67 protein-coding genes (2 of these 67 cut by a window edge) are annotated in these 56,976 nt (G+C 45.1%); 57 read left to right on the top strand and 10 right to left on the bottom strand.

Annotated elements, in window-relative coordinates:
- The 6 genes in view from dnaB to M2444_RS11575 are tightly spaced (at most 58 nt apart) and all read left to right on the top strand, a layout consistent with a single transcriptional unit that may run on beyond the window.
- A protein-coding gene (gene dnaB / locus M2444_RS11600) for a replicative DNA helicase (RefSeq protein ID WP_280787024.1) crosses the window boundary here: on the top strand, positions 1-784 show its 3' portion. It extends 566 nt beyond the left edge of the window; 784 of the gene's 1,350 nt are visible here — the last part of the coding sequence; its start codon lies off the left edge, out of view; its stop codon occupies positions 782-784.
- Between the two features lie 58 nt (positions 785-842).
- Positions 843-1,112: a hypothetical protein gene (locus tag M2444_RS11595; protein ID WP_280787023.1), complete on the top strand. Its 270-nt coding sequence runs from the start codon at positions 843-845 to the stop codon at positions 1,110-1,112.
- 29 nt (positions 1,113-1,141) lie between these two features.
- Positions 1,142-1,336: a hypothetical protein gene (locus M2444_RS11590; protein ID WP_280787022.1), complete on the top strand. Its 195-nt coding sequence runs from the start codon at positions 1,142-1,144 to the stop codon at positions 1,334-1,336.
- A 30-nt stretch (positions 1,337-1,366) separates the two neighbouring features.
- Positions 1,367-1,669 carry a hypothetical protein gene (locus M2444_RS11585; RefSeq protein ID WP_280787021.1) on the top strand — a complete coding sequence of 101 codons (303 nt, stop codon included), beginning with the start codon at positions 1,367-1,369 and terminating at the stop codon, positions 1,667-1,669.
- A gap of 1 nt (position 1,670) precedes the next feature.
- A complete protein-coding gene (locus tag M2444_RS11580) occupies positions 1,671-1,880 on the top strand; it encodes a hypothetical protein (protein ID WP_280787020.1) in 210 nt (69 codons plus the stop codon).
- A 44-nt stretch (positions 1,881-1,924) separates the two neighbouring features.
- Positions 1,925-2,464 (top strand): hypothetical protein, encoded by a 540-nt coding sequence (locus tag M2444_RS11575; RefSeq protein ID WP_280787019.1) that lies wholly within the window; start codon positions 1,925-1,927, stop codon positions 2,462-2,464.
- A gap of 111 nt (positions 2,465-2,575) precedes the next feature.
- On the opposite strand, the gene M2444_RS11570 is transcribed toward M2444_RS11575, so the two are convergent.
- Positions 2,576-3,655, bottom strand: coding sequence for a GTP pyrophosphokinase (locus tag M2444_RS11570; RefSeq protein ID WP_280787018.1), 1,080 nt, complete (start codon positions 3,653-3,655; stop codon positions 2,576-2,578).
- Between the two features lie 325 nt (positions 3,656-3,980).
- On the opposite strand from M2444_RS11570, the gene M2444_RS11565 reads away from it, so the two are divergent.
- The 31 genes from M2444_RS11565 to M2444_RS11415 all read left to right on the top strand — a co-directional run bounded on the left by M2444_RS11565 (position 3,981) and on the right by M2444_RS11415 (position 28,456).
- Positions 3,981-4,130: a hypothetical protein gene (locus M2444_RS11565; RefSeq protein WP_280787017.1), complete on the top strand. Its 150-nt coding sequence runs from the start codon at positions 3,981-3,983 to the stop codon at positions 4,128-4,130.
- The gene (locus M2444_RS11560) at positions 4,127-4,675 is read left to right on the top strand and encodes a site-specific integrase (protein WP_280787016.1); all 549 of its coding nucleotides are present in this window, start codon (positions 4,127-4,129) and stop codon (positions 4,673-4,675) included. The genes M2444_RS11565 and M2444_RS11560 overlap by 4 nt, the downstream gene beginning before the upstream one ends.
- 166 nt (positions 4,676-4,841) lie before the next feature.
- The gene (locus tag M2444_RS11555) at positions 4,842-5,201 is read left to right on the top strand and encodes an HNH endonuclease (protein WP_280787015.1); all 360 of its coding nucleotides are present in this window, start codon (positions 4,842-4,844) and stop codon (positions 5,199-5,201) included.
- A 73-nt stretch (positions 5,202-5,274) separates the two neighbouring features.
- A complete protein-coding gene (locus M2444_RS11550) occupies positions 5,275-5,628 on the top strand; it encodes a hypothetical protein (protein ID WP_280787014.1) in 354 nt (117 codons plus the stop codon).
- A 124-nt stretch (positions 5,629-5,752) separates the two neighbouring features.
- Entirely contained in the window at positions 5,753-6,235 is a 483-nt protein-coding gene (locus M2444_RS11545; RefSeq protein WP_280787013.1) for a phage terminase small subunit P27 family, read from the top strand.
- Positions 6,216-8,006: a terminase large subunit gene (locus M2444_RS11540; protein ID WP_280787012.1), complete on the top strand. Its 1,791-nt coding sequence runs from the start codon at positions 6,216-6,218 to the stop codon at positions 8,004-8,006. The genes M2444_RS11545 and M2444_RS11540 overlap by 20 nt, the downstream gene beginning before the upstream one ends.
- A gap of 14 nt (positions 8,007-8,020) precedes the next feature.
- Complete coding sequence (locus tag M2444_RS11535; RefSeq protein WP_280787011.1) at positions 8,021-9,301, top strand: phage portal protein; 1,281 nt, start codon at positions 8,021-8,023, stop codon at positions 9,299-9,301.
- An 8-nt stretch (positions 9,302-9,309) separates the two neighbouring features.
- On the top strand, positions 9,310-9,915 hold the full coding sequence (locus M2444_RS11530) for an HK97 family phage prohead protease (protein WP_280787010.1): 606 nt from the start codon (positions 9,310-9,312) through the stop codon (positions 9,913-9,915).
- Positions 9,916-9,962: 47 nt separating this feature from the next.
- Positions 9,963-11,141, top strand: a complete 1,179-nt coding sequence (locus tag M2444_RS11525; RefSeq protein WP_280787009.1) for a phage major capsid protein — start codon at positions 9,963-9,965, stop codon at positions 11,139-11,141.
- Positions 11,141-11,692, top strand: a complete 552-nt coding sequence (locus M2444_RS11520; protein ID WP_280787008.1) for a head-tail connector protein — start codon at positions 11,141-11,143, stop codon at positions 11,690-11,692. The genes M2444_RS11525 and M2444_RS11520 overlap by 1 nt, the downstream gene beginning before the upstream one ends.
- A 2-nt stretch (positions 11,693-11,694) precedes the next feature.
- Positions 11,695-12,168 (top strand): hypothetical protein, encoded by a 474-nt coding sequence (locus tag M2444_RS11515; RefSeq protein WP_280787007.1) that lies wholly within the window; start codon positions 11,695-11,697, stop codon positions 12,166-12,168.
- Between the two features lie 2 nt (positions 12,169-12,170).
- Positions 12,171-12,515, top strand: a complete 345-nt coding sequence (locus tag M2444_RS11510) for a hypothetical protein (RefSeq protein ID WP_280787006.1) — start codon at positions 12,171-12,173, stop codon at positions 12,513-12,515.
- The gene (locus M2444_RS11505; protein ID WP_280787005.1) at positions 12,502-12,993 is read left to right on the top strand and encodes a phage neck terminator protein; all 492 of its coding nucleotides are present in this window, start codon (positions 12,502-12,504) and stop codon (positions 12,991-12,993) included. Before M2444_RS11510 ends, M2444_RS11505 begins: the two co-directional genes overlap by 14 nt.
- The gene (locus tag M2444_RS11500) at positions 12,990-14,018 is read left to right on the top strand and encodes a DUF3383 family protein (protein WP_280787004.1); all 1,029 of its coding nucleotides are present in this window, start codon (positions 12,990-12,992) and stop codon (positions 14,016-14,018) included. Before M2444_RS11505 ends, M2444_RS11500 begins: the two co-directional genes overlap by 4 nt.
- Positions 14,019-14,029: 11 nt before the next feature.
- Positions 14,030-14,428 (top strand): phage structural protein, encoded by a 399-nt coding sequence (locus M2444_RS11495; protein WP_280787003.1) that lies wholly within the window; start codon positions 14,030-14,032, stop codon positions 14,426-14,428.
- Positions 14,429-14,457: 29 nt separating this feature from the next.
- The gene (locus M2444_RS11490) at positions 14,458-14,760 is read left to right on the top strand and encodes a hypothetical protein (RefSeq protein WP_280787002.1); all 303 of its coding nucleotides are present in this window, start codon (positions 14,458-14,460) and stop codon (positions 14,758-14,760) included.
- Positions 14,735-14,923, top strand: a complete 189-nt coding sequence (locus M2444_RS11485) for a hypothetical protein (RefSeq protein WP_280787001.1) — start codon at positions 14,735-14,737, stop codon at positions 14,921-14,923. The genes M2444_RS11490 and M2444_RS11485 overlap by 26 nt, the downstream gene beginning before the upstream one ends.
- Before the next feature lie 45 nt (positions 14,924-14,968).
- Positions 14,969-17,914: a phage tail tape measure protein gene (locus M2444_RS11480; RefSeq protein WP_280787000.1), complete on the top strand. Its 2,946-nt coding sequence runs from the start codon at positions 14,969-14,971 to the stop codon at positions 17,912-17,914.
- Positions 17,915-18,457 (top strand): phage baseplate protein, encoded by a 543-nt coding sequence (locus M2444_RS11475; RefSeq protein WP_280786999.1) that lies wholly within the window; start codon positions 17,915-17,917, stop codon positions 18,455-18,457.
- 11 nt (positions 18,458-18,468) lie between these two features.
- Positions 18,469-18,795, top strand: coding sequence for a phage baseplate plug family protein (locus M2444_RS11470; protein WP_280786998.1), 327 nt, complete (start codon positions 18,469-18,471; stop codon positions 18,793-18,795).
- Entirely contained in the window at positions 18,785-19,579 is a 795-nt protein-coding gene (locus M2444_RS11465; protein ID WP_280786997.1) for a phage protein, read from the top strand. The genes M2444_RS11470 and M2444_RS11465 overlap by 11 nt, the downstream gene beginning before the upstream one ends.
- A complete protein-coding gene (locus M2444_RS11460) occupies positions 19,576-19,992 on the top strand; it encodes a Gp138 family membrane-puncturing spike protein (RefSeq protein WP_280786996.1) in 417 nt (138 codons plus the stop codon). The genes M2444_RS11465 and M2444_RS11460 overlap by 4 nt, the downstream gene beginning before the upstream one ends.
- Positions 19,977-20,342, top strand: coding sequence for a DUF2634 domain-containing protein (locus M2444_RS11455; protein ID WP_280786995.1), 366 nt, complete (start codon positions 19,977-19,979; stop codon positions 20,340-20,342). The genes M2444_RS11460 and M2444_RS11455 overlap by 16 nt, the downstream gene beginning before the upstream one ends.
- Positions 20,335-21,432, top strand: coding sequence for a baseplate J/gp47 family protein (locus M2444_RS11450; protein ID WP_280786994.1), 1,098 nt, complete (start codon positions 20,335-20,337; stop codon positions 21,430-21,432). The genes M2444_RS11455 and M2444_RS11450 overlap by 8 nt, the downstream gene beginning before the upstream one ends.
- 2 nt (positions 21,433-21,434) lie before the next feature.
- Entirely contained in the window at positions 21,435-22,274 is an 840-nt protein-coding gene (locus M2444_RS11445; RefSeq protein ID WP_280786993.1) for a putative phage tail protein, read from the top strand.
- On the top strand, positions 22,274-22,570 hold the full coding sequence (locus tag M2444_RS11440) for a hypothetical protein (RefSeq protein WP_280786992.1): 297 nt from the start codon (positions 22,274-22,276) through the stop codon (positions 22,568-22,570). The genes M2444_RS11445 and M2444_RS11440 overlap by 1 nt, the downstream gene beginning before the upstream one ends.
- A gap of 13 nt (positions 22,571-22,583) precedes the next feature.
- Positions 22,584-26,396: a hypothetical protein gene (locus tag M2444_RS11435; protein ID WP_280786991.1), complete on the top strand. Its 3,813-nt coding sequence runs from the start codon at positions 22,584-22,586 to the stop codon at positions 26,394-26,396.
- A gap of 13 nt (positions 26,397-26,409) precedes the next feature.
- Positions 26,410-27,216, top strand: coding sequence for a hypothetical protein (locus tag M2444_RS11430; protein ID WP_280786990.1), 807 nt, complete (start codon positions 26,410-26,412; stop codon positions 27,214-27,216).
- Positions 27,217-27,318: 102 nt separating this feature from the next.
- Complete coding sequence (locus tag M2444_RS11425) at positions 27,319-27,513, top strand: BhlA/UviB family holin-like peptide (protein ID WP_036689635.1); 195 nt, start codon at positions 27,319-27,321, stop codon at positions 27,511-27,513.
- 26 nt (positions 27,514-27,539) lie between these two features.
- Positions 27,540-27,818, top strand: coding sequence for a phage holin family protein (locus tag M2444_RS11420; protein WP_280786989.1), 279 nt, complete (start codon positions 27,540-27,542; stop codon positions 27,816-27,818).
- Positions 27,819-27,829: 11 nt separating this feature from the next.
- The gene (locus tag M2444_RS11415) at positions 27,830-28,456 is read left to right on the top strand and encodes a lysozyme (protein WP_280786988.1); all 627 of its coding nucleotides are present in this window, start codon (positions 27,830-27,832) and stop codon (positions 28,454-28,456) included.
- Between the two features lie 70 nt (positions 28,457-28,526).
- Here the strand turns inward: M2444_RS11415 and M2444_RS11410 are convergent, their stop codons facing one another.
- Complete coding sequence (locus tag M2444_RS11410) at positions 28,527-28,754, bottom strand: hypothetical protein (protein WP_280786987.1); 228 nt, start codon at positions 28,752-28,754, stop codon at positions 28,527-28,529.
- 140 nt (positions 28,755-28,894) lie between these two features.
- Here M2444_RS11410 and M2444_RS11405 point away from each other — a divergent pair, with 140 nt between their 5' ends.
- Positions 28,895-29,368: a YhjD family protein gene (locus tag M2444_RS11405; RefSeq protein WP_280786986.1), complete on the top strand. Its 474-nt coding sequence runs from the start codon at positions 28,895-28,897 to the stop codon at positions 29,366-29,368.
- Between the two features lie 39 nt (positions 29,369-29,407).
- Here M2444_RS11405 and M2444_RS11400 read toward each other — a convergent pair whose 3' ends face one another.
- On the bottom strand, positions 29,408-29,749 hold the full coding sequence (locus tag M2444_RS11400; RefSeq protein WP_280786985.1) for a DUF4236 domain-containing protein: 342 nt from the start codon (positions 29,747-29,749) through the stop codon (positions 29,408-29,410).
- A 430-nt stretch (positions 29,750-30,179) separates the two neighbouring features.
- Between M2444_RS11400 and M2444_RS11395 the strand changes: the two genes are divergently transcribed.
- Positions 30,180-30,386 (top strand): transcriptional regulator, encoded by a 207-nt coding sequence (locus tag M2444_RS11395; RefSeq protein WP_280786984.1) that lies wholly within the window; start codon positions 30,180-30,182, stop codon positions 30,384-30,386.
- A gap of 99 nt (positions 30,387-30,485) precedes the next feature.
- Here M2444_RS11395 and M2444_RS33555 read toward each other — a convergent pair whose 3' ends face one another.
- Positions 30,486-30,830 (bottom strand): DUF4236 domain-containing protein, encoded by a 345-nt coding sequence (locus M2444_RS33555; RefSeq protein ID WP_481857489.1) that lies wholly within the window; start codon positions 30,828-30,830, stop codon positions 30,486-30,488.
- A 304-nt stretch (positions 30,831-31,134) separates the two neighbouring features.
- Here M2444_RS33555 and M2444_RS11385 point away from each other — a divergent pair, with 304 nt between their 5' ends.
- Positions 31,135-32,469, top strand: coding sequence for a DRTGG domain-containing protein (locus tag M2444_RS11385; RefSeq protein ID WP_280786983.1), 1,335 nt, complete (start codon positions 31,135-31,137; stop codon positions 32,467-32,469).
- Positions 32,470-32,565: 96 nt separating this feature from the next.
- Here M2444_RS11385 and M2444_RS11380 read toward each other — a convergent pair whose 3' ends face one another.
- The 3 genes from M2444_RS11380 to M2444_RS11370 form a co-directional block, all read right to left on the bottom strand.
- Positions 32,566-32,886 (bottom strand): YtpI family protein, encoded by a 321-nt coding sequence (locus M2444_RS11380; protein ID WP_280786982.1) that lies wholly within the window; start codon positions 32,884-32,886, stop codon positions 32,566-32,568.
- A gap of 87 nt (positions 32,887-32,973) precedes the next feature.
- Entirely contained in the window at positions 32,974-33,474 is a 501-nt protein-coding gene (locus M2444_RS11375; protein ID WP_094874150.1) for a sporulation membrane protein YtrI, read from the bottom strand.
- 5 nt (positions 33,475-33,479) lie between these two features.
- Complete coding sequence (locus tag M2444_RS11370; protein ID WP_094874151.1) at positions 33,480-33,803, bottom strand: YtrH family sporulation protein; 324 nt, start codon at positions 33,801-33,803, stop codon at positions 33,480-33,482.
- Positions 33,804-34,127: 324 nt separating this feature from the next.
- Between M2444_RS11370 and M2444_RS11365 the strand changes: the two genes are divergently transcribed.
- The 6 genes from M2444_RS11365 to pyk all read left to right on the top strand — a co-directional run bounded on the left by M2444_RS11365 (position 34,128) and on the right by pyk (position 42,395).
- Positions 34,128-37,766 (top strand): DNA polymerase III subunit alpha, encoded by a 3,639-nt coding sequence (locus tag M2444_RS11365; RefSeq protein WP_280787058.1) that lies wholly within the window; start codon positions 34,128-34,130, stop codon positions 37,764-37,766.
- A gap of 74 nt (positions 37,767-37,840) precedes the next feature.
- Positions 37,841-38,341 (top strand): phosphatidylglycerophosphatase A family protein, encoded by a 501-nt coding sequence (locus M2444_RS11360; RefSeq protein WP_042186505.1) that lies wholly within the window; start codon positions 37,841-37,843, stop codon positions 38,339-38,341.
- Between the two features lie 146 nt (positions 38,342-38,487).
- Complete coding sequence (locus tag M2444_RS11355) at positions 38,488-38,676, top strand: hypothetical protein (protein WP_042125966.1); 189 nt, start codon at positions 38,488-38,490, stop codon at positions 38,674-38,676.
- Positions 38,677-38,748: 72 nt separating this feature from the next.
- Positions 38,749-39,642 (top strand): acetyl-CoA carboxylase, carboxyltransferase subunit beta, encoded by an 894-nt coding sequence (gene accD / locus M2444_RS11350; protein ID WP_042186509.1) that lies wholly within the window; start codon positions 38,749-38,751, stop codon positions 39,640-39,642.
- Position 39,643: 1 nt separating this feature from the next.
- Positions 39,644-40,645, top strand: a complete 1,002-nt coding sequence (locus M2444_RS11345; RefSeq protein ID WP_094874012.1) for an acetyl-CoA carboxylase carboxyltransferase subunit alpha — start codon at positions 39,644-39,646, stop codon at positions 40,643-40,645.
- A gap of 331 nt (positions 40,646-40,976) precedes the next feature.
- The gene (pyk, locus tag M2444_RS11340) at positions 40,977-42,395 is read left to right on the top strand and encodes a pyruvate kinase (RefSeq protein ID WP_094874013.1); all 1,419 of its coding nucleotides are present in this window, start codon (positions 40,977-40,979) and stop codon (positions 42,393-42,395) included.
- 212 nt (positions 42,396-42,607) lie between these two features.
- Here the strand turns inward: pyk and M2444_RS11335 are convergent, their stop codons facing one another.
- Positions 42,608-43,303 (bottom strand): G1 family glutamic endopeptidase, encoded by a 696-nt coding sequence (locus M2444_RS11335; RefSeq protein ID WP_256990014.1) that lies wholly within the window; start codon positions 43,301-43,303, stop codon positions 42,608-42,610.
- Between the two features lie 110 nt (positions 43,304-43,413).
- Between M2444_RS11335 and M2444_RS11330 the strand changes: the two genes are divergently transcribed.
- From M2444_RS11330 to M2444_RS11320, 3 genes are read left to right on the top strand one after another with little or no spacing between them, the layout of a single operon-like run.
- Positions 43,414-44,595, top strand: coding sequence for an MFS transporter (locus tag M2444_RS11330; RefSeq protein ID WP_094878345.1), 1,182 nt, complete (start codon positions 43,414-43,416; stop codon positions 44,593-44,595).
- A gap of 38 nt (positions 44,596-44,633) precedes the next feature.
- Positions 44,634-45,161 (top strand): acyl-CoA thioesterase, encoded by a 528-nt coding sequence (locus M2444_RS11325; RefSeq protein WP_094878344.1) that lies wholly within the window; start codon positions 44,634-44,636, stop codon positions 45,159-45,161.
- Positions 45,158-45,556: an FxsA family protein gene (locus tag M2444_RS11320; protein WP_042186523.1), complete on the top strand. Its 399-nt coding sequence runs from the start codon at positions 45,158-45,160 to the stop codon at positions 45,554-45,556. The genes M2444_RS11325 and M2444_RS11320 overlap by 4 nt, the downstream gene beginning before the upstream one ends.
- A gap of 93 nt (positions 45,557-45,649) precedes the next feature.
- On the opposite strand, the gene ytvI is transcribed toward M2444_RS11320, so the two are convergent.
- Positions 45,650-46,765 carry a sporulation integral membrane protein YtvI gene (ytvI, locus tag M2444_RS11315; RefSeq protein WP_280786981.1) on the bottom strand — a complete coding sequence of 372 codons (1,116 nt, stop codon included), beginning with the start codon at positions 46,763-46,765 and terminating at the stop codon, positions 45,650-45,652.
- 395 nt (positions 46,766-47,160) lie between these two features.
- Between ytvI and M2444_RS11310 the strand changes: the two genes are divergently transcribed.
- The 5 genes from M2444_RS11310 to M2444_RS11290 all read left to right on the top strand — a co-directional run bounded on the left by M2444_RS11310 (position 47,161) and on the right by M2444_RS11290 (position 52,402).
- Positions 47,161-48,273: a citrate/2-methylcitrate synthase gene (locus tag M2444_RS11310; protein WP_094878343.1), complete on the top strand. Its 1,113-nt coding sequence runs from the start codon at positions 47,161-47,163 to the stop codon at positions 48,271-48,273.
- A gap of 151 nt (positions 48,274-48,424) precedes the next feature.
- Positions 48,425-49,720, top strand: a complete 1,296-nt coding sequence (icd, locus tag M2444_RS11305) for an NADP-dependent isocitrate dehydrogenase (RefSeq protein WP_094874018.1) — start codon at positions 48,425-48,427, stop codon at positions 49,718-49,720.
- A 56-nt stretch (positions 49,721-49,776) separates the two neighbouring features.
- Entirely contained in the window at positions 49,777-50,718 is a 942-nt protein-coding gene (mdh, locus tag M2444_RS11300; RefSeq protein WP_094874019.1) for a malate dehydrogenase, read from the top strand.
- A 172-nt stretch (positions 50,719-50,890) separates the two neighbouring features.
- Positions 50,891-51,319: a hypothetical protein gene (locus M2444_RS11295; protein WP_042125989.1), complete on the top strand. Its 429-nt coding sequence runs from the start codon at positions 50,891-50,893 to the stop codon at positions 51,317-51,319.
- A 213-nt stretch (positions 51,320-51,532) separates the two neighbouring features.
- Positions 51,533-52,402 (top strand): SDR family oxidoreductase, encoded by an 870-nt coding sequence (locus M2444_RS11290; RefSeq protein WP_094874020.1) that lies wholly within the window; start codon positions 51,533-51,535, stop codon positions 52,400-52,402.
- Positions 52,403-52,491: 89 nt separating this feature from the next.
- Here the strand turns inward: M2444_RS11290 and yfbR are convergent, their stop codons facing one another.
- Positions 52,492-53,097, bottom strand: coding sequence for a 5'-deoxynucleotidase (gene yfbR, locus M2444_RS11285; protein ID WP_094874021.1), 606 nt, complete (start codon positions 53,095-53,097; stop codon positions 52,492-52,494).
- Positions 53,098-53,199: 102 nt separating this feature from the next.
- Between yfbR and M2444_RS11280 the strand changes: the two genes are divergently transcribed.
- The 3 genes from M2444_RS11280 to pnpS form a co-directional block, all read left to right on the top strand.
- Positions 53,200-54,762, top strand: a complete 1,563-nt coding sequence (locus tag M2444_RS11280) for a fumarate hydratase (protein ID WP_280787057.1) — start codon at positions 53,200-53,202, stop codon at positions 54,760-54,762.
- Between the two features lie 194 nt (positions 54,763-54,956).
- The gene (locus M2444_RS11275) at positions 54,957-55,343 is read left to right on the top strand and encodes a VOC family protein (protein ID WP_094874022.1); all 387 of its coding nucleotides are present in this window, start codon (positions 54,957-54,959) and stop codon (positions 55,341-55,343) included.
- A 180-nt stretch (positions 55,344-55,523) separates the two neighbouring features.
- On the top strand, positions 55,524-56,976 hold the 5' portion of the coding sequence (gene pnpS / locus M2444_RS11270; protein ID WP_094878342.1) for a two-component system histidine kinase PnpS. 344 nt of this gene lie beyond the right edge of the window; the window shows 1,453 of its 1,797 coding nt (coding positions 1-1,453); it begins with the start codon at positions 55,524-55,526; its stop codon lies off the right edge, out of view.

Below are 56,976 nucleotides of genomic sequence, written 5' to 3'. Positions count from 1 at the left end.
CACTGGATACACGGATTTAGACGGTATGCTGGCTGGTCTACATAAAGGTGATCTAATTATAGTCGCTGCCCGTCCATCCGTAGGCAAGACCGCATTTGCTCTGAACATAGCACAGAACGTGGCTGTGAAAACCAAGGAAACCGTAGCAGTGTTTAGTTTGGAAATGTCGGCACCGCAGCTAGTGCAACGCATGGTTAGTGCAGAAGTTAATCTGGATGCTAATACGATGCGGACCGGAGAAATGAAAGCACATGATTGGGACAAAATGGCTGGTGCTGCTTCCATTCTCGGTGAAGCTAATATCTTCATTGCCGATCCGGGCGTAATCACGGTTCAGGAGATCCGCACGCGCTGCCGCCGATTGAAGAAGAGTCAAGGTCTTGGGCTGATTGTCATTGATTATCTACAGTTGATTCAAGGCAGGGGTAAAGGTGGCGAGAACCGCCAGCAGGAAGTATCAGAGATTTCGAGGACGCTTAAGCAGATTGCCCGTGAACTGGATGTACCGGTGATTGCTCTTTCCCAGCTCAGTCGGGCAGTAGAGCAGCGCCAGGACAAGCGTCCAATGATGAGTGACCTTCGAGAGTCTGGAGCTATAGAACAGGATGCGGATGTAGTGGCCTTCCTATACCGGGATGATTACTACAACCAGGATAGCGAGAAAAAGAACATTATCGAAATCATCATCGCCAAGCAGCGTAACGGTTCGGTGGGAACCGTAGAACTTATATTCCTCAAGCAATTTAATAAATTCGTGAATTACGAACGGGTACATGCTTCGTGATTTGCTTAGAATGCTGCACAGTAGACGCATACGGCGCAATAGAAAGGAAGGATAAAATATGAATGAAAACACTTGGGGATTGCAGTTTGTGAGAGTTAACGTTCAAGATAATCAATTTGAAACTTTACTGATTTTAAAAGGTGTATCAGAAGAGTATGCAAAAGAAACGTTTGAACGTATCAAATCAGAGTTCGTTAAGAATCAAGGTGAACCCGATTGCGTGGTTGATCTGCTCAATGAAGAAGACAGCATAGTAGACGATTTTGCAATTACTCTTGTTCAAGCAAAAACCATAGCTTCATTGTTGGGTCATTCTATTACTGAATAGCACGAAGAGATAGCGAAGGAGTTAAGGATATGAATAAAAATCAAATTGGTTGCGTGGAACATGCTTTGAGAAATCAGAATCGGTTCTATGCTTCAGCGGATGACAAAGACTGGAATGACCTTGTTGAAAAAGGGTATGCGACCAAGCACCCAGGCTGGGAAGATAGCATGGCATACTTCCGAGTAACAGGTAGTGGGAAAAAGGCCTTGAGTGAAGTTGATTAGCGCATGAATCTGTGAAGGAGGGATTCCCTGATGAGCACTCTATCCTCAATCCATCCAAAAGCCGTGAATATGATCAATATGGCTCTTAGCAAGGTAATTCGCAGAGGTAGCAAGATTGAGCGCATGCAGTTACATGTATGTCCACGTTCCGAACTAGCTCAACATCAAATCATTCAGACAACTTTTGGAGACTTGCGGATTCGATTAAACGATTTTTTTCCAAAAGGCTACTCTTATTTACTGGAAGAACCAGGAGGAGCTAAGAGAGGGTTTGCTTGGGTATCAATACCGAAAGATGCGAGGATAACAGAAAATCGGAAAAAGGAGGCATAAAATGATCATCAAAACAATCAAAAATATCAATTCATCAGCTGGAAGTATTGTTTCAGGAGTATCATTCCGAGCACAACGTGAACGAGGTGGTTACAACATAACATTCGGAGAATTTAAAGGTCAGTACATTCCAGCAACATCAGCAATCATACTCAGTGATATCGTACTCGACGAAGATGGTAAAATGCCGCGTGGATCTAGATATGCATAGTAAACATGAAAAGACCCCCTAATCCTTGGCGGGGCTGGGGGTCAATGAATGGTAAGGTATTCCTCAAACCCATTATAACACAAAGGGGAATGAGAGGAATGGCAATGGTGTGGGAACAAGGGGAGCTTTTTCCGAAAGCAAATGAGTTAGAGAGTCAACGAACAAAATTCCTTCTCGGCAAATATAAAAGCATGAAACTATTAATGGATGATTACGAGAAAAATACCAAAGCTATGCAGATGATCGGGATTGATGGAGAAGTAGCCCGTCGAATTGATTCGGACGAGTTACATGCGGATAAGACGGCCAATGCCGTTATTTTAATGGATAAACAGCGCTGGGTATATGAGCAGTACCAGCTTTACACCAGCACGATCCATAGGGCCATTTTATTGATACAAGATGATGAGGCTAAACAAGCTGTGATCCACCGCTACCTTGAAGGGCATTCCTTCAAAGAAACTATTCTATTTTTTAGACACGGCTTGAGTGATAGCACGATTCGCCGCAAGCTCAGTGAAGGGATAGAGAGCATTGCCAACACCCTGAAGCTAATGGGAATAATTGAACAGATAAAAGAATAAAAACATGAGTGATTATAGGAGTTTTGAAAACTATATAAAAAAACCAGTAGATGCTACCCTACTGGTTTTTTTATATACTGAGAGTTTTGTTGAATGTAGAAGATTTATAATTTATTCATCATCTTCGTCATCTTCGTCATCCACATTAATTCCACAAGTCTCTAGATAAAAATCGAGATCAATGCCATATTTCCTCGATAATTTTACAAAGTCTTCCGCTATCAGAGTCCAATTTGAATTCCATGCATTGTTAAAATAAAGATCAATATCGGTATAAATCATTACATACCGTAACAAGCCCATATAGTTAGTAGCTACAGCTATTAATAAGGGGTAATTTCTACTTACATTAGATACTATATTATCTAATTGTTTAAGATCGTAAATACCAAAATTTAATAATTCTTCTACTATTAAAGATTCAGAACGATTGAATGTAGGATCTATTATTTCGCTTTCTATATAAAAATCAAGCTTATGTAGTAAGTAATTTTCGAGAGAAGTTGCGTTAATAGGCGAATCATATTCGCCATTTTTTGCTTTTCCTTCTGTTTCTTTTTCGTATGCATCAAGTGTATTTACAATCGCATCAAATTCCCTATCAACAAGTTCCAAAGTTGCAGAAGCAAGTGAAAATCTTCGCTCAATATCGTATTCTGGAGGGAATTGGCCTGTGAATTTATAACTTCTATCATGTGTAATATCTGCCCATGCATGTTCAAGCAATGTCCTTATCTGAATTTCAAAGTGAAGATCTTTAAATCCTTTATATTCTGGTAAGGCTAATCTTTCATCAGTTAAAGTGGCGACATAGTGAACTGAGCGATATCCAACTTTGTCTTTTCCTAGCTCACTACTTTTATCTATACTGTTTTTTTCGTCAATTTTGAACAGAGGTTTAATAATCTCACATGCTTTAATTACTTCACTTCTTACGTAAGTAATGATTCGAATACCAGCTAAGTCTTGAATTTGATGTTTTGGATCGTTATATTTGTCTTTCTGAGCCTTTTTGACAAAGCTATCTAGATCTTTACCTCTGCTTGAGATTGAATAGTATGTAACGCCTTCCGAATCTAATAATTCTTTTATTATAGCTTCAACTTTGTTTGCAAGGTTGCTGTAAATTTGGCGATTTTCGGTGTACCAACCTCTTAAATCCTCAACGCTTTTATTTTGTATTGACGACATAGTTTTCCCTCATCTTTCATAAATTTCGATAGTATAATAAATTTCGATATTTGTTTCGTTATTTCCTTTTTTTTCTTTTTGGATGTTCAAATTCTTCAAGAAATATTGATTATTAATTGAACGTAACATGAACTTAAGATGAACGCCACCTGATAGGATTTCCGTGTTACATTGGTAATGTAGAAATCAGGCGAGATTAAAACTCATGACTCTATCATGTAGGTCTAACTAGGGCGTAACTCTTCTCGCCTGTTATATTTTAAAATCATAATCTAAAAGTCGCTCTTTCCTGAGCGGCTTTTTATTTTTCATTGGAGGAATAGTGATGAAGAAGACTAAGTGCCTCAGAGAACCACCGGATAAGCAGCAGCTTGTTATTTGTAAGGGATGTATTTGGGGACGATGGGAAGCATCTATTCAGTTCTGTTCTAAGGCTATTGGATGTGTTAGGGCTAACGGTGGTGAGGGCAAATGAACTTTGTTCAGCCAATCCGCGACCCGGAAACGGTTCAAGACATTAAGGATTACCTTAAGAATAAGAACCTTAGAGATTTCATAATGTTCCTGCTGGGCATTTATACGGGCCTGCGGATCAGTGACATTCTGAGACTACGCGTCAAGGATGTATCTGGGTCTCATATCTCTATTAGAGAAAAGAAGACCAATAAACAGAAACGGATATATATGGCTCCTGAATTGAAAAAGGAACTGTTGTCTTATATAGAGGGAAAGCCACCAAATGAATTCTTGATCAAAAGTAGAGAGGGTATGAATCGGGCTATCACCCGCGAAATGGCATATAAGATTATGCGTTCCATTGGTGACGAATTCGGCCTCTCGGAAATGGGCTGTCATACTCTGCGGAAAACATTTGGCTATATCTTCTACAATGAGACAACGGATAAGGATATCGGCATGCTAATGGACTTCTTTAACCACGCTTCTCCGAAGGTCACACTTCGATATATAGGCATGGCACAAGACAGCATGGACATGGCTTTGAAGCGTCACAAAGCATAGTCAGTTACTCATATTAAGGATAGGTGAAACTCATTTCTGTGGCAGCAGCAGAAGCCTTATAAATCATAGGTTTATAAGGAGTGAACGAGTTTAACACAATGTAAGATATGTGTAATTAGATCACACAGTATTTACCAGTTATTTAATAGCAGTAAAGGGGTTAATTATGGCGCAATCACCACTTAAACCATGTAGTCGTGTGGGCTGTAGTAACCTCTCTAGGGGGCGTTACTGTGCCGACCATACACAAGATAAGCACAGTTATGATAGATACCGTGGGACAGCCGCACAGCGTGGCTATGACGGTCAGTGGCGTAAAGCCCGGCTGGGTTACTTGCGTAAGCATCCGGTATGTGTGTATTGCAGGGACGCAGGCTTAGTGATTACTGCAACTGTGGTTGACCACATCGTGCCGCATAAGGGCGATAAGGAATTGTTCTGGGATCGTAACAACTGGCAGGCGCTGTGCAAGTCGTGCCATGATGCTAAGACTGTCCGAGAGGATGGTGGGTTTGGGAATCATTGATTCTATATACAATAAATAGATTTACGAAGTATAATTATCTCGTAGGAAAATACTTCTAGGAGATGAAGAATGTATGCGCAAAATGACAGTATTAACGCAATTTATTCAGGAACTATCATATCTCGTTGATAGGGGGAAGAGTTATTCTGTAGCTGAGGTTAATTCTCATATTGAGAACAAGGATGTTCTTGATTGGTTAGAGAAAGAGTTTCCTTTTAATACTGAAACAGGACTTGATCTCAGCCTCTTTTCAAGACCAGATAGAGATTATGTTCATGATGCACTTGAATCTATTTGGGGTGGTTATGCAGGGAATGAAAGAAGAAAATGGGGCATCGAGAACAATGGATTGTGCCTACTAATTAGTTGGTCTACAGAAATTATTAGGGATACTAATTTGACAGATTGGGTAGAAGAAACACCTTGAAAAAGGTGTTTTTTTTATAGCCCCCCTGGTTTCAAAAAAAAAAAATTAAACCAGATTAGACCGCATCGGACTCTTGTGTAAAAAAAAGTCCCCAGTGAAAGTTTCTAAAGGAGGTGCGGAAAATATGCCAGATATTGTAAAATTTAATCATATGCGGGTGGGACAGAAAGGCGGTGGCAAGCATTGGACGGAGGCCGAGGTAAATGCTCGGGAAGCTGCTTCGAAAAAGTTTGAGCGCAAGAAAAAGCCGACGATGAAAATACCCGGCTGGCTGAACGATGAAGCCCGGAAGGTTTGGCGCAAGACAGTTAAGGATATGGCCGAGTTTGAAGTCCTGGATAAAGTGGATGAAGATGTGCTGGGCGCTTATTGCGATGCAGTAGCGAAATACCAGGACGCGAACCGTCTGATTGACATTGAAGGGTATACGGAAATAAATGCTCAAGGGAATATGGTTGTCAGTGCTTATGTGAAAATGGCACAGAGCTATTCGCGGATTATTCTTTCTTACTCCAACAAGCTTGGACTGAACGCGGAAGCGCGTGCGCGACTTGCTAAGAAGACGGCGGACCAGGAGGAAGACGAAAATGCTGGACTCTTCGATTGATTGGGAGGATGTTCACCCAACTAATCGCTATGCCGCCGAAGTGGTCATGGGATTACGGCAGGCTTGCAAACGAGAGCAGCAGGCTTGTCAGCGACATCTATCAGATTTAGAGCGGCAAGCAACGACTAAATTTCCCTATGTTTTCGATGAATCCAGGGCAGACCGCATTTTCGAATGGTTTGAGCGCTGCTGCCGGCATGTTCGCGGCCCGTTCTCCGGGCAACTTATTGAGCTGTTACCCTTTCAAAAATTTGATTTGGGCTGCGTCTACGGCTGGGTGCATATGGACAGCGGGAAAAGACGATTCACCAAAGCGCTGCATCTTCGGGCGCGTGGGAATGTTAAATCAACCGAAATGTCCGGTCTGTCCCTTTATGGAATGTGCGGTGATTGCGTGTATCCGCCTGGAAAGCCACATCTGAAGCGTTATGAAGAAAGCCCGGAGGTTGAATGTGCGGCAGTCGATAAGCAGCAGGCAAAGCGGGTCTGGTTGGACGCGAAAGCTATGGGGGAAAACAGCCCGGACATTTCCAAGCGTCTGCGGATCAAGCGTACATACATTGAACACGCTCGACGTGGAGGCTGGCTGCGGCCATTGTCCAAGGATACGAAAAACAAGGACTCCGGTGCGCCGTGTCTTGTCATTATTGACGAATACCACGCACACCCGACCAGCGAAATCTTGGACGTATCTTATTCAGGCTTCGGTAAACGGCTGCAATCGTTAATGCAAATCATTTCAACAGCTGGTAAAGATGCCGAAAATAGTCCCTGTAAGAAGGAATATGATTCCCTATGTAAGATGTTGGACGGCGATACCCCGATGATTGATACATATTATGTGATGATTCGGGAGCTGGAAAAGGCAGACGATCCACATAATGAAGAGAATTGGATAAAAGCCAACCCTATATTGCAAGAGGATAACGAATATGCCCAAGAACTGCGAAAACAAATCCGCATTGAGCATGACGAGGCTTACAATTCGGGAGATTCGCATAAAATCCGAGAATGGTTGACCAAGCGAGTAAATCTCTGGCAGGCAGATAGCGAAAATAAATATATGTCCGGCATTATGGACAAATGGAAAGCACTCGCAGTGTCACGGAGTGCTTTTTTGGATTTGGTTCATGGTTATGCAACGCGTAACGGGCTTGACTTGTCCAAAACAACGGACTTGACTGGCTCCGGTTTTGTGTTCCGCCTGGAAGATGGGCGTTATGCAGTTACTGCACATGGATTTATGCCTGAAGAAACGGCGAGTAAGCATGAACACAGTGACCGTGTGCCCTATCGACAATGGGCTGAAGAGGGATGGTGTACTCTTACACCTGGATCAGTAGTGGATTACAGCTTTATTAAATCCCACATGCAAGGGTTGGAGCAGGAACAATCATGGTTTATTGAAGAGGTTTGTTACGATCCATACAATGCCACCCACTTCACTCAGGAACTTGAGGCGGAAGGATACAACCGGGTAGAGATCCGGCAGGGGGTTCAAACCCTTTCGGAACCGACAAAGTTCTTCCGTGAGCTGATTCTGCGGGGCCAAATCGTTCATGATGGCAGTCCGTTGCTGACATGGTGCTTGTCTAATGCCGTTGAAGTTGCAGATAACAATGGGAATATTAAGCTGTCAAAGAAGCATAAGGACGATAGCCAGCGAATTGACTTGCTTGCAGCAATCATTAACGCCATGGTCCGGGCGATGGTGGGCGATTCCACCATTAATCTGAATGATCACATCATGAGCGAAGACTTTTCCTTTTAGTGAGGGGGTGAAACGTGAAACGAAGAAACTTTGTACAGCGCTGGTGGGACCGGAGGTCTTCAGAGGAAAGTTTGCTTCATCCTCCGCAGTGGCTGCTTGATCTATTTGGTCTATCCAACACAGCAAGCGGGGAAAGCGTTACTACGGATTCCGCACTGCTAAACAGCAACGTCTATACCTGTGCTTCTGTCCTGGGTGGTGACATCGGCAAGCTGCCAATTCAGGTTTTTAAAAAGCGTGGAGCCGGGATCGAGCGCGATAGCAGCCACCCTGTTTCCAAGCTGCTTGGATCGCGTCCGAATCCTTACATGGGTGCTTATACTTTCAAAGAGCTGATGCAGGTTCATGTGACGGTATGGGGCAATGGATACGCAAATATTGAATGGGAGACAAGCGGACCTAATAATGGTCTTCCAAAGGGGCTATGGCCCCTTGATCCATCCAAGACAGACGTTCAAGTTGATAAAGACACTGGACAGGTTTGGTATGTGACCACACTTCCGAACGGCGAAATGCGGAAACTGAGACACTTTGATGTACTGCATTTTAAGTCTATCAGTAAAAGCGGTCTGAAGGGGATCACTCCTATTTCCGTTATTCGTGAGGAACTTGGAGTGCAAAAGTCGCAGCGGAAATTCCTTGGAGCCTTTTACGCCAATGGGACGGCTACACGCGGGATACTCAAAATACCGAATGGTACTTTGGATAAACCAGCCAAAGACAAAGCGCGTGACGAATGGCAGAAAGCAAATTCGGGCCTTAATAATGCACACCGGATTGCCATTCTGGATGCGGGGATGGAATATCAGAACCTTGGCATGCCCTTGAATGACGCTCAATTCATTGAAACCAGCAAATTCGGGATTTTGGAGACTGCCAAGATATACAAGGTTCCAGGATACAAGCTGGGATTAACGGATGTAAAGTTCAGTAATATGGAAAACCAATCTTTGGAGTATGTGAAAAGTACGCTGCAGCCGATCACCACGAATTGGGAGCAGGAATGTGATTACAAGCTGTTCACAGAGTTGGAACGAAAGAAATATTATACTAAATTCAACATGTCCAGTGAGTTGAGGGGAGACAGTACCAGTCGTGCAGCCTATTACAAGGAAATGATTGCAATGGGTGTTTATAACATAAATGAAGTGCGGGAGTTGGAGGAACGAGACAACATCGGTGACAAAGGAGATGTTCACTTTGTCAGCCTGAACTATGTCAACCTGGAGAAGATGGACCAGTACCAAATGTTGAAGGCGGGTCTCGGTAAAGAAGCTCCGAACGAAGGGGGGTGACAAAAACTGTGAGTGAAAAGGTTATTCGTTATTTGCCAGCTAAAATTGAAGTGCGTAGTACGGAGGGCGAGGGCGAAAGTCAGACTCAGACCATCGGCGGGTATGTCGTTAAGTTTAACCAACGCAGCCAATTGATTTGGGGAGAGTTCTACGAACGTGTAGCTAAAGGGGCATTCTCCCGCAGCCTGCAAGAGAACGTAATTAAGGCATTTTGGAATCATCGGAGTGACTTTGTTCTTGGATCGTCGAAGCCGGGGACACTGCGATTGTTGGAAGATGATGTGGGACTGTCATTTGAAATTGATCTACCAAACAATACATGGGGTAATGATGCCTATGAATCTGTGCGGCGCGGCGATGTTGACGGTGTGAGCTTCGGCTTCTATGTTCGGAGTAACGGGGACGCTTGGGAGTATATAAAGGAAGAGGATGTTTATATCCGTACCTTGCTTGACATCAATTTGTTTGAAGTATCACCGACTCCTTTCCCAGCATACCTAGACAGCGAAGTGGATCAGCGGAGCATTGATCAACTAGGCATTACATCCAAAGAACAACGGAAATTTGAAAATGAAAAGCTTGCATTTGAAATCGACCTGTTGGCGCTCGCCTAATATGTCGATTTTTTGTTTTACAAAAATATTAAACGGAGGTATACACTATGGACCCGAAAGAACGTGAATTGCGCCAGAAACTGGCGGCGAAGTTGGAAGAAGCCCGGTCTTTAATGGAGGGCAAGAAGATGGAAGAAGCTCGGGCGGCAAAAGATGCGGCAGCGGAGCTACGATCGCAGATTGATTTGATGGTTGAAATGCGCGCATTAGATACGCCGGGTGATATTGCACCGGTTGTAGAGCCAGAACATCGGGATAACAAGCCAAACAAGGAAGAGCAGTACCGTAACGCTTTCCTGAAGGAGCTGCGCAAGCGCAATCTGACAACGGAAGAACGCACCTTATTGGATGCTTCAGCAGAAGAAACTCGCGCAGGCATGAGCGGCGAAACCGGAGAAGACGGCGGGCTTATTGTTCCACAGGATATTCAAACGATGATCCTGGAAAAAAAGCGTCAGTTTGTGTCACTTGAATCCTATATCACGGTGGAACCTGTATCAACCCGTTCCGGTTCGCGGGTTATCGAGAAAAATGCTGACATTACGGAATTTACTGAGATTACGGAATTGACTGACCTTGACGATATGGACAATCCCAAGTTTACACCAATCTCTTACACCATCAAGGACCGGGGCGGCATCCTTCCTATTTCCAATAGCTTGATCCAGGACACAGATCAAAACCTGATGTCCTATATTGCCAAGTGGATTGCAAAGAAATCCGTAATTACGCGTAATAAGCTTGTCTTGAATCTGCTGGAAACACTGACCAAAGTAGCTGTTTCCGGGCTGGATGCGATTAAAACGATTTTGAATGTAACCCTTGATCCGTCTATCAGTCTGGGGGCAACCATTATTACGAACCAGGATGGGTTTAATTTCCTTGATTTGTTAAAAGATTCTGACGGAAAGGCCCTGTTGCAACCCAATCCGACACAGCCTACACAGAAATTATTGTATGGGAAGCCGGTTGTCGTCATTGCTAATCGCTGGTTGCCTACGACTGGAACCACCACGAAGAAAGCGCCGATTATCATTGGTGATCTGAAAGAGGCAATTGTCCTATTTGACCGCCAGCAGTATTCATTGGCTTCGACAAATGTCGGCGGGAAATCCTTTGGACGTAATTCGACCGATGTTCGTGCCATCCAGCGGGAAGATGTTAAATTTTTTGATGATGAAGCGGTTGTCTACGGTCAGTTGACCATTTCCGGTTCTGGTGCCTAATGCTGACAACGGTTGATCGTCTACAGAAAGCAATGGGCGTTCAAGGTGATTCTTACGAAGATGAAATGCTGCAGATGCAAATTGCAGCATCTTCCCAGGTCATTGAAAACTACTGCAAACGTTCGTTCAAGCTGCAAAGTTACGTTGAACGTCATAGTGGGAATTCCCGATCATCATATATCAACCTTCGAAACTATCCGGTGGAGAGTGTTGAAGAAGTGGTTATTCCCGGAAAACCTGTAGGAGAGTATGAACTGCTAGAAGAAGGGCGGATCTATTGCCCTTCCGGCTGGCCTGCGGGTGAACACAATATCAAGGTAACGTACACTGCCGGTTATGTGCTGCCTGGTGATGCAACTACGGAAAAACCGCGTACGCTGCCGGAAGTGTTAGAACTGGCTTGTATCTTCCATGCTCAATTAATGCTCCGTACACCTGGTGTGACTGCGGAGCGGGTGGGAGATATCTCGGTTAACTACAGCCCAGGCGGTGAAGGTTTACCGCCAACTGTGGTATCTCTTATTTCTCCGTATGTTGGAAGGTGGGTGTAGACATGGCAGGATCAAGAACAAGAGCACGCCGTGTAGGTGTTCAGGTTACTGGTGAAGATAATTTGCAACTACTTGCCTCCCGCCTTCGACCTCTTACTGAAAAATTGGTAAGAGTCGGTATGCAAGGAGACGCCGAACTAGCAATGATTGCAGGTGTACATGAGTACGGCTCAGTTAAGATGAACATACCCGCAAGATCATTCATAGGGACAGGTAAGAAGAAATCTCAGGCGGCAATAGGGAAGCTGGTTAGAGCTGGCGTTACTGAGATTGCCCATGGTCGTATGCGTGTAGATGATTTGCTTCATGAAATCGGAAAGGTTGGGCTAGATAAGACGTATAAGAATTTCAACCGAATTAAACTCCCAGCCTTATCTGCAATTTATGCTTCTCATAAATCCGGAAAGAAGTTACTGCAACGTGACGAGGATTTGAGAGACTCCCTGACCTATGACATTGTACCGAAGGGAAGTTAATCATGCGGAAATTTAGATTTGCTGGCGTCATTCGAAAATATTTCAGACCTTATACCCTGATCCGAGACAGTGGCGGTGAATGGGTCAAGGGTAAATGGGTTTCAAATCAACCGGAACGACTAACGCGGAGCGGTAGTATCCAGCCGGTGAGTGTTCGATTGAAAGCGACAGAGGGCGGTAACTACACTGAGACAGATCGTATGTTATATACGACTTCGACACACAGCACTGGTGAACGTATTGACTACATGGGCGTACAGTACACCGTAAATGAATCACCAGATCGAGAGTATTCCGACATCAATCAATATCTTCTGCGGAAGGTGGTCGCCAATGCTCCCGTTTGAGGATATTAGGGTTGCCATTGTTGAGGGGATGGAATCGGCTTCCGGTGGTCTGGTCATTGAGATGAACGGCGGCGGGGATACTCCTTCCGGTGATTTCATGACCTATAGCTTTGTTGGGGGGTTCGAGTCTTCCGGCGGTCAGCCTATTATTACCCAGCAGGACGGGCAGCAGCATAGGCGGGAGACGGTGACTTTTACCGTCTCTTTTAGCTGTTACTCAGATGATTCGGATATTGCAATGGTCAATGCCATGCACGCCCGTGACTGGTTTAAAGTTACTGGCCGGGAGCTGCTGAAAGACACGCTGGACATCATTGTTACAGATATCGGAGAGATCCAGAACCGGGATATTAACATTGGTGAGGAATGGGAGCGAAGACAGGGCTTTGATGTTGAGTTTCGGGCCACGGATGTTGTAGTAACAGACATGTCAGGCTGGATTGATACTGCACCAATACAAAGGAGTGATAAGTTTTGAGTATTAGCGACGTTACTGTAAACATAGCTGTGCTGAAGCCGACACCTATTTTAGGTGGGTTTGGCAAACCCTTAATTCTAGGTTCCAGTACAGCGGGTAAAGAATTTAAAGATTACTTAGATATAGATGCCGTGAAGATTGATTATGCTTCCAGTACGGAGGAATATAAGGCAGCTTCTGCGCTTTTTGCACAGAAGAACCCGCCAGCAGAAATTGCGATTGTATCTAGGAGAACAGGCGCAACACCCGAGACGTTGACAGATATTTTACCAAAGCTGTTTTTAAGAGATTGGCATTTTCTCGTTACGACGAGCACGGCTGCTTTGGACATTACCACTATTGGTGATGCTATCGAGGCAGATAAATCCAGACAATTTTTCTTCCGTACAAGCGATAAAGCCGATTTGGCTACAATCTTGGCTAAGAAATACACGCGAACCTATGGTTTTTATCATATTGCAGCAGAAGTTGCTAAATATCCAGAAGCATGCTGGATCGGAGCAGCCGGAAGTCTCCCACCTGGCTCGATAACTTGGATGGGATGGACACTAACCGGTATTGCACCACTGGATGTTACTGCGACAGAGTTAGCAGCTATCCACGCACTTGGTGCCAACACATACGTGACCAAAGCGGGAACTAATGTCACCAGTGAATGCAAGTCTGGTAGCGGTGATTATATCGACTTCATTCACTCCCAGGACTACATTGTTTTTAGCATTCAATACGCCGTTCAAGATTTATTCAACCAGGCACAGCATGCATTACAAAAGATCAGTTACAACAATACGGGTATCGCTCAAATTGAGAGTGCCGTTCGGACGGTTCTGCATCGGTCATTTCTAAATGGCATGATTGCTACTGACGATGATAACGTTCCATTGTATAACACGACTTTTCCACCACGTAGTCAAGTTGATCCGGCACAGGTAGCAGCGCGCAATTATCCAGATGGAAAGTTTGAATTTGTTCAGGCCGGAGCCATACACAAGACTGCCATTCGTGGCACCATTAAATTTGCATAGGAGGGGTTAGGGTGTCGGGAGCAAAAACATATGATGCAATGGACGTCTCTGTAATTGTAGGAGGCGTCTTTTTAACGGGATTTGGAGAAGACCTGGTAACCGTGGCAAAGGACGAAGAGAACTTTTCAACAAAAGTAGGGGCGCAAGGAGATGTGGTCCGAACGAAGGTTAATAACCCACTTGGCACGATTACTGTCACCCTTCAAAGCACTAGCCCACAAGCCGCATATTTGGATGGACTGGCTAACAGCCAGAAGATTGTACCTGTATCTGTTATGTACTCAGGTACGCCAAAGGAAACGAACACCGCAACACAAGCTTATTTAAAGAAGCCAGCTGACCGGGAATATGGTGGAGAAGCTGGAGACCGTTCCTACGAGTTTCAATGTCTTGACTTAAGCATGAACTAAAATCCAAAAATTGAGAGGGGCCTATATCAATGGGTAATTTTAAACAGAAAGAATTCGAATCTAAATCAGGTGCAAGTTATACCTTCCAGCATCCAGGTGTACGCGCAGTATCTAAAATTAACGATGGCTCAAAGAATAAATTTGGAGTGGTTCTGGAAGAACGTTTGTCTGAAGAAGTACTTAAACATGTTGTCGTGCAGCCTAAAATGAAAATTGATGATTTCAAAGATTATAAGGAATATAGCGAAGTAGTTAATGCCGCATACGCCTTTGTTACAGGAAATGAAGAAAATGAGGGCGCCGAAGATGGCGATCAGCAAGAAGGAAGCTAAGAAACGAGCGCGATCTAATTGGAGTCAATGGCGGCTGCTACTCTCCGATATGGGCATTACGTACAATGATCTTAATAGTATGGACGATGATGACATTGCCGAAGCTAACGCAGCTTTAGACCTTCATATTGAACAGACAAACAAAGCGAATAAGAAGAAATAGGGGACGTCCTTAAGGGCGTCTTCTTTTGTTCGGAAAGGAGGAACTATGGCAGGCGGGATAATCGGTTCACTAATGTATGCAGTTGGGTTTAAGTTCAACTCAAAGGGAATAAACGATGCAGATAAAAAGGTTGGCAATCTCACAAAAACTGTGGTCGGACTTGGGGCTGCTGGCGTAGCTGTAATGACCGGAATAGGAATTGCAGGGGTACATGCTGCATCTAAATTCGAAACGGCTATGAAGCAAGTTCAGGGGGCAACAGGTGCAACCATTGAGCAAATGGAAGCAACCAAGGAGGTTGCAAAAAATCTTTACTCCAACAATTTCGGTGAGGATTGGAACGATCTAGGAACGGCGATTTCTAATGTTCAGCAAGTGACCGGGCAAACAGGAGCAGAGCTTGAAAACACCACTCGAAATGCAATTCTGCTGCGGGATCAATTCGGCTTTGAAATTCCGGAATCCATCAAATCCGTTGACACTATGATGCGACAATTTGGTATCACCTCCGAAGAGTCATATAACTTACTGGCGCAAGGCGCACAGCGGGGGCTTGATAAATCCGGCGAACTTGTGGATTCGGCTAACGAATACGCCAACCAGTTTAAATCATTGGGCTTTACAGCGGACGAGATGTTTGACGTTTTTGCCGCTGGCTCTGCTGAAGGTGTCTTTCAAGTTGATAAGGTTGGGGACGCTGTGAAGGAATTTAATATAAGGTCTAAGGATGCTAGTAAGACATCTATGGATGCCTTTACCGCGCTGGGCCTTAACGCTGATGCGATGATGCAGACCTTTGCCAAGGGCGGACCGGACGCGAAACAGGCATTTAGTGAAATCGTCTCTATGATATCAGACATCGAGGACCCCGTAGCCAGGAATAACATAGGCGTTGCGCTCATGGGTTCACAGTTCGAAGACTTGGAGATTAACGTAATATCCGCCATGGGTGCGGCTACGAAATCCTTCGACAAAACTAAGAAGACGATGGACGAGCTTAATAAAATCAAATTTGAAAAGCCTGGCGAGGCATTTAAAATGTTCGGAAGGCAGATCGAGGTTGGAATCCTGATTCCAATTGGTCAAAAGTTACTGCCTTACTTGAATGCTTTTGGGCAATGGGTATCTGACCATAAGCCACAGATCGAGGCTGTGGGGAACGCCATTGGTAATGGTCTAGGCGCGGCGCTTGGAGCAGTTGGCGGGTGGGTCAAGGCGGCGCTACCTTATCTTCAGCAGTTCGGTTCTGCCGTAGTGGAAAAGGTCGGGAGTTGGATACAAACAGCCTTGCCGTATCTACAACAGTTTGGCCAAAAGGCACAGGAAGCATTTGGGTTACTGGTGACCAAAGGACAGGAGCTTTGGACAGCAATACAGCCAATAGTCGTATTGATTGGCACGCAGCTGCTCGGGGCTGCTGTGGCTCTTTGGCCCGAAATTCAAAAAATTGCTACGAAGATTTATGAAGTTGGCCGCGCAATTGTGGAGTGGGAACCATTTCTACCTATCGTCTCCGGGATTACCGCAGCACTGTTAACATACAAAACAATGATGTTTACAGTGACCGCAGCAACCAAAATTGCTGGGGTAGCCACTAAAACCTGGGGGGCTATAACCAAAGCATTTACTGCCGTTCAAACGGCTTTCAACGCTGTTATGGCAATGAATCCAATTATGCTTGTGGTTCTGGCTCTTGTTGGGTTGGGTGTTGCACTGGTAGTAGCTTATAAACGATCGGAGAAGTTTCGAGCATTTATAGATGGTATGTGGTCTGGAATCAAGACGGCAACAATGGCAACTCTGAATTTTTTCAAAGTCACGGTCCCTAAATACTTTATGATGGCCTTCAATTCTGTGACGAACTTCATAAAAAAATGGGGAGTTACAATTCTGGCCATCATAGGCGGCCCGATTACCATGATTGCACTCCTGGTGTACAAAAATTGGGACAAGATTAAAACGACAACCATTGCCGTGTTTACAGCTATTTGGAACTGGCTGAAGAATGTCTGGAATGGAATTAAGACAGTAGTATCAATTGTAGCAACGGCTATTTGGACAGCCATCACAATTGCATGGAATGCCATTAGTTCAACCACAACAGAAGTGTTCACAGGGGTGTGGAATTGGATGGTTTCCATTTGGAATTCCATTATCGGCACTATCTCGGAGGCTGTCAGTGCTGTGTGGGACGCAATAACGGGGGCGTGGAATAATGTATTTTCAACAACTAATTCCCTTATGACCAAAGTCTGGAACAAGATCACTGGTATATGGGCGCAGATTGTTGGAGGTATCAAGACAGCCGGAGCTAACGTCTGGACAGCCGTTTCGGATATGTGGGGCAAGGTGACAGGGTTTTTCAACGGGATCAACCTATTTGATACAGGAAAAAAAATCATTCATGGTCTGATTGATGGAATTCAGAATATGGCATCTACTTTGATGGAAAAGGTCAAAAGCATAGCAGACGGCATTAAAGATTTCTTCGGTTTTAAAACATCTGCAAGTGTGTCTGTTTCTACTGAAACCACAGGCATAAATGCAGTAGACGGAAGTCATGCGAATGGGCTGCCTTATGTTCCATGGGACGGTTATATCGGTGAATTGCATAAAGGTGAGCGCGTTTTAACGGCTAAAGAAAACCAGGCGTATTCACAGCCGGAAGTAACATTGCCTATGTTTGACTTCCCAATCTATCAAATGCCGGCTTTTGAAATGCCTAAACTTGAAATAACCCAGATAAGCATTCCTTTAGCGAAGCAGGAACCCTTATCAACAAAGCCTGATTACGAGCCATATACACCTGAAACATCACCAGCGCGAACAACTACAAATAATCATCGTGCAGATTTTAAACCAATCTTCAATATTAAAGTTTCAGGTAATGCCGATGATAAGACTATTTCTAATCTGCGGGAAACGATCCGGCAAGAAATGCAGGATGTATTTGAATCGTATCTGCGCAGCGTAGGATTGGAAGGTGCATAAATGGCCCTTATTGATGGCAAATACATTACTGTAGAGAACGAATCACCATTCTTCCCGATAACTGTGACAGAGCAGCCGGTTGAAAAAGGGGTCAACTTGATTGATCACGTGCAGGCACAGGCTCGAACGCTATCATTAACGGGAGTTATTGTTGGTACGGATGCAGCTAAGACACGCGCATATATCATAGCTGCCAAAGACAAAGGTATGATCATTAATTACGTTGGCAGAAATCAATTCAAAGGTCTCATTACTGATTTTTCGACGGGACATGATTACACCACTGCGGATGGATTTACTTTTTCGATGGAGCTGCGAGAGATAAAGATTGCAACGTCTTCCTATGTGGAGACGTTGCCACCTCCAATTAAGGCGCAGGTTACTAAGATTGTGAACTCAGGGACTAAACAAACCCAAGAAAAAAAATCTGCGAAAAGCAAGTCAAATAAAAAGAAGAGTTCTAATACAAGCAAGAAAAAAGAAAAGGAAAAAGAAAAAGTTGAGAAGGTAAAATTTAAAACCGGAAGCAAATGGGCGACATAAGGCGGTGAATTATGGAATTTATCGAGATAGAGAAGGAGAACATTCCCTATCGTTTTGACATATCTATCGCTGGTGAAATGTTTGGTTTTGAAGTCCATTACAATGCCGACTATGATTTTTTTACGGTGGATCTTGAAAAGAATGGAGAGGTGCTGGTATATGGGGAAAAGTTAGTTTATGGACAAACGCTCTTTTATGATGTCCAGGACAATCGATTCCCAAAATCACCTATCGTTCCTTGGGATGAATCGGAAAGAAGCAAAGCGGTAACATGGGAGACGCTTGGTATAAGCGTCTTTTTGTATGTTATTGATAAGGATGAGGAAGATGGCGAGTAAAAATTTTGGGCGTGTCGTGGAAATTATGACTGCCAACATGAAATTCACTCTTGATAAATACACGATGGAAGGCACAGTGCCATTTGACAACGATGCTGTTCCTAATGAGTCGGAACTGAGGATATGGAATCTAGCGAAGACAACTATAAATAACCTCAAGCGTAACGGTGTTCTGATGGTGAATGCTGGTTATACCGGAGATGTTGGACTTATCCTCCATGGTCGTATTTCATCGGTCCGAACCAAATGGGAAGGCGTGGATAAGATAACCACGATTTATGTCTTAGATAGCGAGGATCTCTCTAAACGAGAGGTTACGGAAATTGCTTTTGCAAAGGGAACACTAGCCAGTGCGATTATTAAGCAGATGGCGGGATATATCGGTTTGCCTGTAGCGCAAATGACGCTTAACCAGGATTACAGGTATCAAGATGGTTACACAGCAAAGGGAAAAGTTACTGATATCATTTCGGATGTTTGTAAGGACTGCGGGACATCTTGTTATATCAATCAAAGCAAACTCTATGTTCGGAATATTCGTAAGGGAGCCGATTCGGTATTCTCTCTATCTTCAGAAACGGGCCTAATTGGATCTCCGGAATATTTCGAGGACAACGGCATTCAAGGATACAATATTTCCGCGCAGCTACAACGGAGGATCACAACAGCGTCAGTTATTGATTTGACTTGTCGGGAGTGGTTGGGAAAGCTGCATGTTCGTAGCGGAAATCACAAGTTTTCGAATACTGGGGATTTCATTACGACAGCGGAGGCGATCATGTGAGCAAATCTAATGTGGTGGCAGTGCTAGGAAGAATGTTTTCTGAAAATGCAGCTGGGCATAGTGAAAATGTCAGCGTAGCACTACCGTGCAAAGTGTTGTCATTTAATGCTGATACGTTGACCGCATCTGTACAGCCTTTACTTAAATTGTCCAACGCTGAACCGGCACCCATTTCCTCTGTTCCGTTCATAGGCCAGCATTTTAAATTTAGTCTCGACATTGGAAACGGACTTAGAGAATACGAAACTATAATGCGTCCGGTACTTAAACGTGGTGATACCGTATTTGTCGTATGTGCAGACGCTGAAATAAAAAACACACTGACAGGTAAAGTTGCAGCCCCGGATACTGCCAGGCGGCACAGCCGAAATGACGCGGTAATTGTGGGGGTGTTTCCGTGTTCACTGCTTTAAAACTTGATGATACTGGTGACATCACACTTCTAACTGGACAACTTCAAATGGTTTCGGGTACAGAGGCAATTGTACAGCGTTGTAGAATCATTCTTGGGACACATAAGGGAGAGTGGTTTTTGAATCCAGAACTCGGAATCGACCACTCTAAATTCTTTGGAAAGCATGTTTCCAAAGAAGAGATGCACGATGAAATTGTCTCGGGACTTATGCAAGAGTCGCATATTCAAACTGTAGATTCAGTAGATTTTGTCATTGATAGGGTTAACCGACTAGTTACCGTATCATTTACGGCAACGGGAATAGATGGTGAAGCTATAACAGCTGAGGGGGTGGGGATCGGTGGATGAACAAGGTTTTAAACGAATGCGTTTTGCTGATTGGTTTGCCAATATGGAAGATAAGGCAAAGAAGGAATTTGGTGACATTACGGATACTTCTGAGTTATCGACGTTAGGAATTATTCTACGCCTCGGTGCTTGGTATTTGGGTAAGGCTGACGAAAGGCTAGAGGATGTATATAACTCTTCGTCGCTAAATGCTTCCACTGGTGTTAATCTCTACAAACTCGGCGGCAATGATGGTCTATCGGTCTATAGCGAAGAATTTGCAAATGGGAACATTACAGTAAGTGGGACGCCTGGTTATACGCTGCTTACTGGTTTTCTGATTGCTACAGCTTCAGGGGTTTTATTTGAGACAATTGAAGATATCACATTAAACGCTTCAGGGATTGGAACTGTAGAAGTCATGGCTATGGAAATGGGAGCAGCAGGAAACGTGCCAGCCGGGACTATTAATATTATTGTAAATCCTAACCCCGACATACTTAGCGTTACAAATATCGAGGCTACCAAAGATGGTCGGGATCGTGAAACAGATGTAGCTTTCAGGGATAGGTTGTTACAGCGGCGTAAGAATCCAGAAACTAGCGGTAATAAGGCAAACTATATACGGTGGGCGCGTGAAGTCGCTGGTGTTGGGGATGCGAAGGTTTATCGTTTGGTGAACGGTCCTCAGACGGTTCGGGTTGTCATAGTAGATTCGGAAAAACGTCCGGCATCAACAGCGCTTATAGCCGAGGTTCAGAAATATATTGACCCAATCCCAGGGATGGGGGAGGGTCAAGCACCAATTGGTGCGGTGGTGACAGTGGTCTCGGCGTTAGGTAAAACAATCAATACATTTGCGAATGTTTCTCTAGCTAATGGTTATCATTTGCAAGACGTTAAGGTCTCTTTTGCTGCCCGGCTCGAAAAGTGGCGTGCTAGTGCTGCTTTTGTCTCTCCGTATGTCAGTCAGGCGGTGATAGGATCTTTGCTACTAAGCACTGAAGGTGTGTTGGATTACTCAAATCTCAAACTAAACGGCGGAACTGGAAATGTAAGTTTAGCAGATGACGAGGTACCACTCATTGGTGTCGTCGATTTGGAGGTTTGATCATGACCTCAATCATTGATGATATCAGGAGGAAATTACCTGACGTTTATAACAAAGATAAAGATTTGCTAAAACTACTGAACATTCTCGCAGAACAGATCACGATTCATAACGAACGAACTGAGGACGTCCGAGCGCAGTTGTACGCAGAGTCAGCCACTTGGAGTCTTAGCCGTTGGGAAGATGAACTAGGTTTAAAAATCGCGGTTAATGATCCTATAGAAGCACGCCGAAGCCGTGTAATGGCAAAATTAAGAATCAGATTACCTTATTCTGCTTCGATGTTGGCCAGCATTGCGGAGGCATTCACTAATAAGCCTGTTACGGTGACCGTTAATGCAGCTGAGTACACGATTCAATTTACATTCAATGGGGCATTTATCACCGATCCAAATTTCTACGAACAAATTGATAATGCTATTCAGGCTCACATGCTGCCTTTGTACCGTTCTGAATGGGAGTATAAAAGCGGCATTAAGAGTGTCGGAGAGTATTCAGTATTTAATTATCCATTCCAAGCCTTTGCAGGACAGACTGTATATGCTGGAACGCTTTATAATGGCCCAGCCGTCGTCAATATCCCACCGAATCCAGTCTATAACAATGGAACCCTGAAAGCCGCCAATGCCTTCGATAAGAAGTTACAGGCGGCTTTTCCAATTACTAGCTTGGTCTATGCCGGAAGCAGTGGGGTAAGCATCCCGCCTACAGTTAAGCCAAACGACCAGGCGGCGACCTATAGCAACGGTGGGGAGTCCATAAATGCAGCTTACGAGAAGAAGCAACAAAGAGCCTTCAAACTTACCGGCAATACAAACACAGGAACGGGGGAAACGATCTAATGGCCTTAACTGCTGGAACACATACGAAGATGAAGAACTGGTTGCAGAATCTTATTTCACATGGCACGTATCGGATTGGCAGTGCGATTACGATAATGCCTATCCAGACCATTACACAGGTCGGTGACGTAATCACGGTACAGTTCTACCTCGCCGACAACGTAAACGGTACTATTAATAGATTTCAGATAATTGATAAGGACGGCGAGGTTTTTGACGACCAGCCGGACAGTATTACAAAGCCAGCGCTTAACGGTCTGCTGGTAACTTTTAAATACACCATTACGAGAGTATAGGGGGCCTGTTCATATGACCATATATAACAAAACAGCTTGGAAAGACCATATCGTAGACAGTGGCGGGGCTGTAGTTCAGCAAGGTACGCCCTTAAGCGCTGGAAATCTGAATCGTATTGAAGAAGGTCTGGCGAATGCTACCGCAATGCTACCCGGAGAACTAGGAGCAGCTATTGCACATAGTGGTGTACTGGATCACGTAGCCAACGCTACCACTACGTCGCAGGCAACTGCTGCAGGGCAAGTATATTTAAATGGCGGTATTGATTGGGCTAATACATTCGGTGTTAGGGCGTTTCAGTCCTTAATTGCTGGTTCAGTCATACCGTTACCAACTACAGGGATCAATAAGATTTTGCTACCTGCGCCACCATCTGAAGGAACCCGCGACGATCTGGTATTTTTGGAAGCCTGGCGTGATCAATCGACGCAGGCTTGGCAGACGAGAATCCGTATTGCTTCTGGCGTGGATTTTAGTAAGTATTCATTAGATGGTTTTTACGTGACAGGGACAAGTTGGGCAAACGTAAACAGAACTGTAACTGGGCAAGGAGGTAATACCGCGCCTTTAGCACAAAATACTAGTAGTTCTATGTCTGATAGCGGGGCTTTTGTCCCGGCCGGGGTTTCTTCCGCGTTCAATACAAACTACCCGAACACTGATGACCAAGGATTGTATATTACTGGAAATGGCTCTGCAACTTCAAAAGCTAGTTTAAAAACCTACGACGGCTACGTTTACGCAATCCCGTTATTTAAAGTCAACCGTCGAAATTCGGGTGGCTACAGCACAAATAACCCGAACGGGGCGCGGGACTTCTACCAGGTATTAACTACTACCCTTCCCAGCACCAGCGGTTCATTCAATCCAAAAGAAGTTAGACAAGTTTCCGTCCCGAGCACTACGGGTATGAGAGTGGGCGACGTTCTTACCCGCGTGGGCAGTCCGTCCTTTACGTTAGATGTAGTGTCCATTGAGAGCGCAACACTGGTAACAGTAAAAGAATCGTCAAATAACACCGGCAGCTTTCAAGTGGGGGTAACGGGTCAAACCTGGACGCTATCAAAAAGTGACCGCCCAGACGGTTTGTATGCCAACATTATCGATGAACGCGACATAACTGACCTACGGCACAAGACGTACCTGGTGGCGCCATCGTACGAACAGTTGTTGATTGACGGTACAGACCAAATCCTGCGGGGAGCATCCCAAGTTGAGCGTAAAAAGGCCATGCGAAAAACGTACGTGGGCGTACGGAAGACGCCGCTTGATGCTAACCATGTGTTTTATGCTTCACTGGATGGTACTCTAACCGCTGAAATAGGAGGGAAATTAAGCCTTGGCAGTGGTATCTTTCAGCCAGGTGCTACCGGTGGAGCTTACCAATTTAACTTAGATAGCGTAAATCCTGTTGCGTTAGGCGGGGTGCTATCTCCGAATGTTGGTACAGTAGAGTTCTTCCTAAAAAAGCAAGGAAAGGGTACTACTACTGAAGGTATTTTGGAACTGGAAACAACTGAAGGTAAAAGGGCTTTTGCACTTCTTTGTCGTCAGGATGAAACGATACAAGTAGTGGCTTTTACTAGCACAACTTCTGACGATCAAAACCCAGCCGTGTTTGTTCCCTTACCACTAGGCCCTCTTTTACACATTAGGGTTACTTGGGAATTAAATGTAGGGATTATGGTTTATGTAAACGGGAAATTAACTGGTCAAGGAACTTACAATACACCGATGCTACCACCTTCAAAGATACTACTAGGGGCCGTGAGACAGCAAAATCCAGGGGCGGGGATTTCATTCCAAGCTTCTAATAAATTTACTGTATCAGATGTGGTGGTATCATCTGTAAATAGGGGAGCCTCTTTCGCCACGCTGCCGGCTGACTTTATCGCAGGATATGCGGATATTACAGCCGCCTTAAGTGATCAGCGCCGGATTAATAGCGATGCTCAAACTTCCCAGAAATCGTATGCAGCGGCCAAGGTGAAAAATCAGCCGCAAGAACGCTGTATAACAGTTACGAAAGGAACCGGCACGAATACAGCAGCCTGGGAAGCTGGGGATAAAATCAAATTAAAGGGCCTGGCTGGGGAGATTATCGGCGGGATTATAGATGCAGATACAGCGTTAGCAAAAGTTACAGGGTTTACAGATGCTACACACATTACTGTGGACGATGTAAGCAAATTAGCGGTAAATGATACTTTTACCGTTGTTTATTCCACCGGGACTTCAGGCCAGAAGACAATAACGGGTATTGATGTAGCCACAAAGACTCTTACTATTACGCCATATACAGATATCGCAATTCTAGGCGGCACATTATACGAAACCACTGCGAGCAGTTCCAGCCCGGTAGTCCGTGCAATCATTGCTGGTACATCTACTGTAGTACCGGGAACCTGGGCGAACTTGGGAACAAATGAAGCAGAAGTAACAATGGGAGTGCTGCCGGGCGGTCTAGTTGCCCAGGATATCATTATCGAATACAGCCTTAATATGCCAGCAGGCCAGGGGTCACTGTATCAGGTGTTTACGAAAACTCTGGTCGGGGAAGCAAACGGTAAAAAGCTGATTACAGGAACCGTGGCCATTACGGACGATTTCGCTGGCAAGGTTGCAGGCAGTACGACGGCGAACCCACATAAGGCCTATAGTGCTGTAGGTAGTGCGTTAGCAACGCCGTCGGCCCCGGGAACGGAGTTCGCTCAGGCTGATTATGATGCGGTTAAGCTGCAGGACAATTCTCTGAAAGTAACTACAACCAGCGTACCCGGTCAGCAGGCCCAAGTGCTAATATCAGTAGACATTATTCGGGCTTTTGAAGATAAGTACGGGAAGATTCCGGGAGCCTATACGTTAGCTGAGAAAGTAGCATGGTTAAAGGCTAACACAGGAATTAATTATAGTATCTGGGTGTACGGGGCGGGGTCAAGCGGAAATAAGGCGACGCTTTCCTATTACGAAAGTGGAACCTGGGCTACACCTATTGGGGGGATGATTAACACCGGTAACACTGTTGCCCGACTGACACGAAGCCTGTCCCTTGTTAACGCTATAATACAACCGGATGGCCTGGCCCACGCAATTGTCTACGCTGAGTCATCGGACGGTACAACCGCGTCAACTCTGTACCTAGATCACTTCAGTGTTGAATTTTATTTGTACCCCGTAAAGACTGGGTATGATCTTCTAGTGCCAGAAAACCCGCGCCGTGACGCTGGCTTAGCGGGGGTACTGTATGTCCGTAGGCAGACTCGTGAAGTTGAAAGCCTGTTTCCAGGTAATGACGAAGATAACGGTATAGTTGTTATTGGGGACTACCTGCCTACACAGGACTACACTACAGTGATGAATCCTGCTGCCCTAGCGGGTGCTGTTGACGTGCTATTAAGTCAGCAGGGATTCGTAACTACTGCCGGAACAAACAAGGCTTACGGTGATAGCAATAGCTACGCTAATGCTATCGCTCGTCTAATGGGTCCTGGTAGCGACTTGAACTATAAAGTTGACCCGCAAAGCCTTGTTAGCACTCAGACCTTTGAAGGGTCATTTTCTTCCGGGGCAATGCGCTACTGGTATATCGAAGCTCCATACAGTACTGGACTTGCAGCGGCCGCTTATACGGATGGCATCCCTAACTGGGCGAAATCAATAACGGAATTCTTAGGAGGGTATCCGGCCCTGGTTCAGTACAACGGTGAATTGCTACTGCGAATTGCCTTTCGCCCTCGTAGTACACTAGGCCCGGTAGGAATCGGTGGAACAACCAGTATTGTTACATTCTACCGCTTGCCAGGCCGCCCACTAGTCAAAATATAAGGAGGATCACTGCATGGATAACATTACATTTAGCCGCACCGATCACACCGTAACCGGGCTTAACCGCCCGCCCGGTCCTTTTGAATATTCTTTGACTCTTCCCTTTCCGATCACGGTCACGAAGTCGATAGCTGGGGTCAACGGAGAGAAACAAAAGATAGACGAGAACGGGCAGCTGCTGTACAAAGGTGACTTGACTGTAGATGATAACGGACTGGAAACATACAACGAAGTTACTACCGCTCGAATCGCTACAGCCTGGGAGGAAGTAAGCCAGGACTATAACCTGGTCAACGAAGACGGCAGCACGACGCCGATCACGAACAAGGCAAAGGTCGCCATAGCCTGGGACGATCTACAGCCGGTTATGGTTCCGAACATCATATACAGCGCGGTATCTTTTGCAGAGCAACCGAGCCTTTTTACCTTCGACGAGCTGAACGCCGCAAAGTGTGCCAGCCTAGAGAAATCCTACAAAGGTAAGCTGCTGCTTTATTATGACGAAGACTTTAGCCTGGAAAACTTCGCCGTTGACCTGGCAGAGCATGCGGCCAATATGGGCGACGGTGTAATTGCGCTTCACCCACGCGGCAAGTGCCGAACGGTCAAGCTGCCGCTAGGGGAAAGTGTGGATAAAGTGCAGCTGTACCTGGAAGCCCAGGACGGGATCACCGTTGAAGTGGGAGCCGCAGTCGGCAACCTAACCGCAGTCGTAGATGGAGCCGCGCAGCTGCCAAGTGCAGCAGACGCCGTATATATTCGCTTTACCAATACCACTGATAGTTATAAAGAGGTTTACGCTTTTGGAATTTTGGCATAAAGGATATTAGATAGCGCCGCATAGGCGTTTTTATTTTGCCCTCGGATCTCCGGGGGCTTTCACTTAGGGGAGATAGATGGGGGAGGGGCAATCGTGACAGAAATGGATGTACTCAAATATTTTTTAACGCAAGGTCCATTCGCGGTATTATTCGTTTGGCTACTGATCTACGTTATGCGCGCGAATAAAGAGAGGGAGGGACGATTGCAGGATCTACTAGGTAAGTTTTCGGAGAAATACGATGTAATAATTGTGGAGCTGCGTGAAATGAAGGAGCGATTTCCGCACAGAAATTAATAATGATATTGAGAGGATGAATCGAAATGGAATGGAATGCAGTAGCGAATTTTATTAAACCGGAATTATTAATCGTTGTGGCGGTCTGCTGGATCTTCGGGTATATGCTTAAGCAAACACCGCGAGTGCCGGACTGGACAATCATTTATGTGGTCACTTTAGTTGCAATTATCTTAGTCGTACTGATTACTGGCTTTAACGTGGATAGTGTACTTCAAGCGATATTATGTAGTGCAGTAGCTGTGTACGGTAATCAGTTGGTCAAGCAAACCAAAAAAGGTACTGACGAAAGAAAATCTGCATAGGAGGAATGAATATGAGTCGCAAACTATCACAAGTGGGCATTGATCTTATCAAATCATTCGAGGGCTGCCGCCTGAAGGCGTACAAGCCCGTACCGACAGAAATATACTACACAATTGGATGGGGCCACTATGGCCCCGATGTCAAAGAAGGAATGTCCATCACGCAGACAAAGGCTGACAGCATGTTAGTTTCCGATCTAGCAAAGTACGAATCTTATGTTAATAATCCAGACTATGTGCCGGTTACCGCGCTGCTTAATCAGAATCAATTTGATGCTCTGGTAAGCTTCTGCTACAACTGCGGCAACGGTAGCTTAAAAAAACTTTGTGTTGGTCGGACGATAACAGAGATCACTCAAAACATCACTAAGTATAACAAGGGTGGAGGTAACGTACTGGCGGGGTTGGTGCGTCGTCGCAAGGCTGAGTTGGATCTATTCAATAAGACCGTAGAGGCGGTCAAGGAGGTAGAGACATTGGAACTGACTACTTATCAGTGGAATACGTTGCGTGTTCAGGTTAAGGCGTTGCTAGACGAAGGTAAAATCAATGACACATCGTGGTTAAGTAAGATTGATAAAAAGACGCTGACAATATCAGAACTTACATGGCTGACGTTTACAGTTGCTAAAAAATAAGAAACAGGAGACTATCAAAATCTCAAGCGATTGGGATTTTGCCCACTGGCTTCGGCTGGTGGGCTTTTTTCTATTCTGATGTTTCTCCTACAATTCTCAACCGAACTACGCGAGAAACACTTTCCACCTCTTTGTAAGGCAACCAGACTGTTTCCTCAATTGTATTGATTTTTAATCTCTCCGGATCTGCTGACACCTCAGCAATTCCTTTTATTTTATCCCCGTTTTTGAGCCACACAACAACCATTTCCTTCCTAATAGCTGCAACCTTCAAGCTTTGCTTTAGTTTCTTATCCATAGCGTTCTCCTCGGCGGTTTTGATCATTATAAATTAATATTTGGATTTTTGAAATAAATTACATTGATTAGCGAACGAATGTTTGGTTATAATACAAACAAATGTTCTTGTTTTCGGATGCAGTTAATGGAGGGGTATGCTTGAGCAAACTGGACAATAATGAAAGATGGAAAACGAAGATGATCATGACCGAGCATGTTGAGCAGTACGAGGAACAGCAGCGTGAGAACCCAAATAAAATGATAACTACGGAGGAACGCACGATGGTTCGAGACCTCATTTTGCTTCCCTACATAGATACAATGGTCGGCAAGAGCCTGAAGGAACTCGAACACTCCAGCAGCATAATGAAACGTACCTTTTTGATGGCTGGCGAAGCCATACAGCGCCGGATCATGCAGGATACCTATCAACTGCAAAAAGAGCTGAAGCAGCGGAATATCAAAATGCTGGCAGATGAGCAAGATGAATTTATCACGTATTACAAAATCTTTTGCCGAGGATATCAGGAACGCTTTGGATTAACTCGTGATGTTATGCGGACAGAAATCAGCCTACGGCTAACCAAATACACATCAGAACTTGGAAGCATCTTAAAAGAGCACCTGAAATAACGAAATCCCGTCAACCATAATTGGTCGGCGGGATTTTCATTAAATCGCATATGATACAGCAATGATAAGAAGAATGATCGTGCCAAGTATTTTGAATATTTTTTTGTTTATTTTCGCTCTATGTTCCAATTGTTCAGGGGTTAATCTGTTAACAATTGGTGGTGGGGTTTGTAATGTTCGAGATTGAGACACTTTCCCAATTTTCCGAGAATAGGATAATCCAGTTCCGGGAATTGAGACTGTAGCTCGTTTGCCATTTTGTCCAATGCTTATCCTAGCAGCTTTTCCACCTGCGCTAATTCCAATACCTCGTTTACCTACACTTATCCTCATTCCGCCACCTATAGATTTCCGCATTCCATAGATTCCTATATCGTTCATCCTCCCTATTTTTTTGATATATCCACGTTTAACTATTTATTTCGTTTAACCCGTATTAATCCAGCAATACTTAGCGCCAAGGCCGTCAGAATTACGATCCAAGTTATTATCTCCATATATAATTAGCCTCCGTTTATTTTAAAATGTTTTTATGTTAAGATTGGGTGGAGGGAGCCGTTAACTCCCTCCGGGAACCTATTTACGTTTGCCTCGGTGGCTTCGTTTGGTTCCTTTTTTCTTTTCCTTTAGCAAAAGTGCGGCGGTGATAAGCTGGATGATTGCTGTTAGGAGTGTTACCCAATCTTTCATGTGCCCTGTTCACCTCCTTTCTTATCTTAATTATATACTGGTACCACTATATAGTCAAGTGTTTTTATACTGGTATCAGTATATTTTGTGTGGTATTCTTTAAGAAAGGAGGGAAAGATCTATGGAACGGCAAGGTAAGGCATCAACCCGAGCAAAAGACAAATACAACGCCGCAAATTACGATCAAGTAAAGCTTTGGGTGAAAAAGGGCGATAAAGTACGAATTGATGCCGCAGCGAAGGCAGTGGACATGAGTCGCAACGCGTTCATACTCGAAGCGATTGAAGAAAAAATAAATCGTGAAATTGAAGAACCGCCACAGGAATAAAACTGGGTGGTTATTCAAAATTCACTAAAAGAGTGAACAACAAATTCCCAAGCTTTTACGAAATTAAAAACCCCGCCATTTAAAAGGTGGGGTTTAGCTCTATGTAAAGATGATAAGAATCACAATCAACGCAATGAATGCAACGCCTATATATTTAATTATCTTAAGATTTTTGTTTCGGTTCTCAATTTGTTTTGGTGTCATTTCATCCACGTCTAGTGTCGAGTTTTTGCTACGGCCAGAACGCGGTGAATTCTCTCCACCAATTTTCGTAGAGTATGAAAGCCCGGTTCCAGGAAGTGATACTGTAGTCCTTTTCCCACTCGGACCGGCACTTACTCTTGCGCCTTTTACACCTGCGCTAATTCCAACACCTTTTTTACCTACGTTCAACTTTACTCCGCCACCAAGATTGATAGATTTTCTAAATCTAAACGAACCCATATTAATCACTCCAACAAGGAAATTTATTCCTATTGTATAATACATTAATGAATGATGATATATAAGTTATCAGTGTTAGTGTTTGCACTCGTAATGCGTTGTTCCATGCTTAACGCAGTTTATGAAAAAGTAACTAAAAAAATCACAATATTAATGAAAGCACGCGAAAGTAAACGGAAGTTTATTAATAGTGAAGTTATAAATACCCCATAATTATTGCTTTAATGAAAGGTTGCGTAGGCAAGCGAAAGCAGATAATATATGAGTACAGTATAGTACAGATCGGAGTACGGGGGTGTAACAGTTGGAAGGTCAAGGCGATGCAATTACTAAACACGAGCAACTGCTGCAGCATATTGAAAGTCTTAAGGTAGGCTCCAAAATATCTGTTCGTAAGCTTGCAAAAGAAATGCTGGTCAGTGAGGGAACGGCTTATCGTGCCGTTAAGGAAGCTGAGAATCTTGGGATTGTCATTACGAAGGAACGGATTGGTACAGTACGTGTAGAAAAGAAGCCTCGTAATATTTCTGAACAGCTGACATTTGGTGATGTGGTTGATATTGTGGAAGGTCATGTTCTCGGCGGGGCTAGCGGACTGAGTAAACATCTACATAAATATGTAATCGGTGCGATGAAGGTCGACGCGATGATTCGTTATATCGACGCAGACAGTCTGCTCATTGTAGGTAACCGCGATGATGTTCACTCCTTGGCGCTAGAGCAGGGTGCCGGAGTTCTGGTTACAGGTGGCTTCGGGACGAGCCGTGAAGTGAAGGCATTAGCCGACGAACTGGATCTCCCCATCATTTCATCAAGACATGACACGTTTACCGTGGCATCAATGATTAACCGTGCGATTTTTGATAGATTGATTAAGAAAAAAATTATGCTGGTAGAAGATATTGTCGACAGCAAACCGCGTATGATTACGTTAAAAATTTCAAGCACCGTAGGTGAGCTACGACAGATTTCAGAGGAAACTGGAGAGCAGCGTTTTCCCGTTACAGATGAATGGAACCGAGTGATTGGTATTATCGGCCGACGTGAAGTAGAGGACCTTACAGAAAGGCAAAGTATTGAAAAGGCTATGGTTCGGAGTCCGGTTACCGCCGCACTGCATACCTCACTAGCTTCAGCTGCGCAGATCATGATGTGGGAAGGCGTCGATTTCCTACCCATTGTAGATCGTAACCGCAAATTGGTGGGCTCCCTAACCCGTAAAGAGGTGCTGCAAAGTCTGCGGGATGTCCGTAACACTCCACAGCTTGGGGAGACCTTCGATCATCTCATCTGGAACGGTTTTGCGGATGAGCGGGATGAAGAGGGCCGATTGTTTTTCCATGGTTTTATTACGCCTCAGATGGCCACAGACCTTGGTACCATTTCTGAAGGTATATTGTCTACGCTAATGACGCTCTCTGCGTTTAAGGCCGCTAAGGATATTACAGGAAATGACTATGTATTAGATAATATGTCCACCTATTTTATCCGGCCGGTACAGATTGAACACGCCATTATTGTAATGCCGAGACTGCTCGAGATTAGTCGCCGTACATGTAAGCTTGAAGTAGAGATCAGCTATTCAGATACTCTGGTAGCGAAAGCTGTCCTGATGCTACAATCCATTGATCACGGCTAATAGATAATGAATCACAAACATGCTTAAATAGACTGCCCTCATCGATGATCGTGAGGGCAGTCTATTTTATTCTTGTAATCCTATCAGAGGGATAGTCTAGGCTTTCGACTGGTGTTGTTCCTGGCTACGGCTACGGCTGTAGTAACTATAGCTGCGTATTCCTGAGAAGATGTTAAATACACCGATTAGAAGAAAGGCAGCTTCAACAATGATATTAATGGTGGAGCCGCGAAATAGAAACATGGAAATCAGGGAGAGCGTTACGAGCATAGCGCCCAGCATCACATTCATGACGGAGCGTTTTAGCCCCTTATCTTGGGGATTTAAGGCACGGCGAGAGGATAAGCTGTACACAGCAGCGCCGATTACAAAGATCACCAGCAGGATGAACAATAAGTACTTGATAAATAAAACCATGGACAGCCAGCTCCTTTATCATGTCGTGCAAAAGCCTTGAAGTAATTTCCACTTTTGTCTGTCCATTATTGTATCACACGATTGTTGTTAGTTGCGCTTAAAAGGATTGATTTCCACCCAGATTTGCAGAACGCCTTCCATGACGAGCATCGTCCGGATTTTGACAGAGTATTCCTTATCACGCACAATGTAAAGTTTGCCATCCAGCAGCAGCCTAACCAGTTTACTGTCTGTGTCAATATCGAACATGCTGCGGCCACGCATGGGCTCCAGATCAGATCGTATTTCACTAAGTATTAATTTTAAAGTTACGGGATCAACTGAGGTTGAGCCTTCTGCTTTGCTTTCCTCTGATCGAATTTTGATTTCTCTGATTACGGTAGAGGTATTATTGTATTTTTTGAGTGTTTTAATATCCTCTTGATATTGCTCGATCTGTACACGCAGGTCTGCATTATTCAGCCATAACACGTTAAATCCAACATGGTATATAGCGTTGTATATGACGGCTCCTACGACGATCCCCAGCATGAATATAGCGGAAATTTGGGTGAATCTACGAAAACGACTGAATGGTGGAACTCTCACTGGCGTTACCCCCTGCCGCACACCCATTTTACTAGCTCGCTGCCCATATGAGCGCCGAGAAAAGCGAAGGCAAGATACATGATTTGCTTGATGGCGGGGGAGAGGTTGCCTCCAATCATGTTGCTTTCAATGACCCGTAAAGGGTCCATAGTACCCCCTACAGCGGCGGCAAGTGCCCATATTTTAATCCGGTCTGCTACATCTAGCATCGTTTGCGTCGGTGGTTGCAGGGATACTACGGCGCCGATTCCGCCGACCATAGCTCCGCCAAGGACGATGCCGAAGGCGATAAAGAAATCGAGGATCGCTTTGCTCATAAAAATGCTCATAAAGGCCCCTTCCCGGACGAGGCATCTATAAACGTTGCCTGTCCATGTGCTCTTAATCCATTCTATGGGCGGGTCCCCCTTTAATATGATAAAATAGTTTCATCTTATAGTGCGAGTTCAAAAAGTACGGTTTTCAGCACCGAGAAGATTGAAAGTGGTAGAAAATGAGGAGCGGAGCGTAGTGGAAGCTACGTGAGCACCGGAAGTTTCGCCTGAATTCAATATTCGATGTCGAGTAAGCTTCTTGGGTTGCTAAGTGATCAAAAGCGGACTTTTTGAACAACTATTTATGTTTGATTTTTGTAGTAGAAAGGAAGTGGGATGATGAGCCCTTTCGTGCATTTGCATGTGCACAGCGAATACAGTTTACTGGACGGGGCGGCGCGCATTACCGATCTCGTGCGCCGGGCCGGCGAATACGGCATGAAGTCGCTGGCGCTTACGGATCATGGAGTGATGTATGGGGCGATCCCCTTTTATAAAGCGTGTAAAGAGAATGGAATCAAGCCGATTATCGGCTGTGAAGCTTATTTAACCGCGGGCTCTCGCCGTGAGCGAGGCAGTCGTAAAGATCAACCGATTTATCACCTGATTCTGCTCGTCAAGAATGAAACCGGCTACAAGAACCTGATGAAGCTGATTTCTATCGGCCATCTGGAAGGTCATCATTATAAACCTCGTATTGATATGGAGGCTCTGGCCGCTCATTCGGAGGGGATCATATGCCTCAGTGCATGTCTAGGCGGCGAAGTACCGCAGCATCTGTTGCATGGAAGAGATGACGAGGCGCGAAAGGCTGCGCTGCGATATAAAGAGATTTTTGGCGAAGACTTCTACCTGGAGCTTCAAGATCACGGAATTTCCGAGCAAAAGCGAGTAAATCCGAAGCTGATCGCACTTGCCAAGGCCTGTGAGATCCCACTTGTAGCTACGAATGACGTTCATTATTTAGCCAAGGAAGATGCTGAGGTACAGGATGTTCTGATCTGTATTGGAACAGGTAAAACGGTGGATGATGAGGAACGGCTCAAGATCGGAACAGATCAGCTGTTTCTAAAAAGTAGTGATCAAATGGCGGCATTGTTTCCGCATGTGCCTGAAGCTATCAGCAATACGCTGGTAATCGCAGAAAAGTGTAATTTGGTGCTTACCTTTGGCCAGCATATTCTGCCTGCCTATTCACCAATTCCAGAAGGTAAGGACTCCGCTGCTTATTTGCGGGAGTTGTGCTTTAAAGGGCTTGAAGAACGGTATATAGACACACCGCTTTGGGCATCGCCTGAACAAAGGGAGACCGCTGAAAAGCGTCTTGCCTATGAGCTTGGCGTTATCGAGAGTATGGGTTTTAGCGATTATTTTCTAATTGTGTGGGATTTTATCGCTTATTGTCATCGCCAGGGGATTGCTACCGGGCCGGGCCGGGGTTCTTCGGCGGGGAGTCTTACCGCTTACTCCCTACGAATCACGGATGTAGATCCGCTTAAGTATAACTTGCTCTTTGAACGTTTCTTAAATCCAGAGCGGATCACGATGCCGGATATTGATATCGATTTTAGTGATGAGCGTCGTGATGAGGTTATCGCTTATGTGGTGGAGAAATACGGCAAAGAACATGTGGCGCAGATCATTACGTTCGGAACCATGGCTGCACGGGCTGCGGTTCGTGATGTGGGCAGGGTGCTGAATTTACCTTATAACGAGGTAGACAAAGCTGCGAAGCTCATCCCAGGACAACTAGGAATCAGCCTTGCAAGAGCACTGGAGACTACTCCAGACCTTAAAGCGCTGTATGACAGTAATCCTAAGATCAAAGGCTTGCTGGATATGGCAATGAAAGTGGAAGGTATGCCTCGTCATGCTTCGACACATGCTGCCGGGGTTGTTATTTCCAAAGGACCTCTAACTGATGCTGTGCCCCTTCAAGAGGGCAATGAAAGTACAGCGTTAACTCAATACTCTATGGAGCATTTGGAGAGTGTTGGGCTGCTGAAAATGGATTTTCTGGGACTGCGCACCTTGTCTATTATTGAGCGCTGTATGAATTCGATTAAAGAAATGAGTGGCAGTGTTCCAGATTTTAAAATCATACCAGATCATGATCCGCTCACGTATGAAATGCTAGGTGCTGGTGAGACGACTGGGGTCTTTCAGTTGGAGTCGGCGGGTGTAAGACGTGTGCTTAAGGATTTGAAGCCAAATGGCTTTGAAGATATCGTATCCGTTCTAGCGCTATATCGTCCGGGTCCGATGGAGTTTATCCCGAAATTTATAGCAGGTAAGCACGGTCAAATCGAAGTAGAGTATCCGCATCCTGATTTGAAATCTATATTAGCGGATACCTATGGAATTATTGTGTATCAGGAACAGATCATGCAGATTGCTTCGCTTATGGCTGGATTCTCCCTTGGGGAAGCGGATTTGCTCCGCCGAGCAGTCTCTAAGAAGAAGCGCGAGACGCTGGATAAGGAACGCAGCCATTTTGTACAGGGGAGCTTGCAGCAAGGCTATAACGAAACGGATGCCAATGCCGTCTATGATATGATCGTAAGGTTTGCCGATTACGGCTTCCCCCGAGCGCATGCGGCGGCATATGGCGTGCTGGCTTTTCAGACGGCTTATCTTAAGGCGCATTATCCGGTGCAGTTTATGGCATCTATGCTGACCGCTGTGATGGGTACTCACCGTAAGGTGGCAGAATATGTATTGGATTGCCGCCGCACGGGCATCGGCGTGTTGCCGCCGGATGTGAACGAGAGCGGCGTGTTATTTACCCCTGTTCCAGGTGAGGAAACGGGAACAGGGCATATCCGCTTTGGGCTCGCAGCGATTAAGAACGTCGGCACGCTAGCAGTGGAGAATATTATGTCGGTCCGCAAGGAGCGGCCATTCGACAGCCTGCTCGATTTCTGTCGACGTGTGGATCTGCGGGTCTGCAACAAGCGGGTAGTGGAGTCTTTGCTGCAGGCAGGAGCTTTTGACTGTCTGCCGGGTCATAGGGCCCAGCTGTTGGCTATGTTGGACGAGACCGTTGACGCTGCACTGAAATGGCGCAAAGAGCGAGATGAGCTGCAAATTCAGCTGTTCGACGATTTGGTGGAGACGCCGAACTGGGAAATTCGGTATCCGGATATCCCTAAGTTCACTGTAGGACAGCAACTGGAGATGGAACGTGAACTACTGGGGCTGTATCTATCAGGTCATCCTCTCGATGATAGCGCTGAGCTGCTGGAGGAGCCGGGCATACAGCGGCTAATGGATCTTGGTGAAGCCGCAGATGAGAGTCAGACGGTTACGGCCGGCATGGTTGTTTCCGTTAAGGAAATTACGACGAAGCAAGGAAAATCGATGGCCTTCATCGAATGGGAAGATCAGATCGAGCGCTGCGAAGTCGTGCTCTTCCCCGAGGTGTGGAAGCGAAGCCGCAGCTTGATTGCCAAGGGCGCGCTGCTGGCCTTGCGCGCCAAGGTGCAGCAGGAGGACGAAGGCTTCAAGCTGCTGGCCGAGGAAGTGGCGCTGCTATCCGCGGAGACTCTCCGCGCTCTGCTGCAGCGCCGTAGTACCGCCGCATCCCGCTCGTATAGCGCGGGACGCTCGGCCTCAGCAGGAGCACCGCCACGCGGCGCAGCTCCTGCTTCGCGGGTCGGCGGGGCTGCTACTGGCCCCGCTGGCAGACCTGCAGGCGGCGCAGCTGCGCCTGCAACACCTGCACCGGCCGCTGCGCCAGCGCCGGGCTCAGGCCAGCGTGTCTTTATCAAAATCACGCCGGCCGCCGAGAATGCTGCGCAGCTGTCGCATCTGAAGGAGCTGCTGCAGAATCATCCAGGCCCAGTAGCGACGATTCTGTTCTACGAACGGGATCAGAAGCTCCTGGCCCTTAGTGATAACTATCGGATTAAGCCTTCAGAAGAGCTAATCGCAGCTATCGAGTCTATGCTCGGGACAGGTACTGTAAGAATAAAATAAGAACAATTCCACCCTTTTCCGCATACATTAGGAAACCACAGGGCGAATCCCTGGGCGGAAAGGGGAATCACATCATGTCCTATCAAATGGCAGTTGATCTGTTGGAACGTAGAGGCGTATCACTTTCTTCCATTGCTGAAATCGTATATATTTTACAATCGGTCTATTACCCCGGTTTATCCAAGGAAGAATGCCTTTCCAGTGTGAAATCTGTATTGGGAAAAAGAGAAGTGCAGTACACGTTAATGACGGGGATCGCACTTGATGAACTGGCCGAGAAGAGACTGCTTCCGCAGCCGCTTCAGGCAGTAATGGAAGCGGATGAATCACTTTATGGAGCGGACGAGACTCTAGCCCTTGGCATCACAGGGGTATATGGGATGATCGGACTTACAGGATTTGGGTACTTGGACAAAATAAAGCTTGGAATCATTGGTGAATTGAACGATGATAAGGGGAGGATTCACGTGTTCCTGGATGACTTAGTGGCGGGTATCGCTGCAGCTGCTTCTGCTAGAATCGCTCATCGGCAGGAAGGGGCAAAAGTATATCCTCTAGTCACGGACACGGAATAAATGACCCGATTCATTTCGATTGAACGAGTTCCTCAGTCTTGCTTCCTTTGCCCTACGCCTGTTGCGGGAAAAAAGAAAACTGTGTTATCATAATTCCATTATACGGGATACGGCTGGGAATTAAGATTGGGGAGGCCTTGCAAGGCATGTGGACGGTAATATATATCGCGCCGACCGCCAAAGTGGCGGATATGATTAAGAGTAAGCTGACTGAAGAAGGTTTTTTAGTAAAATGCCGTCCAATCAATATGTCCAAGCAGCAGTTTGAGATATTGGTTCCTTCGGGTGAACTGGAGGAAGTACAGGAAGTCCTTAATCTTATTCTGCATCCCTGAATTTCTATCAAGAGAAAAGTCATGACAGCGGCAAGCTGCATAACGCAAATAAACGGCTGAAGAGGTGCGGGTGTGTTCAAAGATTTATTTCAGAAGAAACGGAAGTACGCGACTATTCCTTCAGAACGTCTGGAGCGAAGCGGCGTGCCTGCAGAAGGCGAACGCCCCAAACGGGAAATTCCAGAAGGATTAATGAGTAAATGTAATAAATGCGGAACGATCCAGTATAGCAAGGAATTGGAAAAGAATCTTAAAGTATGTCCTACTTGTGGTCATCATTTGCGCTTGAACGCCGTTGAGCGTATTGCTATGACGTTAGACCCAGAGGGCTTTATCGAGTTTGATAGTGAAATGTATTCTATAGATCCGCTGAAATTCCCGGGTTATGCCTCTAAACTGGAGCAACAGCAACTGAAATCGGGACAAACTGATGCCGTGATTACGGGGCAGGGATCTATTGGCGGACATCCAGTGATTGTAGCTGTGATGAATTTCGAATTTTTCTCCGGCAGTATGGGATCTGTAGTCGGTGAGAAGATTACCCGGGCGATTGAAGAAGCCACGGAGAAGCAGCTTCCACTCCTTATTTTCTCTACTTCTGGTGGAGCAAGAATGCAGGAGAGTATTCTAAGTCTTATGCAAATGGCGAAGACAAGTGCAGCGCTTGCTCGTTTCAACGAAGTGGGCGGCCTTTATATTTCTATAATTACGGATCCGACAACTGGCGGAGTCTCTGCGAGTTTTGCCAGTCTTGGCGATATTATTATTGCTGAGCCTGGGGCGGTATTCGGTTTCGCAGGACGTATAGTCATTGAACAGACGATTCGCCAGAAGCTTCCGGATGATTTCCAGACGGCTGAATTTAATCTGCAGCATGGCTTGATTGATATGGTTGTGCATCGTAAAGAAATGCGCGCCACACTGACTAAAATTTTGGAATTGCATGATGTGAAAGGGGGATTTTAGGTTGGCAGGAGAGTTGCCTTTTGAAATGCCTCTGGTTGAAATGCGCAAGAAAATTGCCGAGCTAAAGCAGTTCGGCGAAGAGAAGAGTATTGATTTTACGGATGAGGTAGCAAGACTGGAAGAACGGTACCGTGTGCTTGAGGAGGAAGTTTATTCTAATATCTCCCCTTCCCAAAAAATGCATCTAGCCAGACATCAGGGACGTCCGACTTCTCTTGATCTTATGGGGCAGATCTTCACAGATTTTATTGAGCTTCACGGGGATCGAATGTTTGGGGATGATCTTGCTATTGTAGGCGGTATCGCCAAGCTTAACGGCGTCCCGGTTACGGTCATTGGCCAGCAGCGCGGTAAGGATACGAAAGAGAATATTTTACGCTTTTTCGGCAGTGCACACCCTGAGGGCTTCCGTAAGTCACTGCGTTTGATGCAGCAAGCGGACAAGTTCAATCGTCCCATTATAACCTTCGTGGATACGAAAGGTGCATATCCAGGCAATACAGCTGAGGAAAGAGGACAATCTGAAGCAATTGCCCGTAATTTACGCGAGATGTCTCAGTTTGGTGTCCCTGTAATCTGTGTGGTTATTGGTGAAGGCGGAAGTGGTGGCGCACTAGCACTTGCAGTTGGTAATAGAGTGCTTATGCTGGAGCATGCCATTTATTCGGTGATATCCCCTAACGGTGCGGCATCGATTCTATGGAAGGATGCTTCGAAGGCTGATCAAGCTGCGGAGGCCATGAAGATAACGGCATCTGATCTGCTTGAAATGGAAGTCATTGAAGAGATTGTTCCTGAGCCAAAAGGCGGCGCTCATCGTGATTACGAAGCTACGGCAGCTGCGATTAAGGATGCGTTATGGCGTCACTTGCAGGAGCTAATTCCTCTGGATAGAGCGGAATTGAAAGAAGATCGTTATCGTAAATTCCGTAAAATAGGTGAGTTTGCTGAAGTCCAGCAGGAGCAGATTTTCCTTGAAGAAGAAGTGGAAACTGAAGTGTAAAAAGAGTGTTTCCATTTGCACTTTAAGACATATAACCATACTTAGTGGACCATATTCAATTTCGTGTAAATTATAGATTTTATTGGAATTAAAATAATCTCGACGTAATTTCGGGATTATTTTAATTTTTTTTGTGCATACAGATAATTCGAGCTCAAATTACTCTAAAAGAGCCTACAACATTGATTTTGTGTCTAAGTTGCAGTAATATTCATAAGGGCGTAGTTAAAGGCACATGTGACAAAGTTCCTATTTAATTAGTTAGCCTTGTAGTAGATTTTGTAGTTGGAAAAAGTGAGACAGAGAGAACGAAAAAACGGAGGAAAACCTAATGCGGAAAAGTAAAATTGTATGTACGATCGGACCTGCGAGTGAATCGTTGGAGAATATCAAAAAATTGATTTTGGCTGGTATGAATGTGGCCCGTTTGAATTTCTCCCACGGCGATTTTGAAGAGCATGGTGCTCGGATTAAAACGATCCGTCAAGCATCTAAGGAACTGAACAAAACTGTAGCTATCCTGCTCGATACAAAAGGACCGGAGATTCGCACAGGCAAGTTGGAAGTAGAACCGATTGAACTAGTTCAGGACGAGTACCTGACACTAACTACGGAAGAAATCCTTGGCACCCAAGAACGTATTTCCATCACGTACAGCGAGCTTCCTAATGATGTTCAAGTAGGCTCCACCATCCTTATTGATGACGGTCTGATTGGTTTGACAGTTGTCGACATTCAAGGAACTGAAATCAAGACCCGTATTGTAAACGGTGGTACGATCAAGAGCAAGAAGGGCGTTAACGTACCAGGAGTAAACATCTCCTTGCCGGGTATTACGGAAAAAGACACCAACGATATTCTTTTTGGTATCGAACAGGACATCGATTTTATCGCCGCTTCCTTCGTTCGCAAAGCTAGCGACGTTCAGGAAATTCGTGAGCTGCTTTCGAAAAACAACGCTTCTCACATTCAAATCATTTCCAAAATCGAAAACCAACAAGGTGTTGACAACCTTGATGAAATTTTAGAAGCTTCCGATGGCCTGATGGTTGCTCGTGGTGACCTTGGTGTTGAAATTCCAGCTGAAGATGTACCTTTGGCTCAAAAATTGATGATTCAAAAATGTAACGTTGCTGGCAAACCAGTAATCACAGCTACACAAATGCTGGATTCGATGCAACGTAACCCACGTCCTACTCGTGCTGAAGCAAGTGACGTAGCAAACGCTATTTTCGACGGAACAGATGCAATCATGCTTTCCGGAGAAACTGCTGCTGGTAAATATCCAGTAGAATCCGTTCTTACAATGTCCCGTATTGCTGAGAAAGCGGAGTCCGCTTTGGATCATCATGAAATTTTCTCGAAACAACAAACTGCACAAGAAACAACAGTTACAGAAGCTATTAGCCAATCCGTTGCTATTTCCGCTTTGGATTTGAACGCTAAGGCTATTCTTTCTTCGACTGTTACAGGTCATACTGCACGCGTTGTTTCCAAGTACCGTCCTAAAGCACCAATCATTGCTGTTACAACACAAGAAAGAACTATGCGTCAATTGTCCCTCGTTTGGGGCGTAACGCCAGTATTCGGTAAAGTAGCTACTTCCACAGATGAATTGCTTGAAACAGCAATCCAAGGTGGTAAGGATTCCGGTCTGGTTCAAGCTGGCGACCTAGTTGTGATTACTGCAGGAATTCCACTTGGACGTTCCGGTTCCACTAACTTGGTAAAAGTAAGCACAATCGAGTAGTACTCGACAGTGCTTTGCCTGATTCATAGTTTTTACTTAGCTAAGCCAAAACGCGGTTGGCGTCCCTAAAGGACGGTAAGCGTGTATGTGAGAAATATAAGGATAATGTATAGTGTGAAACTTATATTTCTTTAAATAAAAGAGCTGTCTCAGATGTAGTGAAAATCTACAAATGAGGCAGCTCTTTTTTTGTACTTAATCCTTTTATGCTGTTAGTATATACGTTTGACGCTAAAAGAGTCCCCTCGAGGGCTTGGACTGGAAGGAACCGCAACGGTGGTGTTATTCTGGACCATGATCCCTCCATTTGAAAGAGTTAACCTAGGTCGTTTTCCATTGATTCGGCAGCAGTTGAAATAGGTAGTACCAACGCGGGCCAGCTTTGCGATGGAACCATCGACCTCGGGAGCCTCCATAATCCATTCGCCGGAGGTCTGTGGACCAGTATATCGCTGAAGCGTTCGGAAGGTCCAATTTCGGCTTAAATTCCGGAGTGAGATAGACCACTTCGTATGGCTTATTTTTGTGATAGTACCTTTCATATGATCTCCAGGGTATACTGGAAAAGGGATTACGGTCTCAGCGTCAGGTAGTATTTCCCACCAGGCGTAATAACGGGCATTCCCATTTACGAATTCATGACCTGTTCCCGTCTGGATAAGGCTGCTGTTCTTGAAGCCGTCGATGCCAATCCATGCGGAGGAATAGGTAGATTTGTGGGTTGGTTTTATATATGGGACGATCCATTCACCAGAAATGCGATTGAATGCCCCTTTTCTACCAGTAACAGTGTAACCACTCCAATTCTTAGAAGACCAGCCAAAGGCAGAGCTTTGTTTATTGCTCGCATTAGATTTGTCTGTTAGACAAGGATGATTTACCATGAGAGAATTATATTTTGTGCTCAACTTGTCCACCGCCTTTTATAGTACTGCTATATTAAATGCGATGATTACATATGAAGTACGGGTGTTCTGTTAAAATATAAAAATATAAAGCTGGAGGACTCATAGTACAAATGGAAAAATTATCGAAGCTGCGCGGCTTTTATCTGTTTTTAGGATTGGCCGGCGGTTCATTTGGCTCTTATCTTTCGCTGCTGCTGGTCCATAATGGACTTAATAGTGGACAGATAGGTATACTAATGGCAACAGGCACACTAGTTGCAATCACCATTCAGCCGATGTGGGGGATTATCTCTGATCGGTATAATCAGACGCGTTTAGTACTAATCCTAAGTGTGGCGGTTCCAGCTTTATTAGCTGTCTTTTACCGTTCCGAATATTTTATAGTGCTGCTAATGGTCTATACCGCTTCAACGATCTTCTCCTCTACACAGGCTCCTATAGCTGATTCTTACGCGATCTCGGCGGCGAATAGAGCAGGAGCCACTTACGGTAGCATCCGGCTTATGATGAGCATTGGAGCGGCTCTGGGAGCTTATGCAGGAGGGGTATACGTTTCTACCTTCTCTGTATCCACGATATGGCTGCCTTTTCTCTTTTTTAATCTGATTGCAGTCCTTATTGCGTTTACATTGCCGAAGCAGGCGGAAGAGAATCATATGATGAGGCAATCGTTTACTCAGGGGGTAAGACAACTGCTGGGGAATCGGGTTTTCCTTGCGTTTTTGGGTGGGAGCTTTCTTGTGAACCAGACGATGGCTGCTTTTGGTACATACTTTGTAATCGCTTTTCAATCAGTTGGTGGGTCTACGCGTTATGCAGGGATTGCGCTCTTTCTCGCATCGGTGACGAATGTGCCTTCCATGCTGTTTGCTTCTAAGGTGATTAAGAGGTTGGGTCGGGAGCGGACCTTGCTCCTTGGGGCTCTTATTTATGTTTTGCGGTGGGGTATTCAGGTTGCTTTTCCTTATCCATCTGTAATGATCGGAGTGCAAGTGCTGCATGGTCTTTCATTTGGGTTCTTTTATATTGCTGCAGTCGAATATGTATCTCAGATCACGTCTAACGAGATGCAGGCTACTGGCCAAAGTGTATTTAATATGGTGTTTGCAGGTTTTTCTGGCATTGTCGGTAATTTACTGAATGGATTCTTGCTCAATCAAGGCGGTGTAGAAGTAATGAATCTGTCTTGTATGTTGAGCTCTATCGCAGGAGCAATGCTGCTGTTCTATGTTGCCAGAAGCTCTCGGCGCAAATTATCGACGACGCTATCTTCAGGCGGGGTCCAGGCTTAAACGCTCCCCTGCTGCTATGCTGAAAGGAGTATTAATAGATGGAATTAGAAAGAGCTGGATTGCCCAGCCGATGGTATAAGTCGACCCTGCGTGTTCGCTATCAGGAAAGTGATCAGATGGGTGTCGTATATCATGCGAATTATTTGAACTGGTTTGAGTCTGGTCGTACGGAGATGTTTCGTCAGGTTGGTTTTACTTATCGCGAACTTGAGAAACAAGGCGTCTTACTTCCTGTCACCTCAGCAGATTTGCAATTTAAAAGTCCGGCACGATATGATGATCTTATCTCCGTGTATGCGCGAATGACTACCTTCTCAGCGTTGCGAGTCGTATTTGAGTATCAAGTGCGGAGGCTCTCGGAAGAAGAAGGTAGAAATTCAGAAGGTTTATTGGCTACTCTAGGGGAGTTGCGGTCGATGGATCCACCTGGGGAACTGCTGGTTACCGGCACGACAAGTCATGTTTGGGTGAACCAGGAATGGAGGCCTGCTAGGCTGGATAGAGCCCTTCCAGAGCTCTTTCACGCAATAAAAGAGGCGCTGCGGGAAGAAGGGGGTTCAGTATGATTAGAAGCAAATGGTTATGGGCTGGACTATTTATTATTCCTGCTGTGGAATTATTCGGTTTTATCTACGTAGCAGATCAACTTGGAGCATTTAAAACGTTGCTGCTTATGCTGACCACTTCAGTAATCGGTCTACTAATGATGCGATTTGAAGGTAAAAAAGTGCTGCAGGACAGCAGAACACATATGCAGGAGGGCCGCGTTCCTGGACGGACGATGCTGGATGGTTTATGTATTTTTTTCGGAGGATTACTACTGATATTGCCAGGTTTCGTAACCGATATTGTCGGTTTTACGCTAGTATTTCCATTGACCCGGCCTTTGTACCGTATATTTTTGCTGAAGTGGATTGAGAAGAAGATGAAGAATGGCACCTTCACCTTTTACCGTCGTTAGTAATCTTTTTTACAACAATAAACAGAGCGGACCCCTGTCATTGCTGAAGGGCCCGCTCTGTTTGCTATTTTACGAATCGATGCTTTTCGGTTCCTATCTTAATCTGCCGCTAACAATGTAGCTGTGTAAAGCTCGGAATACGCCAGCTCGGTTAAAGGCAACAAGGACTACAAGGACAACGGGTCCGATGATCAGCCCTAGCATACCGAACAACTGTAGACCGGCGAACATGCCAATCAACATGGCGAGGGGATCAAGACCAATGCTGCTGGCGAGTACTTTCGGCTCAAGAACCTGCCGGGTAATAAGAATAACGGCATAAAGTATGGAGAGTCCGATACCTAGTGCCAGATTGTCCGTCATGTAAGAGTAAAGCGCCCAAGGTAGCATCACAATTCCCACACCGAGATAAGGCAGTAGATCCACAAAGCCTATCATTAAGCCGATAGCAAACGCAGACTTCACACCCAGCAGTAGCAGTCCGATAACTACAATGATTGCTGTGATGGAGATCAGGATTACCTGGGCGCGAAGATAACCGAAGAGCGCTCTGCGTAAATCTTTCCAGATACCTGACACAGGCTTTAGGAATGCTGTCGGCAGCCAGCCTGTAAGTTTATCATTATGACGCTCCCAACTCGTACTAATGAAAAAGGCAGCGAGGACAACCACTATAAGAATTGTACCCATACTAGGAAGTGCGGAGATCAGTTTCAATATTATATTAAAGAATCCCGTGACCACTTGCGTGACTGCATAACCTACAGTTTCCGTTGTTCTGCTGATATTGCTGTCAATCGTAGCATGATAGTCAGGATTGTCTTGGTAAAATTGATTAATCTGGTTGATGATATTCTGAATGCTTGCATTCTGGCTTAAGGACATCAGAAGTTCCTTCCATTGGTCGGTGTGGAGATTAAAGGTTTGCAGCAAGACGATTAATTCTTTTACGAGTCTTGTAATCATTGCGGTTAAGACTAGTGTGATTCCGCCTATGTAAAATAGGAGCGCGAGTGATACCGCAAGCCAGCTTGGTAATTTAAAGCCTTTAAGAATAAGCACTAATGGATGCATGATATATGCGAGCAGCCAAGCAAGCAACAAGGGGTATAACAGCGGAAGTAATAAATAGATTGCGAGCAGGAGGATGGAAGTTGCCAGAACGACCCACAGGCCGCGCAGCAGTCTTTTTAATACCAAACGATCCATACCGAGACCACACCTTCTTCATTCCTGCACAGGCAGGGGAATAAGAGCTCGTCTTCATATATATTCATAGGATCGATTTAAAGACTAGAATGCGGGATAAATATTAGATTGGGCCGGCAACTATAAACTGAAATGGAATCATTGAATCAGGGGGTTAGAAGTTTTTTTCTATCTCTCTGATAAAATCATTTGATGCGCTGCAAAGCTTCCACATTGTTCACATAACCGACAAAATCCAGTATGATAAATAAAGATAAAAAGTAAGTTGGTCATACAGCATTCCTGACGGAGATGTTCTTACACGCACTTATTAGATTTTTTAATGCTTTTAATTGGAAATGTTTTCATGGAACTAAGATTGTTTTTATACCTTGTTGGCAAAGGAGAGATATGCTATGACAGCTACCAAAGGCTTGGAAGGTATCGTTGCAACAACTTCATCCATTAGCTCCATTGTGGATGGTGTACTCACTTACCGCGGTTATGATATTGATGAACTTGCAGAACATGCTACCTTCGAAGAAACAGCTTATTTGTTATGGTTCGGCAGTCTGCCGACGGTGCCAGAGCTGGAAGCGCTCAAGCGGGATCTTAGTGCCTTCGCACAGATTCCTGAACAGGTAATCGAGCAAATGAAGCTCTATCCAAAAGACGCCAACACCATGGCAGCATTGCGGTCGGCTGTATCAAGCCTTGCTCTCTATGATGAAGCGGCGGACGATATGAGCAGAGAAGCGAACGAGATTAAGGCGGTAAAACTGCAGGCACAACTCCCGACAATTGTGGCGGCACTGTCGCGTATTCGCAAAGGGCTCGAACCAGTGGCTCCGAAAGAAGGCGTTTCTATTGCTGAGAACTTCCTGTATATGCTGTGGGGAAAAGATCCGGACAGCGTATCTGTCAAAGCACTTGATACCGCACTTGTTCTTCATGCGGACCATGAGCTGAATGCTTCAACTTTTGCTGGCCGGGTTACAGTTGCGACATTATCCGATATTTATTCTGGGGTTACCTCCGCTATTGGTGCGCTCAAAGGCCCGCTTCACGGTGGGGCAAATGAAGCTGTTATGAAGATGCTAGAAGAGATCGGAAGTTTGGAAGCGGTTGAACCGTTTATCCGTAAGAAACTGGATAACCGTGAGAAGATCATGGGCTTCGGTCATCGTGTGTATAAGAATGGTGATCCACGTGCAAAGCATTTGATGAAAATGTCGCTGGAGCTTGGCACGATGAAAAATGACACCACCCTGTACGACATGTCCGTAAATATTGAACAATTGATTACCGGGCAAAAGGGATTAAGACCTAATGTTGATTTCTATTCGGCTTCTGTCTATACACAGCTTGGCATAGATCGTGAACTGTTCACTCCTATTTTTGCAATTAGCCGGACTTCAGGTTGGACTGCACATATTCTGGAGCAATATACTGATAACCGCATTATTCGTCCACGTGCAGAATACACGGGTATGGTCGAACAGAAATACGTTCCAGTAGATGAAAGATAGCAGAGCAGCCTTGCAGGCTGCTCCTAAAGTTTAGTAGAATGAACCCTAGCCATAGTATTTTAAATTTATATTTTTAATTTTGACGAGAGTTTTGTTCGATGCTTGTCAATGCTATTTAAATCCCACAAAACTTTAGGAGGAATACACTCAAATGTTGAAACTAGAAAAATTCGATCTACCTACAGAAGGCGAACAAATCACGATTAAAGAAGGAAAACTACAAGTTCCTAATCATCCAATCATTCCTTTTATCGAGGGTGACGGCACAGGCCGTGATATTTGGAAAGCTTCCAAGCGCGTACTTGATGCAGCAGTATCTAAAGCTTATGGTGGCACTAAGCAAATCGCTTGGTACGAAGTATTTGCTGGCGAAAAAGCTTTCAATACATATGGTGAATGGCTGCCAAATGATACGCTCGAAGCTATCCGCGAATATTTTGTGGCGATCAAGGGCCCACTTACTACTCCAATCGGAGGCGGTATTCGTTCATTAAATGTAGCTTTGCGTCAAGAATTGGATTTGTACGTATGTCTGCGTCCAGTTCGTTATTTCCAAGGTGTACCTTCTCCTGTTAAACGTCCTGAGCTGGTGGATATGGTTATTTTCCGTGAGAATACAGAGGATATCTATGCAGGGATTGAATATCAAGAAGGCTCTGCTGAAGTGAAGAAAGTCATCGAATTCCTGCAAAAAGAGATGGGAGTTAACAAAATCCGCTTCCCTGAAACTTCTGGTATTGGTATTAAACCGGTATCCTCCGAAGGTTCGAAGCGCTTGGTGCGCGCTGCCATTGAATATGCGATCAAGCACGGACGTAAGAGCGTAACGCTTGTTCACAAAGGAAACATCATGAAGTTCACTGAAGGTGCCTTCAAAAACTGGGGTTATGAAGTAGCTGAGCAAGAGTTCGGAGATAAGGTCTTCACTTGGAGCCAATATGATGTGATTAAGGAACGTGATGGTGAGGCTGCTGCTAATGCTGCTCAGAAGGATGCTGAAGCTGCTGGCAAAATCATTATCAAGGATGCAATTGCGGATATCGCGCTGCAACAAGTTCTGACTCGTCCAACTGATTTCGATGTTATTGCTACGTTGAACCTGAACGGGGATTACCTGTCCGACGCACTGGCTGCACAAATCGGCGGCATCGGCATCGCTCCTGGAGCGAATATTAATTACATTACTGGCCACGCCATCTTTGAAGCTACCCATGGTACAGCTCCTAAATATGCAGACAAAGACGTTGTGAATCCTGGTTCTGTCATTCTGTCCGGCGTAATGCTCTTGGAGCACTTGGGCTGGCAGGAAGCAGCGGACCTGATTTATAAAGGTATGGAAACTGCTATTAACAATAAGACCGTGACTTATGACTTTGCCCGTCTGATGGAAGGTGCAACTGAGCTGAAATGCTCCGCATTTGCTGACGAAATTATTAACCACCTTTAGGTTAGATTTGCCAGATAACATTAGCCTTACCTTTATCATTTCTAGGAGGCGAATTTGTGGCGATCAAGCGTTATAAAATTACAGTGGTAGGTGCCGGTTTTACCGGCGCTACTACAGCTCTTATGTTAGCTCAAAAGGAACTTGGTGACGTTGTGCTGCTCGATATCCCACAAATGGAGAACCCAACCAAGGGAAAGGCGCTTGACATGCAAGAAGCTGGTCCTGTGCAGAGATTCGACAGTCATATTATAGGGACCTCAAGTTATGAAGACGCTGTAGATTCTGATATTGTAATTATCACTGCAGGGATTGCCCGTAAACCTGGGATGAGCCGCGACGATCTTGTGAATATCAATGCAGGGATTGTGAAGTCCGTATGCGAGAACGTAAGGCAAGTAGCTCCTGAATCTATCGTAATCATTTTGAGTAACCCGGTAGATGCGATGACTTATGCTGCGTTTGAAGCGTTAGGCTTTCCGAAGAATCGAGTAATCGGACAATCCGGCGTGCTGGATACAGCCCGTTACTGCACTTTTATTGCGCAAGAACTGAACGTATCCGTTGAAGATGTACGTGGTTTCGTAATCGGCGGACACGGCAATGATATGGTACCGCTCGTTCGTTATTCTAGTGTCGGAGGCATTCCAATTGATACATTGATTTCTGCGGATCGTATCGAGGAGATTGTGAAGCGTACACGTGTGGGTGGCGGGGAAATCGTTGACCTTTTAGGAAATGGTAGTGCGTATTATGCTCCTGCTGCCTCTTTAGTTCAAATGACAGAAGCGATCTTGAAGGATAAGAAACGGATCATTCCGGTTATTGCCTTGCTTGAAGGCGAATATGGTTATGACAATCTATTTCTGGGTGTTCCAGCTCTTCTAGGTGCGAATGGGATTGAGAAGGTTTTTGAACTGGAGCTTACGGCTGAGGAGAAAGTGGCTTTGGATAAGTCCGCGGAGTCCGTACGTAGCGTAACTGCAATATTATCTGTGTAGATTGTGTCAGAAGAAAGGGAGGGTCCCGAACGCCGTGAAAAGGCTTAAGGGCGCTCTCTTTTTTTATATCAACAACTTCAAAAAATGGACACCTAAGTTGCTTTTCTTATTCTAATATTATGGGTATAATTATATGTAACTATTATCACAGTTAAATTGGAGGAGATATGATATGGATTGGAATGTTTTGTTTTTCTTACATATGATCGGGACACTGGCGCTAGGATTTTACCTTGTACTGCCTTTCATCATCGGTCGTGCTGAGAAATTGTCGCCTGCAGCAAAAGAAGGTACATTAAGTGCAGTTACTGGATTTAACCGCTTTGCACAGTACGGTTTGGTGATTCAACTGCTTACAGGTGGTTACATGATGACCAAGGGTGATTATTCTGTAGCCTGGATGATTATTATTGTTGTCCTGCTGCTAGCTATGTTTGCACTTGGTGGTATTATGAGCAAGCCTCTGCGTCTTGCTGCTGCTGGGATTCGTGAGAACCGTGACGTCAAAGCAGAAACAGGCAAATTGCGTACACTTAGTGCGCTGCTGTCCGTGTCATTGCTGCTTATGGTATTCTTCATGGTATTTAACGATATTATTTAATCTGTACGACTATGAGCCCGCTTCCGTAAAGGAGAGCGGGTTTTTTGTGTTCAAAAAAACTTCGGATTGTTTGATTCTATCTGTATTGTGGTAAGTAACTTTCCATACGGCAATTTGAAAAAAATGATAAAGCCAGCGTATAAACATATACGCTTGAGCCATCCTAAGACGATCAGTTAACTATTAATTGCTTCACGAGAGGAGCTAGGGATTATGTCAGACAACAAGCAATCTACAAAAACCTTACCCCCGCAAGAACAACATCATCAACCAGGGATTGAGAGCGAAATGAAGCCGTTGCCGAAATATGAGCCGGCTAATTATAAGGCGGCAGGTAAGTTGCAGGGCAAGGCGGCACTTATTACTGGAGGAGACAGCGGGATCGGACGGGCAGTAGCTGTTCTTTTTGCAAAAGAAGGCGCTGATGTAGTTATTTCATATCTGAATGAACACTCTGATGCAGAGGAAACGAAACGTCAGGTGGAGCAGGAAGGTCGCAAATGCATTCTGATTCCTGGAGATATTGGTGTGGAATCCTTCTGTAAAGATCTCATTAAACAAACGGTAGAGGGCCTCGGGAAACTGGATATTCTCATCAATAACGCGGCGGAGCAACATCCACAAGCTAAAATCGAGGATATTACGTCCGAGCAGCTAGAGCGTACATTTCGTACGAATATATTTGCAATGTTTTATTTGACCAAAGCGGCTATGCCTCATCTAAAAGCAGGATCTGCTATCATTAATACGACTTCTATTACCGCTTATCGTGGTAGTCCACAATTACTGGACTATTCGTCAACGAAAGGAGCCATTCTGAGCTTCACGCGTTCCTTATCTACGAATTTGGCAGAGAAGGGCATTCGGGTAAATGGCGTTGCTCCGGGGCCAATTTGGACACCGCTTATTCCATCTACTTTTGATGCACAGCAGGTTAGTGAGTTCGGCGGTACACAGCCTATGAAGCGACCGGGACAACCGGAGGAGCTGGCTCCAGCTTATGTGTATCTAGCCTCCGATGATTCGAGTTATGTGACCGGACAGGTTATCCATGTGAATGGTGGCGAGGTCGTAAACGGGTAGATGCTCAGCCAACCAAACCTAGATTCTTATACAGAAAGCTCTAATTCAGGGTTAGCCGAATTAGAGCTTTTTGTATTGATCTTGGGATTTTAGTTTCCGTTAGAGAGTTCATCCAGAGACATTTCAAAGCTTGGAGCCATATGAGTTAGGAAATAATCCACTTCCTCTAAGCCAAGCCCGCGCAGCTTTGCTACCGTCTGCTCCTTCGCCGCTGCGAATTCGCGGTTGCCCGCAGCAACCTCCCAGACACATTTTAGGTAAGCATCCAGTCGATCGGCAGCCTTAACGTAGCTGTGGAGCAGAACGTCCTCCGAATCTGGAGAGCTGTCTTCCGGCTGCATGAGCTGCGTGTAAATACCCTGAAGCTCGGGAGGAATCATACCGGTCAAGCGTTCCGCAGCAATTCTTTCCATTTCGCGGAAGCTGGTAAGTAGCCGAGGATTATTGTATTTCACTGGTGTGGCAATGTCACCCGTGAACACTTCGCTGGCATCATGGAACAGGGCCATAGTTGCTGCTCTTTCGGCGTTTAATGAACGTCCATAATGAATATTGCCAATAGAACAGAGCATATGTGTGAGCAGAGCTACATGAAAAGAATGCTCAGCAACGTTCTCAGGTGCGGTGCTGCGCATTAGGCTCCAGCGCTGAATATATTGAAGCCGGTATAAATAGGCGGAAAAATGGTAGTTCAATTTTAAAGTAACCCCTTTCATGAGCTGCTAGGTATGATATTATTATACTAATTGTATCAGACTTTTGATAATCTGGATCTGCTGAGAGGAGCTTGAATGAATATGCAGCATTTTGAAGACAGCATTTATAATCTAATTGTTGAAACGTCCACGAACTTGCCGGGTGATGTACGCCGGGCGGTCGCCAAGGGTCGCGCACTAGAGGACAGAGCTACCCGGTCAGGTCTTGCGTTAACTACGATTGCTCAAAATATCGGAATGGCTGAGCAGCAAGTATCACCGATCTGTCAGGATACGGGAATGCCTACATTTATTATTCACACACCTGTGGGAGTCAATCAGATTGAGATGAAAAAAGATATTCATAACGCCATTGTACGGGCAACTAAGAATGGCAAGCTTCGTCCAAATTCTGTAGATTCACTGACAGGTGAGAACAGCGGAGATAATTTGGGAGCAGGTACACCGGTCATTCATTTTGAACAATGGGAAGAGGAAAAAATAGATGTCAGACTGATTCTGAAGGGTGGCGGCTGCGAGAATAAGAATATTCAATACAGCCTTCCAGCAGAATTAGAAGGATTGGGCAAGGCAGGCCGTGATCTGGACGGAATTCGTAAATGTATTTTACATGCTGTTTATCAGGCACAAGGGCAAGGCTGTAGCGCTGGTTTTATTGGTGTTGGTATCGGCGGTGACCGAACAACTGGCTATGAGCTGGCTAAGAAGCAGTTGTTCCGCAAAGTGGAGGATGTTAATCCAATAGAGGATCTCAACAAGCTGGAAGACTACATCATGGAAAACGCCAATAAGCTGGGTATTGGAACGATGGGCTTTGGTGGGGAAGTTTCGCTGCTTGGTTGTAAGATCGGCGTTATGAATCGTTTACCAGCCAGCTTTTTCGTATCTGTTGCCTACAACTGCTGGGCTTTCCGACGCCAAGGCGTGCTGGTTGACCCGTCAACGGGCAATATAGAGGACTGGCTGTACGAGAGTGGTACAGGGATTTCGGTTGATGATGGACGGGACCAGGCGTCGGAAACGGAGGTGGCAGATGCAAGTGAAGACAATGCAGCTGCTGGATCTCGCGAAGTCCGCCTGACTACACCGATTAGTGAAGAAGATATTCGTAGTTTACGAGTTGGGGATGTAGTAATTTTATCCGGCGAAATGCATACGGGCCGCGATGCACTTCATAAATATCTAATGGATCATGAGGCTCCGGTGGATTTGAACGGTGCAGTTATCTATCACTGTGGTCCTGTAATGATGAAGGACGAGGAAGGCTGGCATGTTAAAGCAGCGGGTCCGACTACTAGTATCCGTGAAGAGCCCTATCAAGGCGATATCATCAAAAAATTTGGAATTCGTGCCGTCATCGGAAAAGGTGGAATGGGTCCAAAAACGTTAAAAGCTCTTCAGGAGCACGGGGGCGTATATCTCAATGCAATTGGCGGCGCCGCACAGTATTATGCGGAATGCATCAAGAAGGTAAATGCTGTTGATTTTATGGAATTTGGCATTCCTGAAGCAATGTGGCATTTGGATGTGGATGGTTTTGCTGCTATTGTAACGATGGATGCCCATGGCAACAGTCTGCACGCAGATGTAGAGAAAGATTCCGCAGCAAAATTAACTCAGTTTAAAGAACCTGTATTTAAATAAGTCAGGTACAGTCCGGTGAATTAGTCATAAAGTGGGGACATCCGCTGCTATGGCTTTTTCTCCGGTTTTATCAAAAATATAAGAATTTATATGTTCCGCGCTATAATTTATCCTTATATTCCTCGTGTAATCACTTAGTGTCCATATGATAGTGACGTCGAAGGTGTTTATGCTTGTCTAAAGGAGGTTTACGAATGGTACCACATTATATTAGAAATGGTCTTCTTAACGTTACTCCGTATTTCATTGTGGCTGATGCAGATCAATTGATTGATTTTGTTGTGAACTGCTTTGATGCAAGAATTAATGATATGCTGCGGAATGATGAAGGCAAGATTAGACATGCAGAACTTAGAATAGGAGATTCGATTATTGAGGTTTCCGAGGCGAATGAGAAATATTCACCCGTACAGCTCGCTATTCATCTATACGTAAGAAATGTGGATGAGACCTTTCGTAAGTGCTTGGATGCCGGGGCATCCATCATTGAAGAACCATTGGATAAGCCTTATGGGGAAAGAGGAGCGGGGATTAGAGATACTCAGGGCAATCAGTGGTTTCTTGCAACCTGTATAGAATGAAATCATAATATTTTACAAAAGTAATACAAAGTAACAGTCCAGAGATAATCAACTTGGGCTGTTATTTTTATATAATCTATTATAGTAGGGATTTATGTCACGAAAATAGTTGCACTGGTTTTTTGATGAAAATGAAGTTAGGATAAAAGATACAATGAAAAAGGGAGAGGCACACTTCAGATGAAACCGTTTCGCGCTCGTCTTACGTTTATACTTATGGCCTTAATCGGTATTTCCATGATTGGCACTGGATTTACGATGGCTCATCTGTTTAAGAGCTCCCATATAGCTGCTCTCGAAGAGAACATGTCCCGGGAAATAAATCTACTCGCAGGCACATTGGAATTTGTAGATATGAACGCCACCAATGCCATTCCGTATTACACGGAGCAGGCAGAGCATGTCGCCGAGCTTCTGGATTCCCGGATTACTTTTATCAGTAAGTCAGGTAAAGTTTTAGGGGATTCAGAGAAAAATCCTCTGGAGATGGACAATCACGCTAATCGTGAAGAGGAGATTGTTGCGGCTAAAGAGGGGACTGGCCGAGCCATTCGTTACAGCGAAACTTTAGATCGCGAGATGTTATATGTAGCAGAGCGAGTGACTTCAAATCAAGGTTTTGATGGTTACATTCGGGTCTCGATGGGACTGGATGCAGTAGCGGAAGGACTGAACCGTGCTTGGATGATTATGGCTGGGGGGTTAGTTATTTTGTTCCTGGCAGCAACTATTGTCAGCTACAAAGTGGCATCTAGTATGACTTCACCGCTTGAACAAATCACGAGAGTTGCGCGGCGTATTACAGATCTTGATTATGATGCAAGAGTCCATTTGAAGCGTAAAGATGAGGTCGGGCAACTGGCAACAGCGATAAATGCCATGGCTGACAGTCTTCAAGCTCAGCTTAAGACCATTCGTGATAATGAGGATTTGCTGCAAAGCGTACTGGACAATATGACTGGCGGCATTATAATGATCAATGCGGACGAAGAAATTGCCCTGCTGAACCGAGCCTCAGAGCGGATGCTGGATGTTAGCAACAGTGAAATGGCGGGTCATTCGTATAAGGAGCTAAAGCGTCATTATGAGTTAACGCGGCTACTTGAAGAAGGGGTATCGAATAAAGAACCGCTCCATGAAGAACGAAGTATTTACAATCCGAGAGAGCGGATTGTACGCATGGACGCAGTGCCTATGATCCAGGATGGGACGTATAGAGGCATGCTCTTCCTGCTGCAGGAAGTAACAGAGATTCGTCGCCTGGAGCGGATGCGAAGTGAATTTGTCGCTAACGTATCCCATGAATTGAAGACGCCGGTTGCCGCTGTTAAAGGATTTGCTGAGACCTTGCTGGGTGGTGGGGTTAAGGATGAGAAGACCGCCCGTTCCTTCTTGCAAATTATTTATGATGAGAACGAACGCTTAAATCGCTTGATTGGAGATATTCTTGAATTATCTAAAATCGAATCTAAACGTGTGCAACTCGATTGCTCGCCTGTTCACATCATTGAATTCTTTGATTCCGTGCTGGGAACCATTAGCAAAGTGGCTGAGAAGAAAAGTATTAGTCTTAACGTAGAGGTTCCTGAGGAGCTGTTCATTGAGGCCGATGAAGATAAACTACGTCAAATTT

It is taken from the genome of Paenibacillus sp. PastF-3 (assembly GCF_029893135.1).
GTDB classification, from domain to species: domain Bacteria; phylum Bacillota; class Bacilli; order Paenibacillales; family Paenibacillaceae; genus Paenibacillus_AQ; species Paenibacillus_AQ nitricinens.
The sequence above is the reverse complement of the archived record's forward strand: the minus strand, read 5'-3'. Positions and strand labels throughout refer to the sequence as shown.

Bases quoted from the DNA above. Each gene is read 5' to 3' on its own strand.
- M2444_RS11420 (WP_280786989.1), top strand. From the start codon at position 27,540: ATGGAATGGAATGCAGTAGCGAATTTTATTAAACCGGAATTATTAATC.
- M2444_RS11475 (WP_280786999.1), top strand. From the start codon at position 17,915: ATGGCCCTTATTGATGGCAAATACATTACTGTAGAGAACGAATCACCA.
- pyk (WP_094874013.1), top strand. From the start codon at position 40,977: ATGCGGAAAAGTAAAATTGTATGTACGATCGGACCTGCGAGTGAATCG.
- M2444_RS11425 (WP_036689635.1), top strand. From the start codon at position 27,319: ATGGATGTACTCAAATATTTTTTAACGCAAGGTCCATTCGCGGTATTA.
- M2444_RS11445 (WP_280786993.1), top strand. From the start codon at position 21,435: ATGACCTCAATCATTGATGATATCAGGAGGAAATTACCTGACGTTTAT.
- M2444_RS11570 (WP_280787018.1), bottom strand. From the start codon at position 3,655: ATGTCGTCAATACAAAATAAAAGCGTTGAGGATTTAAGAGGTTGGTAC.
- M2444_RS11565 (WP_280787017.1), top strand. From the start codon at position 3,981: ATGAAGAAGACTAAGTGCCTCAGAGAACCACCGGATAAGCAGCAGCTT.
- M2444_RS11590 (WP_280787022.1), top strand. From the start codon at position 1,142: ATGAATAAAAATCAAATTGGTTGCGTGGAACATGCTTTGAGAAATCAG.
- M2444_RS11520 (WP_280787008.1), top strand. From the start codon at position 11,141: ATGCTGACAACGGTTGATCGTCTACAGAAAGCAATGGGCGTTCAAGGT.
- M2444_RS11295 (WP_042125989.1), top strand. From the start codon at position 50,891: ATGGATTGGAATGTTTTGTTTTTCTTACATATGATCGGGACACTGGCG.
- M2444_RS11585 (WP_280787021.1), top strand. From the start codon at position 1,367: ATGAGCACTCTATCCTCAATCCATCCAAAAGCCGTGAATATGATCAAT.
- M2444_RS11275 (WP_094874022.1), top strand. From the start codon at position 54,957: ATGGTACCACATTATATTAGAAATGGTCTTCTTAACGTTACTCCGTAT.
- ytvI (WP_280786981.1), bottom strand. From the start codon at position 46,765: ATGGATCGTTTGGTATTAAAAAGACTGCTGCGCGGCCTGTGGGTCGTT.
- M2444_RS11430 (WP_280786990.1), top strand. From the start codon at position 26,410: ATGGATAACATTACATTTAGCCGCACCGATCACACCGTAACCGGGCTT.
- M2444_RS11365 (WP_280787058.1), top strand. From the start codon at position 34,128: ATGAGCCCTTTCGTGCATTTGCATGTGCACAGCGAATACAGTTTACTG.
- M2444_RS11485 (WP_280787001.1), top strand. From the start codon at position 14,735: ATGGCGATCAGCAAGAAGGAAGCTAAGAAACGAGCGCGATCTAATTGG.
- M2444_RS11515 (WP_280787007.1), top strand. From the start codon at position 11,695: ATGGCAGGATCAAGAACAAGAGCACGCCGTGTAGGTGTTCAGGTTACT.
- M2444_RS11400 (WP_280786985.1), bottom strand. From the start codon at position 29,749: ATGAACGATATAGGAATCTATGGAATGCGGAAATCTATAGGTGGCGGA.
- M2444_RS33555 (WP_481857489.1), bottom strand. From the start codon at position 30,830: ATGGGTTCGTTTAGATTTAGAAAATCTATCAATCTTGGTGGCGGAGTA.
- M2444_RS11575 (WP_280787019.1), top strand. From the start codon at position 1,925: ATGAATGGTAAGGTATTCCTCAAACCCATTATAACACAAAGGGGAATG.
- M2444_RS11360 (WP_042186505.1), top strand. From the start codon at position 37,841: ATGTCCTATCAAATGGCAGTTGATCTGTTGGAACGTAGAGGCGTATCA.
- M2444_RS11540 (WP_280787012.1), top strand. From the start codon at position 6,216: ATGCTGGACTCTTCGATTGATTGGGAGGATGTTCACCCAACTAATCGC.
- M2444_RS11440 (WP_280786992.1), top strand. From the start codon at position 22,274: ATGGCCTTAACTGCTGGAACACATACGAAGATGAAGAACTGGTTGCAG.
- M2444_RS11545 (WP_280787013.1), top strand. From the start codon at position 5,753: ATGCCAGATATTGTAAAATTTAATCATATGCGGGTGGGACAGAAAGGC.
- M2444_RS11310 (WP_094878343.1), top strand. From the start codon at position 47,161: ATGACAGCTACCAAAGGCTTGGAAGGTATCGTTGCAACAACTTCATCC.
- M2444_RS11325 (WP_094878344.1), top strand. From the start codon at position 44,634: ATGGAATTAGAAAGAGCTGGATTGCCCAGCCGATGGTATAAGTCGACC.
- M2444_RS11290 (WP_094874020.1), top strand. From the start codon at position 51,533: ATGTCAGACAACAAGCAATCTACAAAAACCTTACCCCCGCAAGAACAA.
- M2444_RS11330 (WP_094878345.1), top strand. From the start codon at position 43,414: ATGGAAAAATTATCGAAGCTGCGCGGCTTTTATCTGTTTTTAGGATTG.
- M2444_RS11580 (WP_280787020.1), top strand. From the start codon at position 1,671: ATGATCATCAAAACAATCAAAAATATCAATTCATCAGCTGGAAGTATT.
- M2444_RS11490 (WP_280787002.1), top strand. From the start codon at position 14,458: ATGGGTAATTTTAAACAGAAAGAATTCGAATCTAAATCAGGTGCAAGT.
- M2444_RS11595 (WP_280787023.1), top strand. From the start codon at position 843: ATGAATGAAAACACTTGGGGATTGCAGTTTGTGAGAGTTAACGTTCAA.
- M2444_RS11410 (WP_280786987.1), bottom strand. From the start codon at position 28,754: ATGGATAAGAAACTAAAGCAAAGCTTGAAGGTTGCAGCTATTAGGAAG.
- M2444_RS11280 (WP_280787057.1), top strand. From the start codon at position 53,200: ATGCAGCATTTTGAAGACAGCATTTATAATCTAATTGTTGAAACGTCC.
- M2444_RS11480 (WP_280787000.1), top strand. From the start codon at position 14,969: ATGGCAGGCGGGATAATCGGTTCACTAATGTATGCAGTTGGGTTTAAG.
- M2444_RS11370 (WP_094874151.1), bottom strand. From the start codon at position 33,803: ATGAGCATTTTTATGAGCAAAGCGATCCTCGATTTCTTTATCGCCTTC.
- M2444_RS11470 (WP_280786998.1), top strand. From the start codon at position 18,469: ATGGAATTTATCGAGATAGAGAAGGAGAACATTCCCTATCGTTTTGAC.
- M2444_RS11510 (WP_280787006.1), top strand. From the start codon at position 12,171: ATGCGGAAATTTAGATTTGCTGGCGTCATTCGAAAATATTTCAGACCT.
- M2444_RS11415 (WP_280786988.1), top strand. From the start codon at position 27,830: ATGAGTCGCAAACTATCACAAGTGGGCATTGATCTTATCAAATCATTC.
- M2444_RS11380 (WP_280786982.1), bottom strand. From the start codon at position 32,886: ATGGTTTTATTTATCAAGTACTTATTGTTCATCCTGCTGGTGATCTTT.
- M2444_RS11465 (WP_280786997.1), top strand. From the start codon at position 18,785: ATGGCGAGTAAAAATTTTGGGCGTGTCGTGGAAATTATGACTGCCAAC.
- M2444_RS11550 (WP_280787014.1), top strand. From the start codon at position 5,275: ATGCGCAAAATGACAGTATTAACGCAATTTATTCAGGAACTATCATAT.
- M2444_RS11525 (WP_280787009.1), top strand. From the start codon at position 9,963: ATGGACCCGAAAGAACGTGAATTGCGCCAGAAACTGGCGGCGAAGTTG.
- M2444_RS11560 (WP_280787016.1), top strand. From the start codon at position 4,127: ATGAACTTTGTTCAGCCAATCCGCGACCCGGAAACGGTTCAAGACATT.
- M2444_RS11505 (WP_280787005.1), top strand. From the start codon at position 12,502: ATGCTCCCGTTTGAGGATATTAGGGTTGCCATTGTTGAGGGGATGGAA.
- M2444_RS11355 (WP_042125966.1), top strand. From the start codon at position 38,488: ATGTGGACGGTAATATATATCGCGCCGACCGCCAAAGTGGCGGATATG.
- M2444_RS11435 (WP_280786991.1), top strand. From the start codon at position 22,584: ATGACCATATATAACAAAACAGCTTGGAAAGACCATATCGTAGACAGT.
- M2444_RS11395 (WP_280786984.1), top strand. From the start codon at position 30,180: ATGGAACGGCAAGGTAAGGCATCAACCCGAGCAAAAGACAAATACAAC.
- M2444_RS11320 (WP_042186523.1), top strand. From the start codon at position 45,158: ATGATTAGAAGCAAATGGTTATGGGCTGGACTATTTATTATTCCTGCT.
- icd (WP_094874018.1), top strand. From the start codon at position 48,425: ATGTTGAAACTAGAAAAATTCGATCTACCTACAGAAGGCGAACAAATC.
- M2444_RS11555 (WP_280787015.1), top strand. From the start codon at position 4,842: ATGGCGCAATCACCACTTAAACCATGTAGTCGTGTGGGCTGTAGTAAC.